This window comes from Taishania pollutisoli (assembly GCF_014518315.1).
In the GTDB taxonomy this organism is placed as follows: Bacteria; Bacteroidota; Bacteroidia; order Flavobacteriales_D; family Crocinitomicaceae; genus Taishania; species Taishania pollutisoli.
This window is the reverse complement of sequence record NZ_JACVEL010000016.1, coordinates 1-44270: the sequence shown is the minus strand read 5'-3', so window position 1 is coordinate 44270 and position 44270 is coordinate 1. Positions and strand designations below refer to the sequence as shown.

The window sequence follows — 44270 nt, the reverse complement described above, 5'->3', positions numbered from 1 at the left end:
ACAACCGTTAGAACCTGCAAAAGCAGGATTCAGATAGATCGGGTTTGAATAAAATTGCGTAAACGACGGATCCTGAGCGTTTGAGCAAAATGCAGTCAAACACAGGAATCCCGTAGTCATTAATCGCTTCAATCCTTTCATTTAATAAGAATTAGATCATACCTTCACGTGATGAAGCCTCCACCCCACCGTCCCTTTTTAACGTAAATTCAAATAAAAGGTTACAAATATTATAATTTGCTTATAATAATCAAAGAATTATTGCGTTTTTTTATCAGTTACATTTAAAGGTTTTCTGATATTTGCACTATGAAAAATATGATTAGGACTAACAAATTACTCTTTTTATATACTTTGCTGTTTTGTCTTTTATCTTTTTTTCTGTCCTTTGATATTTACGGACAGGAGATCAGAACATTTACAATTGAGTGGTCAAACCCGGAGGCATTTGATATCAACGGCACATCCACATACATCCCCAATTTTAAAGGACAGGCGCATTCCAATGGGAAAATTGCGTTTCAATATATGGAGGAAGTTACTCCAAAAACAAATGCGTCTTTTGAACTGATAGAGGTTCAGACGGCACCTGCCAATGAAAAGGAGATAAAGTACCTGCAGCTGACCAATACAGAAATATTAGAAACGGTTGAATGGAAAGGCGCTATAACGAATGGAGGGAACAAACGCCTGTTGGTTCTTTCATTGATTCCTTTCATAAAAAAGGGAGGTACCATTCATCGCATCACCTCATTTTCTGTCCGGCAAAACAAACTCCCTTACGTACAAAATTACCAGGCAAAATCCTTTGCGACCGAATCGGTGCTCCGTCCGGGAACAGGAAACTGGTATAAAATTGCCGTCACACAGGACGGAATCTACAAAATAGACCGGAATTTTCTTTCTTCCATCGGAGTAGATGTCAACAATCTGAATCCGCAACATCTGCATATATATGGAAACGGAGACGGAAGAATCCCGGACCTCAACAGTGCTCCCCGTACAGACGACCTGGCAATGAATGCTATTTTTATACAGGGTGAAGCCGACGGGACTTTTGATAATGATGATTACATTTTATTTTATGCTGCCGGTCCTCACCGATGGGATCTATCTCCTTCAGGAACTTCCTTTGTCAATGAACGGAATATTTATTCGGATCAATCCTGTTATTTTATTAATATCAATCCGAATGTTGCTCCTGTACGGATCCAGGATTTCAATTCTACAACCCTTCCGGCTACTCACTCCATTAACAGCTATTCGTTCAGAGCAGTACACGAAAACGACATCGTTAACCTGAATAAATGCGGACAACGATGGTATGGAGAAGTCTTTGATGTCGAATTATCCCGGTCATTCAACTTCCCCGTTTCAAATCCTGTTCCAAACGCTCCGTCCAGCCTGATCATTTCCATGGCTTCCGACAGCAGAACAACTTCCAACGGAACAATTAATTATGTAGTAAACGGAACAACTCTTTTATCAGACCCTGTTCCCAGCAATGGAAGTGGGTACTACGGGCGTTCAACCAGAAGTATGAACTTCAACAATTCAAATGCTACGGTAGCAGTCAATATTGTTTTTCAACGCAACAATCCAAGCATCAGTGCATACCTGGATAAAATAGAACTGAATACACGCCGCCAACTTGTATTTACAGGAAGTCAGTTTTCATTTCGCGACCTGGAATCAACCGGAGCGGGAAATATTGGTGAGTTTTCAATACAGAATTTTCCGGTCAACGGGTTTGTCTGGGACGTATCCGACAGACACTTGCCGCGAAAAATGATCGGACAACTGACCGGGGGCGGATATGTGTTTCGGACAGCAACAGACAATCTGAAAGAGTTTGTTGCCAGCAATGGGAACTCCTTCCTCACTCCGACATTTGCCGGGACAGTAAATCCTCAAAACCTGCATGCGTTAAGCCAGGTCGATTACCTGATCATTTCACCTTCCGGATTCTTGTCTCAGGCCAACCGACTTGCTGATCTGCACCGTCAACAGGGGCTGTCTGTTCACGTAGTGAATGTAGATGAAATTTACAATGAATTCAGTAGCGGAAGTATTGATGCCGCGGCAATCAGGACTTTTGTAAAAATGTTTTACGACCGTACCACATCTCCTGCTGATGCTTTAAAATACGTATGCTTATTTGGCGATGGTAGTTACGATCCGAAAAACAGAGTACAGGGGAACAATAATTTTATTCCTGCCTACCAGTTAGTCGGAAGTGCTAACAGCGAGTCATCCATTGAGAATATTGTTACAGATGATTTTTATGGCATTCTGGATGATCCTGAATCAATGGACGAAACTTCTATTGTCGATGTGGCAATCGGGCGACTGCTCATTTCCAACACTCAAATGGCTAAAGAGCAGGTCAATAAAATTGAACATTACATGAAGGGCGGTTCCAATTTTTACACAGAAAACAATGTGAACTGTGTCGACGGGATCTCTTCTTCCAGTTTTGGGGATTGGAGAACGAAATCGGTGAATGTTGCTGATATGGAAGATTATTTTATCGTCGTTGATCATGAACCTGGTTATCAATACGTAAAAACCAACCATCCGGAGATCAACACCAATAAACTCTATCTGGATGCATATCAACTGGAAGCTACTGTTGCCGGGAACAGATCTTCCGAGTTAAACGCTGCTTTGCTGAATAGTTTTTACTCCGGAAGTCTGGTGATCAACTATGTCGGGCACGGAGGTGTCGGGCAATTATCAGACGCACGTATTATCACAACCAATATCATTCAGGATCTGAGAAACTCGGATCGTTTGCCTCTTTTTGTGTCCGCAACATGTGAGTTCACACGTTTTGACAATCCGGAACTTGTGTCAGCCGGTGAATGGATGTCGATTAATCCCCTGGGGGGCGCCATTGCGCTGATGACAACAACCCGGACGATTTATTACCAAACCAATACAGCTGTTGTCGGTTCATTTAACCGAAATGTATTCAAAAGAAAGCCGGATAACAGTCCCCGAACCTTTGGCGATATCCTGCTGAACACAAAGGTTGATCTGGGAACCGCACACGACACTTATAAAATGGCCTTTGTATTGATCGGAGATCCTGCTCTTAGAATAGGAATGCCGCAACACAAAATTGTGATTGACAGTATCAATGGCGTTGCACCGGCCATGATTACTGACACAATAAAAGCACTGAGTAAAGTAAAGGTAAAAGCACACCTGGAAGACTTCAACGGAACTATCCTTTCTTCTTTTAACGGGATTGCGACACCATCACTTTATGACAAACCGAAACAATTGAATACGCTGGGACAAAAACCTGGTCCGTCACTGATCGGAGACGCCAATCCGCAACCATTTGAATTACAAAAAAATGTCATCTACAGAGGGCAGTCATCCATTACAAACGGGTATTTTTCATTTGAATTCATTGTCCCGAAGGATATTGATTATTCGTACGGAAACGGGAAGTTTAGCATGTATGCTGACAACGGAGCCATTGATGCAGTCGGGGAAGAACAACGTGTACTTGTCGGAGGAGTTAACCCTCAAGGATTGAATGATGAAACAGGTCCGGAAATCAATCTGTATCTCAACAATGAAAATTTTGTCAACGGCGGACTTACAGATGAAACTCCCTATCTGATTGCTAAAATCAAAGATGAAAACGGGATAAATACCGTTGGAAATGGTATCGGCCATGACATTACGGCTGTTATTGATGAAAAAACCAGCAATCCGATCATTCTGAATGAATATTTTAAAAATGATCTGGACACATACCAATCCGGAGAATTGAGGTATCAGTTAAACAAACTGGCACCGGGAAGGCATACACTGACGTTAAAAGTATGGGATGTGAACAATAACTCTTCACAGGAAACAGTTGAGTTTATCGTACAGGAAAAAGCAGAATTGGCACTGGACCACGTTTTGAACTATCCGAATCCCTTCACAACGAATACCGAGTTTTACTTTGAACACAATCAATGCTGTACAGAGCTGGAAACACAGATTCAGATTTTCACGGTATCGGGAAGATTGGTAAAAACCATCAATAAAACGATTTTCACACAGGGGTATCGTTCAGAAGGAATTCAGTGGGACGGAAGGGATGATTTCGGAGACGATCTGGCAAGAGGTGTTTATGTCTACCGATTAAAAGTGAGAACACCTGCCGGGGAAATTGCTGAAAAATTAGAAAAATTGGTTTTATTATAAACTTAACACAATAAAGGTTCGGTAAATACGTATATTTGCCATCTGTCAAACTTGAAAAATAGAATAATGAAGAATACATATTTAGGAGTTTTAACCGTATTTTCAGGATTAACATTCGGGGTTTCCGCTCAGAACGGAGTTACACAAAATGACCTCGATGGAAAATTAGGGTTGAATACCATTACCACTGCACTGCCTTTTATGTCTATCACACCGGATTCAAGAGCCGGAGGGATGGGAGAAGCAGGAACAGCATTGAGTGGCTCGTCTACTTCTCTTTACTGGAATACCTCTATGTTGATTTTTGCGGAAGACAAATCCGAGATCAGTATCTCTTATACCCCGTGGTTGCGTAATCTTACCAATGACATGCACTTGTCCTATGCTTCCGGTTATTACAAATTCGGACGTCATGCCGTAGGTGGTGCACTTCGTTTTTTTAGTTTGGGAGAAATCACCTATACTGACAACAATGCACAATTTATTCGTACAGATAAACCAAGTGAATTTGAATTAACGGCAGGATATGCATTCAAATTAAGTGAAAAATTGAGTGTAGGTATCAACGGAAAATTTGCTTACTCCAATCTTACCGGAGGATATGTTGTGGAAGGTGTGGATACAAAAGCAGCTATTGCAGGTGCCGCAGACGTTTCCTTTACCTACTACACACAAGATGCTAAAATAGGTAGCCTGGACGGGGATTATACATTTGCTGCCACCATCAACAACATTGGTAACAAAGTTAGTTATTCCAGCACACAAAGCAGAGATTTCATTCCGATGAATTTAAAGTTGGCCAATGCCTACAAAATGAGGTTTGACAAATACAATTCATTGACACTGGCCTTGGAATTCCAGAAACTATTGGTTCCAACTCCTGCAATCTACGGAGTGAACTCTGACGGAGACCGCGTTATGATCTCCGGACATTCAAGTGATGTGGGAGTTATTAAAGGATTAGTACAGTCATTTTATGACGCTCCCGGAACTCCGCTGGTTGACAATAACGGCGATTATATTCAGAATGCTGACGGCAGCTACCAGATTAAGAAAAATTCAAAGTTTGTAGAAGAATTATCCGAAATAAATATTGCTTTTGGAATGGAATACTGGTATAACAACTTACTGGCATTGAGAGCCGGTTATTTTTACGAAGCGCCGAACAAAGGAAACAGACAGTTCTTCAACTTTGGAGCAGGATTGAAATACAACCGTTTCGGAATTGATATTTCATACCTTGCAGCTGTCGGCGGACGTCGTTCTCCGTTGGCAAATACATTGCGTTTTACCCTTCGCTTTACATTAGGGAAAGTAGGAAACTCAAAAGCGGACGAAAACAAGCCGGAATAATGGATATTCGCATCGGTTTTGGAGTTGATGTACATCAGCTGGTTGCCGACAGAAAGTTATTCATTGGCGGGAAAGAACTTCCTTCTGATCTGGGAGCATTAGGCCATTCCGACGCAGATGTTTTACTACACGCAATCTGTGATGCATTATTGGGAGCATTGAATCTCCGTGATATCGGATTTCATTTTTCAGATACGGATCCGCAATACAAAGGAATCGACAGCAAAGTCTTGTTAGAAAGAACGTATGCATTGATCCGGGAAAAAGGATATACTATAGGAAATATGGATTGTACCGTGATTGCCGAACATCCGAAATTGAATCCGCACATTCCGGATATGCAACGTATTATTGCTTCCCTGCTCGCATGTGAAACCGATCAAATTTCCATAAAAGCGACGACGCATGAACAGGTAGATTCATTCGGTGAAAGAAGAGCAATAAAAGCATATGCAGTTTGCCTGCTGAAGAAATAAAAGTCCATTGAATTGACGACAATATTTTTTAGCCCGTGGTTTAATCCGTGGGCTAATTTGTTTATTTTTGTTTCACGTTTTAAACAACATCGATGAAGAAAATACAAATGGTGGATTTGATGACCCAATATCAGTCCATTAAACAGGAAGTAGATACGGCCATTCTTAATGTGATTGAGAATGCACAATTCATTAACGGACCGGAAGTTTCCGCATTTCAAAAAGAACTGGAAGAATACCTCAATGCAAAACATGTTATTCCTTGTGCCAACGGTACGGACGCCCTTCAAATTGCCTTAATGGCTCTCGGATTAAAACCGGGAGATGAAGTCATTACTCCTTCCTTTACTTATGTCGCAACAACCGAAGTTATCGCTTTATTGGGATTGAAACCTGTATTTGTAGAAGTTGACAAAGCTACTTTCTGCATTGATGTAACAAAAATTGAAGCAGCCATTACACCAAAAACAAAAGCGATTGTTCCTGTTCACCTGTACGGACAAGCAGCTGAAATGGATGTGATCATGGATATTGCCCGCAAACACAACCTGTTTGTCGTGGAAGACAATGCGCAAGCCATCGGATGCAATTATACCCATGCTGACGGACGCGTTTCAAAAACCGGAACCATCGGCACCATTGGATGTACGTCTTTTTTCCCGTCCAAGAACCTGGGATGCTACGGTGACGGTGGGGCATTGTACACCAATAATGATGAACTGGCGGCTCAAATCCGGATGATTGCCAATCACGGGCAAAGCAAACGTTACTATCACGATGTGGTCGGATGCAATTCCCGTCTGGACAGCATCCAGGCAGCTGTTTTGCGTATAAAATTACGTCGTCTGGATGAATACAATGCGAAAAGAAGAGCTGTTGCTGATTATTACGATCGTTTCTTTGCAAAATACGATGGGATTCAAACACCTGTACGCGACCCGAAATCAGCACACGTATTTCACCAGTATACGTTAATAGTAGAAGGAATGGACAGGGATGCACTCAATGCCTACCTGGCTGAAAAGGACATTCCGTCGATGATTTATTACCCGGTACCTGCCCATAAGCAAAAAATGTTTGCCGCATTCAACAGCGAGACCACCAATCTTCCGATCACCGACTGGTTAACAGAACGTGTTATATCCCTTCCGATTCACACGGAAATGGAAGAAGAACAATTAAAAACAATATGCAACGCAGTTGCTTCATTCATTGAAAAGCAGTAACTAACATGAAAAAAATAGCGGTAGTAGGAACCGGATATGTCGGATTGGTTACAGGTACTTGTTTTGCGGAAACGGGAAATCAAGTGATTTGTGTAGACATCGACACGAAGAAGGTAGAACGCATGCGAAATGGTGAAGTTCCCATCTATGAACCTCATCTGGATGTATTATTTGAACGCAATATAAAGGCAAACCGGCTGCGTTTCACAACGGATTTACAGGAAGGAATAAAAGATGCTGAGATTATCTTCCTGGCACTTCCTACTCCTCCGGGTGAAGACGGGTCCGCAGATTTATCTTATATTCTCGGGGTTTCTGAACAAATCGGGAAATTGATTACCGATTACAAAGTGATTGTCGACAAAAGTACCGTTCCTGTTGGTACCGCAGAAAAAGTGCACGCTACCATCGCACAGAATGCAACCTGTGACTTCGACGTTGTTTCCAACCCGGAATTTTTACGTGAAGGATTTGCTGTCGATGATTTTATGAAACCTGACCGGGTTGTAATCGGGACACAATCTGATCGTGCGAAAAAGGTGATGGGAGAACTGTACCAACCGTTTGTACGTCAGGGCAACCCGATTCTGTTTATGGATGAGAAGTCAGCGGAGTTAACCAAGTATGCCGCAAATTCTTTCCTGGCAACCAAGATTACATTTATGAATGAGATTGCTAATTTTTGCGAGTTAGTAGGAGCTGATGTAGATAAAGTACGCATTGGAATCGGTTCGGATGACCGCATCGGAAAACGGTTTTTGTTCCCCGGAATCGGGTATGGCGGTTCTTGTTTCCCGAAAGATGTGCAAGCGTTGGTAAAAAGCGGTAAAGAGGAAAATTTCGAATTCCAGATTCTCACTGCCGTAATGAAAGTAAATGAAGAACAAAAGACGGTTCTTTTCCCAAAAATGCAGAATTTCTTCCGCGGGAATTTATCCGGGAAAAAGATTGCTGTCTGGGGACTGGCATTTAAGCCGGATACAGATGACATTCGCGAAGCGCCATCTTTGTATATGATTAAGGAATTATTGAAAGCGGGAGCTTCTGTAACAGCGTATGATCCGGAAGCAATGCCCAATGTGAAACAGTTATTAGGAGAAAGCATTCAATTTGCAACGAATGAATACGAAGCGCTTCACGATGCTGATGCATTGTTGATCTGCACCGAATGGAGTGTGTTCAGAAATCCTGATTTTGATCAGGTAGGTGCAGTGATGCGTGATAAGGTGATCTTTGACGGCCGCAATCTGTTTGATATGGAGACGATGAACAAACACGGTTTTTATTACCAGTCAATCGGTAGAGGAATTAAGTCCGATAATTAATCTTTAATAAAAACAAACCCCATGATTGAACACCATGGGGTTTGTTTTTTAGTTTATTCTAATCATCATTCTTTTTCTTCAAACTCGCTCCGGATTTTATCCAGTAGATCGCTCAGCGTATTCGCTTCTTCGTCTGTCAGAGATTGGGGAAACAAGGACGTTTTTTCAAAATCAACATCAATTTGCGCCAATAGTTCCAATCCTTTTTCCGTAATACTGACATAAACTACTCTACGGTCTTCTTCGCACCGAATACGGTCAATCAATCCCTTATCAATGAGTTTATCCATCAGACGGGTTGTATTGGGCGATTTCTCAATCATTCTATCTTTAACAGTATGTACACTCAGGGCCTCTTTTGCACCTCTTAAAATGCGCAATATATTGAATTGGGGCATCGAAATATCGAACCGTGCCATGAAACTGTTCTGATAATTCGATAAGAAATTGGATGTAAACCGGACATTTACAACTGCTTTTTGCTGCGGAGATTTGAATACCGCTTTTATTTCATCATCTATTTTCACACTGCAAAAATAAATACCGTGGTAATATTTTCAAAATAATATATCCGTTTTTTTACAAAAAATCGGTTATTTGTTATTATTCTAATTAAGTATTCCGTTTCCACCATTCCGCAATCATATGTTCCGTCTGTTCAGGCACTTCCAGGTGAGGATGATGCCCGCATCTCGGAATCATGGTTTTTGTCACCTGCCCTTTTCGGATTGCTTTTTCAATCAAATCCAGTTGCAGGGAGGTGCCGTATTGATCATTGACGCCCTGCAGAGCTAAAACCGGACAGGTAACCGTTTCAATGTCTTCACAGATATTCCAGTCTCTGAATTCAGGTAAATTCCATGTATTTGCCCAGGCATAGAACAATTCTTCTGTTTTATCGCCATGGTATTTTCGCAGTCCTTCTAATTTTCCGGCTTTGTATGCCTGAACCGCCGGAGCAATTCCTTTGCGCGTAATTTCCTCAACAAGTACATGGGCAGCCATACTCACAACTGCTTTCACCCGTTTTGGAAAACGTGCGGCATACAGCAGCGCAATCGATGCTCCGTCTGAGTGCCCGATCAAAACGACCTGTTTTTCTTTTGGTAAAATGGTATCCAGTAATTCGGGGAGTTCTTCCCATGCATATTCATGCAGGTACCGGTTGGTTCGCTGCTTTCGCAATGCGGATGAATGTCCGTATCCTTCCCGCTCGTAGACAATTCCATTGAGGTGTAATGCATTGCATAATTGCTGTGGAAATCCTTTCCATTGGCCGATGGATCCCAGTGCTTCATGTAAAAAGACGAGTACACAGGAATCGTCTGTTACATGTTCTGTAAAAACAGGTGAAACAGCAAGTTTCTTGCCTGCTAATTCAACTAATTTCATGTTGTTTTATCCGAACAGCATCAATTAACACTTACTTTTCTCAATTTCTCCAGTGCGTCTTTCCATTCCTGAGAAATTTCGACAGAACTTTGTTTCGTCACATCAAAACAGACCATCACCGACTTTCCTGTTGTTGTCAATTCTCCATTGACAGTAATTTCATAGGCCAGTGTAAAGCTTTTTGTACCGATTGACTCCAGCAGGACTTCCACATGCGGCACATCATTCAACAGTACCGGTTTCAGGTAACTTACTTCATTTTTAGCGACCAATACGCCAAATTTTTTCCAGTCCCAACCAAGGCCGAGCAGTTCATTAAAATAATGCACCCGCGCATATTCAAAATAGGTTAAATAAACAGAGTTGTTAACGTGTCCCATGGTATCCAAATCAGCGAATCTGACTTGAATCTTTGCCGGTGTAATCATCTTTGTGTATGTATTTTATTATTTATCCAGTTGTTCGTATATCGAATTATTGCTTTTAAACTCCGGTACAATTTCCTTCATTTTAGCTACAATTCGTTTGTTTTCCTGTTCTTCAAACAGTCGAATTAATTCTTCAATCATCGCAATTTCCTTCTCTCCGGTTTCCTGTACTTTTGCTTTGAGAATCTTCGGATGATGGGTTGGGAGTGTTGTCTCACCGTCGCTCAGTAATTCTTCGTACAATTTTTCTCCGGGGCGCAATCCGGTAATTTTGATTTCGATGTCTTTTCCAACCTCCAGTCCGCTCAATTTGATCATTTTTTTTGCCAGGTCAATGATTTTGACTGATTCCCCCATATCAAACACAAAGATTTCTCCACCTTCTCCAATTGTACTTGCTTCCAGTACTAACTGACAGGCTTCAGGAATTGTCATAAAGTAACGTGTTATCCGATCGTCCGTCACGGTAATTGGTCCTCCCTGCTCTATTTGTTTTTTGAACAACGGAATTACCGATCCATTGGAGCCCAACACATTTCCGAACCGGGTGGTAATGAATTTTGTTTTCCCCAACCTGTTTTTATTTTGGGCATATATTTCTGCGATTCGTTTGGATGCTCCCATCACATTTGTGGGGTTGACGGCTTTATCAGTGGAAACCATCACGAATTTCTGCACCCCGAATTCCACTGCCAGATCAACCAGGTTTTTTGTTCCTTTAACGTTTGTAAGTACTGCTTCCGACGGGTTATCTTCCATTAACGGCACATGTTTGTAGGCAGCCGCATGCAGGATGTAGCTTGGCCGAAAGCAATCAAATAAACGCTTCATTCTGTCGTACTGCCGGATATCTCCGATTACAACTTCAATGGGAACGAACGGGTTCGTGCTTTTCAATTCATTCACGAAATCATACATCGGTGATTCCGCATTGTCCAGTAAAATTACTTTTTGGGGGTTGAATTTCAGAATTTGCTGTACCATTCCACTTCCAATGGATCCCGCAGCTCCTGTTACCAATACCACTTTCTCTGTCAGTTCTTCTTTTATTTTTGCTTCATCCAACCTGATCACTGAACGCCCCAGCAAGTCTTCAATTTTGATGGATTTGATCTGTTTGGTAGAAAATTCTCCGTTGATCCAACTTTTTGTTGTCGGCACTTTCCGCAGTTCCACGTTTTTCTCAAAACACAGGTTTACTACTTTTTTCTGGTGCTCTTCATCCGGTTCCTGAATAGCAAGAATAACCAGGTCAATTCCTTCTGAATCGAGTAGTTGTTCCAGTTTTGATGTGTGAAAGATTTTTAATCCTTCCAGGATGTTTCCACTGAGTTTTTTATTATCATCAATAAACGCAACGATTTTATATTCCGAAAGGGTATCTTTTTCAATGGTTCGTTTTGTCACTAACCCGGAGATTCCCGCTCCGTATATCAATACTTTTTTTTCTTCGTGTTTGTTCTTTACGGACTCCAGGTAAATCAATTTCACCGCAAAACGTACGGCAATCATCAATGTGAATGAAAACATGAATTCCAGTATCAGTACCGTGGTAGGAAACAAAAAGTAACCGTCAAAGAATCTAAACCGGATCAATCCGGCAATCAGGAATAGCAAAGAAGCCAGGAAGTTACTAAAGAACAGAATCCGGATGTCAATAGTGGATGTATGCCGGACAACGCGTTTGTGAATACGAAACAGGAAATAGGTTCCTAATTTTATAACAAAATAGAAACCGATGGATTTGGACAAAATGCTCCATTCACTCGCAATTAATTCCCGATCGGCATGCAGATCAAAACGCATCAAATAGGCCAGCGCGAGAGAGAGGACCGCGATGAACAGGTCAATCACAACAACCAGCCAACGCGGTGTATTTTTAATCGGGAATTGCATGTTTCAAATGTATATTTTTTTGTTCGTCCAAGGTGAAAAAAAATCGGGGCAATGACCCGCCCCGACTATCAATCGATCAATCAACGATCAATTACTGTCATCCAACGTACATGTTGTTACCTCTGTCGTTGTATTTTTCTCATGTGTATCGCATTCTGCCTGGTCTTTCACGATGTGCTTTATATCATCTTCGCTCCCGACATACGTACCTTCTGAATTATAAAAAACGGTTGTACATTCACATTCATAATCTTTTTTACAGGACACCATCACTAATGCTCCTACGACAATCGCTGTTAATTTTAATTTCATGTTTCTGTATATTTTCTACAAAGTTAACTGATTTTAGGCTACAAACTTTCGATTACGAAATCTGTTCGACGATTTTTCGCTCTGTTGGCTTCCGATGTATTTTCTATTTTCGGTTGTGTTTCTCCAAATCCTTTCGCTGTCATCCGCTTCGGATCTATTCCCAGACTGGCCAGATATTCTTTCACACCTTTGGCGCGATCATCCGACAATTTCAGGTTTTTATCATCATCTCCCACGTCATCCGTGTGTCCCTGAATCGCAATGGTAATTCCCGGATTTTCCTTCAGGAAACGGGCGAACCCTTTCAGAATAAACTTCGATTTATCGGTCAGTGCTGCAGAGTTGGTTGCATATAGAATATCATTGATTGTATATGCTTCTCCTACTTTCAGTTCCTTTACATTCAGATCATTTCCTCTGATTGCAACATCTTTTGAGGCAGCTACCGCAGCAACCTCTTCTTTATCAATTAGTTTTGAATCAAATGCGTGTCCTTCCTTTTTTACCGTTACCATCACATCCTGTTTCTGGTCTGTTTTTACAATCGCAGCATACTTTCCATCGTTTCCGTTTACTTTCACACGGGTTACCTCATCGGAATTTCCGTAAGCAATTTCAATAACAGCATTCTCTACTGCTTCACCGTTCTCATCTTTCAGTTCTCCCTTCAGAATTGCAACCGGTTTCGGCCGTGCTTCTTCGTATAATTCAAACGCGTAAATGTTCCAGTTGCCTCCTGTTCGGGAAGAAAAATAAGCTAATTTCCCGTCAATTGAGACAAATACACCGATCTCATCTTCTTCTGTGTTAATCGGGAAACCTATATTTTTTGGTGTGATCCACTTTCCGTGTTCGTCTTTACGGGTATAATAAATATCTAATCCACCGACACCATCACCACGTCCGTCCGAAACAAAATAAAGTGTTTCACTATCCTGATGCAGAAACGGGCTTTTGTCTTTCCCTTTCGTGTTTAATTCCACCATCGGTTTTGCCTGCGCCCATTCTCCGTTTTCATCGCGTGTGGAATAATAAATGTCATTGTCCTGGGAACCTCTTCTGGTTGTTGTAAAATACAAGGTATTTCCATCGGCAGACAAGGAAGGTTGTCCTTCCCATCCGTCTTTTGTGTTGATTGCAGTCCCCATGTTCTTCAACTCGGACCATTTGAAGTCGTTTCCTCCTGCGCCTGTCCGTTCATAAGTGGTGATATACAAATCACAGTTTTTATACTGTTGTTCATAGACTGTCTCTGTTTTACACGCGCAGAGAATCATTTCTTTGTTATCCACAGAAAGGGTGCTTGCTCCGTAATTATCGAAGCTTCCGTCATTAAAAGGAAGTCCCAGAAAGGTTCCGTTATCAAACGGTAGTGTCATTTTTTTTCGTTGAGAATAGGTAAATTTTTCCACCCAATATGATTTCAATTCTCCTAATGCCTGTTCGTTTACTTTCCTCGTAAAAAACATCAACTCATTATCCGGAGAAATCATCGGGAAATATTCATCGTCTTTTGAACTGACATTGGGTACCATTACGGGGTTATATGGTACTGCGTTTGCTTTTTTATCTGATTCTGCTTTTAGTTCACCAACTACTTCTTTGACGTCTCCTAACTTTTTGGCGTGGTCTTCAGAATAGCGGGACGGATCATCTGATTTGAAGTTTATAAATTTGTTGAACCATTCTTTCGACAGTTCCATCTCCTGTTGCGTATAGTTGATCACTCCCAGGTTGTAAAAAACGTCGGCGTGATAGTTAGAACAGAGTTCCAATACTTCCAAAAACAATTCTTCTGCTTTTTGCAAGCTCTTGTCCCCTGCTTCCATCGCAGGATTCGGTTGTCGGTTGTAATATTCAGATGCTTTATTGAACGCGTACACACCATATTCATAATAAGGCATTGCATTCTCTGGTGCCAGTTTGATTGCTTCCAGAAATGCATCAACAGCAATCCTGGCATCAGTAGAGAGCCTTGCCTTTTCAATAATTTTCACTACTTTTTTGTCGGGCGGAAGACATGAAGTATCGTCCACCTGTGCATTTGCATGTGCGATACATCCTGCAAAAATTATTAACGTGGGTATTCTAAGCATCATTTTCTATCGATTTTATAGCGTATAACACAAATAATATACCGGAAAAAGGATAAAAAGGTTACAAAAGAAGCGGAATTATTAGTGGGAATAGGTTCCATCATTTTGTTGCCTTTGTTCTTTCGTTATGAAAGCAATATCGCCATATCGGTATATTACGATATGGCGATATGCCCATTTTTATTTCTCATTAACTCAGAGAGAAATTCTACTCTCTCAGAAAATACAATTTATTACTCCGAAACCAGACTCATTTTCTTTGATTCTTTCCGAATTCTCCATCTCACCAAAATGCAACTTATTCCAAAATAAATAATGCACTGAACAAGTAAATGAATCATAAACGGAGACACTTGACTAAGAGTCGCATTTTCCATTAACAATAACTTAAATGCACTCAAAAAAGGCGTCAGCGGTAACACATCCGCTAACCATTGGATTGGTTGTGCCATTGCGAATGTCGGCCAGGTATATCCGCCGATAATAAACCCGGGAGCAGACATCAGCATTAAAATTTGGGTTGCTTTCAATGCATTAGGAAGGAATGCACTAATCATTATCCCTAAAAATGTTGCCGACACAATAAATAATGCAGTTAGAATAATAAAATTGAGGGGACTGCCGGGAAGCGGAGCACCGTACAAAACATGAAAACCATAGAAAATAGCAATCATCGGAACAGATAAGATCCATATAGGAAGAACTTTTACCAGTACTGTTGTGATTGCTGATTTTGTTTTGGAAACAATTCCCATTCCAAATGTTTTTTGCTCAACTTCGTATGCAATACTTACCGCCATTGCCAATAAAATGACCTGTTGAAGTACAACCGTCAGCATAGCCGGCCACATGAATGTAAAATAATTTCCTGTTTCGTTGAATACCTTTACATAATTTTGTTTAAACGGTTCATAACGTGTCACAGATTGAATTCCCGGCATTCCTTTTCGTTGCAAAGCCTTGATTTCTGCTCCTGCGGAGAATGTTCCCAATGTAACCTGTATATTCTTACTGACAAAGTTTGCCGTTAGCAGATTCACCGTATTGGTATAAATCATTACTTCCGGATAGCGTGATTGGAGCATCTCCGCTTCAAAACGGTCTGGAATTACAATAACAGCAGTTGCATCCTCTCCGATCATTTGCGCCTGGATATCGTTAGATTCCGATATCGTTTTAACCACATGAATTCCTTCATTATCCTCCAGCATCTCAATAATCTGGGCACTCATCGGAGAGTTATCTTCATCGACAACAATCACAGGAAGTTCAACTGCTTTTCCCGACTTGTATACCGATGCCAGCATAACAGCATAGATGATTGGGGCAACGAAAAAGACCATCAACAAGGTGGTGTTTCCAAAGAACTGTTTAAATTCTCTTTTTAATAATTCAAAAAAACGACTCATACTATTTATTTTTTCAGAACAACTGTTGCATTTACTAATAATTGACTCAGATTTTCAGTTCCTGCCGGAACAAGTTTCAATTCATAAAATGCTTCGTCCATTTCCAGGTCCGGATATGGGCTTGTCACATCAGCGTAACGAGCCAGTTGCTTCACATTCTGTATTTTTACCCGAACGTTTTTGTTATTGTATGGAACGTATATCAGTAATTCTTTACCTTTTGGAAATTCTCCTATTTTTTTCTCCCCTATCGTCATTCTGAAATAAGTTGATTCGGGAATGTATCCGTTGAACAACGCATAGCCGGCTGTTGCCAGTTCTCCTTCGTGCAGAGTGATTGTTTCTACCTGCATCACATTCGTTGCAATAATGTATTTTTCCGAAGAAGCAATTTCGACTTCTTTCAGCACTCCTAATGCTTGTTCCTGCTGACCAGACGCCGCGTCTTTTGTTTCAAAACGAACACCTTTTTCTACTTCGGCCCATTCTGCTTCAACAGCATTTAATTGAGCCCTTGCTCCATTGTACTTTGCCGAAACTTCATCAAATTGTTGCGGTGCAATCAATCCTTCGTCAAACATTGCTTTTGAACGTTTGTACGATTTTTCAGCATAGGAAAATTGTTCGCTGGTCGCATCTAATTTTGCCTTTAATTGTTTCCGTTGATTTTCTGTCGCTCCATTCGCGGCTAAAGTACGCTGAGCTGTAGTAGCTTTCACAACCCCTGATGCCTGTTTGAGTTTTGCATCAACTTCAGGTACATCTAACATTGCCAATGTATCCCCCGGTTGAACAACATCTCCTTCCTGTACATAAATTTTCAAAATACGTCCTGTTACTTTCGGAGTAAATGATATCACCTCTTTCTTGATTTTTCCCAATACCGGTTTCTCCGCGGGACCGGAGCAAGCGGTTAAAAAAATTAAAACTGAACTTACTGTATAAAATGCTTTTGCCTTCATAATTTTTCTATTTATTTTAATCTTATTATTTCTAATGTACCTACCGCTTCCAGGTAGCTTATCGCTGCTCTTCGCTGCTGAAATATGGCTTGTGTATATTCTAACTCTGCCTGTTGCAAATCATTTTCGGCATCAATCAAATCGACCGATTTAATCAGTCCTACTTCATATTCTTTTGTCGCCTGACTCATCGCATTTTGAGCAAGTGTCAAGGCTACGTTCTTTATTTCAATCTGGCTATATGCTATTTCCAGTTCCACTTTGTTTTTTTCTAATTGCATCGTAATTTTCTCTTCTGTATCAGCTTGTTTATTCATTGCCATCTGTAAGTCTAATTTGGATCGTTTCACATCATTGATCCCCTCTCTACCATCAAATAAATCCCACTTCAATCCGACTCCTGCCATAAATAAAGGGGCTGCATTCAGGTTTTGGAATTTATAATCCAATGGTTGTTGTGTTAGAATGAACGGATCTTTTGTTCGAAGGTTTGTATTATGTAATCCGACATAAGTCAACGAAGCGGAGGCTCCTATTTTCGGTACCCACCATGTTTTTGCAGCCTTCAATTTGTATTCATTTGCTCTGACAACTGCTTCCAATGCTCTTAATTCAGGTCGGTTTAAAGGAGTTTCTATGTAATTTACAGCAAGCAGACTGATGTCTTCATCTATTTTTTCTAATCGAACAAGATCAATTTTTGTTGCTGATTGTAATGTGAGTAAAACTAACTTTCTCTTACCCTCATATTCTTTGTATTTTGCATCCAACTGCGAAACTGCCAGGTCAATTTTGTTGTACTCATACTGTGTAATCAGTCCCAAACTCAGTGCTTTTTCGGCTGTCTTTTTATTTTCAGTTAATCTCTTCTGACTCTCGTCTAACATTAATTTCACCGATTTTAACATTCCCAACTGATCATACATTGCCGTTACATTTTCTATGATCGTGTTTCTGTCAACGGTAGTCATTAGTGTCTCTGCTTCCAAACGTGCTTCATTAGCCTTTTTCAAATTCCCTACTTTTCCTCCTGCAAATACAACAAACGAAGCTTTCAGTTCTGCCTGAGTAATGAAATTATCAAGCATATACCTGTTCTCATGTTCCGGTAATCCTAACTGAAGCTGAGGGATTGCAAAAGCGGGTGTTGTGAGGTTAAATGCTCCATATGCGTATCCTTCTTTTGCGTTTAATTCCAGTCTGGGCATGTAAGTGTCTTTGATCTTTTCCTGGTTCAATTCAATTTGCTTTAATGCTAATTGTGTGTTCTCGTATCCGTAATCATGAACAATTGCACTGTCAAGTATTTCCTGAAGAGAAGGAGCAGATTGCGCCAACAGGTTACTCCCTATTATGCAAGGTAAAATTGCCAGAATTGCTAAATCTAATTTGTGTTTTTTCATTGTTTATCATTTTTCACATGACAAAGCTATAGTGGTAGAAGCAGGATAAAATTCACAAATGTTAAAAACGGTAATTTTCGGAATTTTTTATTTTTAATTAAATCGGCATATACTTATATCGCAATATTCCGATATAGCTATTTACGAATATTACACTCTGAATAGACCCCTCGAAAAATTATATATTCTTCTTGCTCAATCGAATCTTTTTTCGTAAATTCATAAAGCATACTTTTTAAAACTAAAATAAATTATGGGTGCCACTAAACATGAAATCTACCGCAAAGATGTGGTGAAAATCGCTGAGTTATTAAAAGCAATTGCTCATCCTGCTCGTTTGAAAGCCGTTTTATTAATTGCCAATAGTACAGATGAAGACCTCACTGCAAAAGACATTCAGAAAGAGATACCATTATCTCAATCTACGATTGCTCAACATCTAAAACAATTACGTGACTCAGGACTTGTTGAGACTCAACTACGTACCATCGACAAAGTGAATCATTTGTGTTACAGGATTAATCTGCAAGCATTAAACCAGATTAAAAAGTTGATTGAATTACTAATCAAAAAGTCAACTATCAAACAAGATGACAACGTTGAAACTCTTCGGAATTTTTATTCAAAACTTCAGGCAATTACCAATTGGAATCAATCCTTCGAGAGTTAATTATCGTTTAACAATTTTCGCGCGAATCCTGCTCAAACTTTGAGGTTTAACTCCCAGATAGGACGCAATGTGCTGCAACGGAGCGGCATGAAAAATATCTTCGTGGTGTTTTATTAAGTTCAGATACCGCTGCTCAAGTGTATCGCTCTGAAACTCCCGGACTCTTTCAAGAAGTCGAATATACGCAGATTCAGCCATTTTGCGCGCAATTCGCTCAACCCGGGGGTGTTGCTCAAACAACTGTTCCAATTGGGAATAGTTATACTTGATTGCAATTGTAGGGGCTAACACTTCAAAGTAATGCTGGCTGGGATTTTTTTTCAGGATGGATTCATAATCCACGCAGATATCTCCGGGGAGATAGAATGTATATGTAAAATCATTTCCGTCTATAATGCGGTAAGACCTTATTAACCCTTCCTTTATGAAATAAAAACTACTGGCCGTTTTATCAAAGGTGGAAATATCTTCTCCCTGACGAAACAGGTGTTCACTCCCGATTCGTTCCATTAACGAAAGCTCATCTTCACTAAGATTAAATTGCTCCAAAAATGTCTTTAACTCCATTGCATACAAATCTACTAAAACAAACGTCAAAAAATGTTAATTAATCACATACCCGGGTATTCTTATGTTCTTCCAAAAGGAAAAGATTAACTTTGTAATTCACGAAAATTTATGTGTTTTGAATTACCCGAATAATGTATTATACAACATTACGGCAGGAATTGCTACATTTTTTTTTACCTCAGCCCTACCCGTTTTTTCCCAGGGAGATAAAATACCTCCGAATCCGGGAGGTTATTGGATTGCTTACACCGGTGATAATAAACTGAACAAACGATTTGGTATCCATTCCGAGATTCAGCTGCGCAATCTTTTTGTGGAAAGAACTGTAGAAAGCTTTTTAGTCAGAACCGGTGTTAATATATACATCCAACCTTATGCGATGGGAACTGCAGGGTACGGTTTTTTCTACGGGACACCTTCCCGGGATTACATTATCGGTTCTAAAACTGCCGAACATCGTATATGGCAACAGTTAATTCTGCGGCAGAAAACAAAAGCTATTTTCATGGAACATCGCTACCGCCTGGAGCAACGTTTCATTGAAAATATCAGTACAGGAGTTCACAGACAAGATCACCGTTTCAGGTATCGTTTTCAGGCACTTTTCCCTCTTTATTCGATTTCACCGCGCCTTCGTCATTTGTTTATCGGGGTAAACAATGAAATAATGATCAATTTCAGAAGTAATCCCGCCCGATTATTTGACCGCAATCGTTTTTTTTCAGGAATTGGTTACCAGGTAAGCCCTAAAATGAATTTTCAATTGGGTTATCTCAATCAGTTTGTTCATAATCCGGGGACTGAGAAGGCTCAGATAGACCATATACTGCAATTTGGGGTGTCATATAATATGGATGATTTAATGCAAACATTTTTCAGAAAAAAACAAGAAATATGATGCGGCAATTGAATTATAGGGTGTTTCTTTTCTTATTGCCATTTATAGCAGATGCTCAATCTGTTAAGACAATAGAGGATGACTTGGGAATTAAAGGAAAAATTCGGTATTCAGGTGTTTATTCCGACACAACATTACCACAACAAGGCCCGATAGAAATCCGTTGGAGGGAACTGGAAAATAATACATTAAAAACATATCGCGTTCAGGGGCAAACGAGCAATTACCAACCTGTAGGAAAATGGACCTGGGAAGAAGCTAAATGGTCGTATAAAATCAATGTCGGCAATTCCATACATCCTGAATTCAAAACAAAAGGGGAACGAATGAAATGGGAAGCTAATTTCTACAATGGAATTCCCGAAGGAAAATGGTCACTTACGATTGATAGTGTTCACTCGACTGGCGTCTCTTTTGAGCGTTTGATGCGTATTGACCTGAACTATCTTAAAGGAAAACCATCAGGGGTTATTTCAATGGAAGATAATGTAGGAAGTAATAAGCTTCGGCTAAAAGGGCAGTGTGATAATGATGGTATCGCTACAGGAATGTGGACGTTTACATACAAAACACCGAATGGAAACCTGGTTAAAGAGGAACGAATTTATCAAAAAGGACTTCTTACCGAGCAGCGAATGAATGAAGGCACAACCAAAACAGTCACAAGAATTGAGCATACAATTAACTTTCTTGAAAAAGAAAACGGGAACAAAGAATTGAAAGGCGCAACACGAATAGGTGATCAATTATTTCAACAAGATGAATTGGGGGGAATTGTCACAGAGCTCTTTCATGAAAACTTACACAATTATTTTTTGAAAGGATGGTTACTTTCCTCTTTTCCGTTTGAGGTTGTCCGCCACACTCCTGCATTCAAACGATTGGAATACCCTCTTACCGAGAAGGAACGTGAAGATATTTTATACTGTCGTCAGTTGGTTCACAACCAGAAAAGCAAAATAGAAACATTATTAACGGGAAATATAGACATTCATCGTGCCAGAAGTGCCGAATTAGATACGACAATTTCTTTTTTACAATTACATTATGAACGTCTGAACTGCATCGATTCGTTACTGACAAGAACCGAACATCCGTTTTTTGCTTATAAAAACAGATACGTTCAGGGAATCAATCACTGGATTACCAGTGTAAACCGGTTTCAGTCTGCTAAAGGTGAAATCTTCGATTCATTAACCATTTATATTCCTCCAATTACAACTACTTCAGACTCGCTCTATATTTTTGACCTATTCGCAACGGTTTTGAAACAAAATGAAGCAATCTTTCCCACGTATTATCAAACGGTCGAAAATGCACATATATCCGTGAAACAGGAAGGCGAATTGAAACACCTGGAAGACAAAATCATACAACTATTAAATAATCAACAGGTATTTTACAGGAATCAAACAGGGATCTATTCCCTCATTCATGATAAATGGATAAAAACCGAAATTCCGGCTCTGTTACAACAATACGCGCAAACAGACAAATATGAAGATGCGCTTATTATCGGAGAAAAAATCTTAGCACGTCTGGACTCCCTCGCAAACTGGCACCACCAGGTAGAATTAATGAATAATGCCCCTGCCCTTTTAAAAGCCCGTTATACATACCTTGCATACAATCCGTATACTGGAGAAAATGATATCTCAATGACCGTTAAAAAACGATTTTTAAATGCAACATTAACCTATTTATGGCCCTACTTGTTAAATGAAATCGAACACGAAACTGATTGGGATCAGTGGACTTTTATGTGGAATCGGAATAGTGCGATATTTAATTATTTACTTGAGTTCTCCGACAGAGAAGATGCCCTATCCAAACGGGTAGACAAGCGTGTACGACAGGAAAAGAAACCAGAAAAAATACTACGGATTATTGAACATCATATGGAAACGATCTCCATCAATTCAGAAAGGAAACACGATTAATAACGTTATTTAGAATTCTTCTTTCACCCGTTCTCTCTTTTCACGTTTCTTCCGTTTCATCTGGTCAATGTGAAATTTATCCAGCTTGTAGACAAATCCTGCGCTGAACGAAAATGTATTATCCGTTACAGTTTCCGGTGGTCTGGAATCAAAAAAATGAGAGTAATTTAATTTCACACTGAATGGCTCTGAAATCCGCAGCAACAATGCATAATCTCCGGCAACACGGTAATCTTTGAATGTTGCAAGATTCGGCTGCACATAAGTAGTGGATATAAATTCAAAATGTCTGAAATTAAAATAAGAAGATAAATAAGTGCTCCAACGAACAGAATTTATATATTCCATGGGACGAAACGAATAGTTTATTTCTTCATACTCATAAAACAGAGAGGTGCCTGCAAACATACGTACCGCCCGCTTATCATATCCTCCTTCTCTTGGTTGTACATCCGTTAATTTTAATCTAAAACCACTTCCAATCAGCGTGCGTACTTTTTGCAACAACAACTGATTGTATTGAATTTGTGTATACGATTCCCATTTCCACCCGGAATTTCCGATACGATAAGCATAACGTAAATGAGACATTCCAAAATTAGCATATGTGTTTTTTCGGGCTCCTGTGTATTTTAAATCGTTGATCAGCAACAACAGGTGTTTATTTTTATCTGCCTTTATTAAGGAATCACTTTGATTCATTGTTGTTGAATCACCATTCTCAGCGGCTTTTTTATACTTCAGATCGCTTTTACCACTAAATTTATATTGGATCAATGGTTTAAAATGGACTGTAATCAACATGTCTTTTTGTTTTTGAGCAGACAAAGTCATATCCAGGGCACCACTAAACCCGTAGGTACCGTCGCTGACCCTACGGTTCTCAATGTTAACTACCTGAGCAGACACGATACCTGAACAGATACTAAAAACAAGAATTAATGTCTTTATCATTTTCATACACCTTGCTACAAAGTTAATGCGACTTTTTAGATTTAAGCAGGAAAATACCTCTAAAAACGAGGAAAGTCTCCCCTATCCGGAGAGACTTTCAAGTATCGGCATATACCGATATTGTAATATTGGGTTATTGTACAATAAGTCTCTCAATAGACTTATTTCCATTCAACTCATATACCAGCAGGTATACACCACTATTTATTTCAAAAAGATCTAACACCTCTGTTTCAAAAAGATTGATCTGCTTCAATTGTTGCCCATTCACACTCATCAGGCTCACTATTCCCTGTCTCTTTTCAGTGTGGATTACGACCTGATCAACAGCAGGATTTGGGTAAAGTGCAAAAGTAACAGTCGTCTCTCCTTTTATCCCAACCGTAGAAGAAGTTGTAAAGGAAATCGTTTCCCATTCAGAATAATTCCCGTTACCGCAATCTTTGCGAATGTGAAAATAGTAGGTTGTTGATGCGCTCAGTCCTGTCGCTTCGTGAGTAACGTCTGTTGTTGATATTCCTGTCCCCGTTGGTGCTGCACTGTTTTCATCCAGTACATATTCAAACGTACTGCCGGTACTCATGTCCCACGACAAGTCGGCTGATGCGTGGTCCACATTTGATGAAGCAATGTTTTCTACGATCAGACACGGCTCAGCACTGGTCATAAAGGAAATCGTTTCCCATTCAGAATAATTCCCGTTACCACAATCTTTGCGAATGTGAAAATAGTAGGTTGTTGATGCACTCAGCCCTGTCGCTTCGTGAGTAACGTTTGTTGTTGATGTTCCTGCCCCCGTTGGTGTTGCACTGTTTTCATCCAGCACATATTCAAACGTACTGCCGGTACTCACATCCCACGACAAATCGGTCGATTCATGGTCAATGTTCGATGAAGTAAGGTTTGTGACAACTGTACATGGGAGTGGTAAAGTGGTGAAATTTACCATAGTCCATTCTGAAAAATTTCCATTTCCGCAGTTTTGGCGCACATAAAAATAGTAGTCTGTTAACGGATTGAGTGTTGAAGTACTGTAGGATGTACCATTGATTGCTGTTCCGGAACCTGTGGGAGTAGCAGCAGATTGACTCAATACGTATTCAAAATCATTCGTACCATCTGCATCCCAGTTGAAATCAGCTTCATTTGCCGTTACATTGTTTTCAGCTAAGTTTGCTGGTATATCGCAATCTAACGGAAGTGGTGTTACTGTTCCGGAAACGGTCAATCCTCCACCGGACCCCGTATAAATATAAAATGTTCCTGTAGCCCCGCTTCCTGCAGCTGGAGCAATTCTGAATTTAATAACTGTTCCCGCAGGTACGTTTTGCAGCTCTGTTACTGAAGATAAATTGACCGTAGGATGTATCGCCCCGGATGTACTTTGACTTGAAAAATCCAGGTTACCAATCGTGGTATAACTCCCACCATTAACTGCATATTGCAATGTACCGGATTGAGGACCTGTCCCTGATCTCCTATAACGAAAAGCTAAACCGGAAAATGATTGCTGGTACCCCGTGTGCGCAACCATCGTCCAGGTGATGTCATCATTCGCGGCGCCATCCCAACCATTTCCTCCCCAGGCATTTCCTGCTGCTGTTCCACTCGTCGCAACTCCTGCACCTCTGACAAGTCCCGTAACGGTTACATTAGTAGCTGTTGAAGTCGGAGGGAAAGGAGAGACTCCGAACCCACTTTGTCCCGTGGGATCCCAATAGGCTAACTGGGCATTCAATCCATTTATCCAGAGAATACATACAGCGATCAATACCTTATTCAGGAAGGATAACCTTGTGTTGTTTACATGTTTCATTGTGTCATCTATTTAATTGTGTAATTATGTGAGCAATTTTATCTTACAAGTTGAAAAAAACCTGATAACTGATACAGTTGTTGGTCAAAGCCTTTTGCTTTAATCTGGTAAAAATAAGTTCCGTCAGAGGCCTGATTTCCATTTATTGTTCCGTCCCAACCTACATGTATATTCGAAAGTATAATCATAATATCTCCCCAACGATTGAGAATCTGCATTTCAAATTCTTCAATGTTATCTGCCTTTACAAGGAACACATCATTAATAAAATCATTATTGGGAGAAAATACATTGGGAACCTCTATCACGGAAGGAATGTCTTTCACTGTAATCCATTCTGAATGGCTGGAAGTACACTCCAAAGCGTCAGTTACTGTCAATATCACCTGATAGACTCCTTCTGAATTGTATGCTGTTTCCGTATGCATGGTAGTTGCTGTTTGCCCATTTCCAAAATTCCAATAATGGGAAAGCGCATCCTGTGAACTTTCATTCTGAAATGTTACTGATACCGGAACACCATACGTTTGATCGAACGAAAAATCTGCTGTGATACCTGAAGAAATAACGGTTACAGTCGCCTGGTCACTTCCACACGCATTAGCCACCGTAACGGTATATGTTCCTGCCTGACTAATTGTAATAACCGGCGTTGTTTCACCGTTTGACCAGAGATAATTATCTCCGCCTGATGCCGTAAGTGCGACTGTTTCACCGGGACAAATGACAAATGTACCGTTGATCGCAGCATCCGGATTTGACAATTGAATAACCGGAAATACAGGACTCTGCACAGTCCCACATTGATTCGAAGAAGTAACCGTATAATTTCCCGGTGTATTTACAGTAATTGTGTTTCCGGTTGCTCCGGTTGACCAAAGATAGCTTGTTCCGCCTGTTGCTGTTAATACAAGGGATTCTCCCGGGCAAAAAGAAGAATTCCCGGTAATTACAGGTGTGGGAAGTAAAACTTCGGTAACTGTTATTGTCGTTGATACAGATTGTCCGCACGCGTTAGATGCTGTCACAAAATAGCTTCCCGGTGACGTTACATAAATCGTATTACCTGTGGCACCTGTCGACCAGAGATAACTATCTCCACCTGTTGCCGTCAATAAGACCGAGTCACCTTCACAGAATGTATTCCCACCTGCCAATTGAGCTGCCGGAAGTGTTCCTTGTGACACGAAAAAAGGGTCAGAAACAGTCGTTCCGCAGCTATTCGAAGAAGTCACCGTATAGTTCCCGGGAGTATGTACATAGATGGATGTGGTCATTTGCCCGTCAGACCAGACATATGACGTTCCTCCTGTTGCTGTGAGCAATACCGAATCACCCGGACAGAAAAAGTTCGTTCCTGAAACCTGTGCGACAGGTACATTACTAATCACCACAGAAACAGTATCCGACACAGCTGTTCCACATGCATTCATCAGCGTTACAAAATAATCTCCGACATTTGTCACATATAGTTCATCTCCGATTGTTCCGTCCGACCATGTATAATTTCCGGGATCTCCCGATGCCGTGAGTAACACCGAATCACCCGGGCAAATCGTTACCGTACCGGTCGGAATAATTGTTACTGCAGGCACTCCCAGGATCGTTACATCAATTGTTCTCGAAGGTCCGTTTACCGGACAATTATTGAAAGGAGTAACCGTTAAGGTATATGTTCCCGCTGGCGCAGTTCCCCAATCAACAGTGATTGAATTTGTTCCGTTGGGTGTCGTAAAAGCGGATCCTGCCGGCAATCCTGACCAGGTATAACTCGTTCCTGACTGAGCTGTCACATGATACGTTTCCACAGTTCCTTCACAAACCGTAACAGCTCCTGTAACCGGTGAAGGTTGTATCAACGGGGGAATTATCTGTGGTGTTGTTAATCGAACATCGTCGATAAACAATAATTCATCTGCACGGTTTGCAGTAACACTCAACACAAAATAAAACGAAGTAACACACGCAGGAACAGTCCATGTATATTGGTTACTGTTGATACTAAATGCTGCATTATTGTAACCGTTGGCAAGAGTAACAGGAGGTTGTGCAATCCCGTCATGATAGGCTATGAACACGAGATTCTCTCCGCTGTCCCAACCTGTTCCGGAACAAACAGGAAAACGATTCCCCCAACTGAAAGTCAGTGTCCGTACTTCAGCGCTACTCGATGTAATGTCTAACACATCGAATGTAAACGTATGTGCAATGCTTGTTCCATTTCCTGAACCGCCCGCAAAACAATTCCCCCCACCTGTGGTACCTCCTGCGACAAGGGATCGTGTTCCGGTTACCTTATTGAAGGTAGTAGTTGCTTCAGAAAGGGCCAATGCACTTGCCCCTGTAGATGTATATCCCCAGCTATCGCCCGGTTCTCCTCCCTGAAAACCGATCGTTACCTGGCTAAAGCCGTTATTACTGATAATTAAGAGAGGTAAAATGAGCCAAATTTTCCGCAGAAAGTGAAAAAACAGAATTGAATTCATTGGATGTACTAATTTTTGATAAAACTAAATCATCCCTTATTCAAACCAATTAAGCGCGGATTAAATGAGCATTAAAAAATCACAAATCACTCACAACCAATCAATTTAAACGTTTTAGTAAGTTTTAGTTTTTAATTTACCTGATGCAAAAACCGATGTCAGATCATTGATGGTATCTGAGTTGCATCTGATGGGAAGCGGGTGAATTATTAAAAAAAGTAGATTACCTCAAGAGCGAAACGTGTCCTACAATGTTTTCGTGTGCGTCGCTGTGCTTGTGTTTTACACGAATGTTCCAAGTATACATTCCGGTAGGAACAACTTCTCCACGATAGGTTCCATCCCATCCGGTCAATACGTCATGTGATTCAAAAATTAATTCTCCCCATCGGTTGTAGACAGCTAAAAAATAACTGGTCGGATCAATTCCGCTGGTAAAAACCGGCGTGAAATTTTGGTTAAACTCATCTCCATCCGGAGTAAATGTGTTCGGAATATAATAAATCACTTCTTCTTTTACACCAATCGGTTTTCTCACCGTATCTGCGCATCCTGCTTCGTTATAAGCGATCAATGTAACAATATAACCTCCTCCACCTTCAGGATACGTAAACGAAGGCGAATACATTTCGGATGTATACCCCATGTATCCAAAGTCCCACAAATAACTGACCGCATGTTGACTTGTATTTGTAAAATTCACTAATGGGTTGATGGTCATTGGTGTTTCCGGAGCGAAATAAAAATCAGCACGGGGCGAATCTACGACTGTGATTGATTGTGTATGAGATGCTGTGCAATTTTCCGTCGTTGTCACTTTCAGTGTCACATCAAAGGTTCCGGAATTCTGATAACTACATATCGGGTTATCGGTATATGCCGATATACCGTTACCGAAATCCCAGTGCCATTCAGAAATAATACCCGGGGCTGCAACATACGTACCTTCCGAAGAAAAAACAGTTGCATCATTCAAACAAGGTGTCGCAGCGGTAAATACTACAACAGGATTAGGGTATATCACAACATCAGTCGCAGCTGTACTGACACAATTATTTATATTGATTGTTAAGGTATATGTTCCCGGAACAACTGCATCCGAAGGGTTTTGAACAGAAGAAGTGTATCCTGCCGGCCCTTCCCATGACCAGGTAATTGCCCCTGCAGAAGGTGTTGTAGCTGTTAAAATTACCGTTTCTCCTTCGCAATACGGCCCTGTATTCGAGACATTGAGAACAGGTACATCGGGCAAGACATTCACTGTAGCCGGAGTACTTGCACAACCATTAACGGAAACAAGCAATACATAATTTCCAACTTCTGTTGCATCGGTTGGACTTTGGGCAGTCGAAGTATATCCGTTCGGACCAGCCCACTGATAACTCGCACCTGTAGCAGGGATTGCATTTCCTACCAACTGGAGAGGTGTTCCCGGACAAAAAGGTGTCAGGTAAGCAGCCTGTGCAACCGGAATTTCATGAATAACAACATTCGTTACCGAGGGTGCGCTGTTACATCCGTTTTCAGTAACGATTAGTTGATACGCTCCGGCAGCAAGTATTCCCTGAGGATTCTGAGCAGAAGAAGTAAAGCCATTCGGACCTGTCCATTGATAATTCGCTCCTGCGGGATTGGCCGTTGTACCCATCAACTGAATGATATCTCCGGTGCAATAAGGCCCCGTATCGGACGCTACAGCTATTGGTAACGCATGGATAGTGACCGTTGTAGAAGCCATTTCACTACTACATCCATTTGCTGTGACCGTAAGTGTATAATTTCCTGCAGACGTAGCATCTGTCGGGTTTTGAACGGTGGATGTATATCCGGCAGGACCTGTCCAGTTATAAACCGGCGTACTCGTTCCGGATGAAGTTCCATGCAATACAATTTGTTCTCCGGAACAATAAGGCCCTGTATTTGATGCCTGTGCAATGAGTTCTTCCGGCTCACTGATCTGAACAGTCGGTAATGCAATCGTACATCCACCTGTTTGTCTCACCCATAACGGATACGTTCCGGCACTTAATCCTGTAAAGTTATTCAGAGGAGTGTACGCTATTCCATCCATCGAAAATTCCAAATCGGTTTGTGGGGACAGAATTGTAATCGTACCGTCGTTTTCACCGAAACAACTTATATCTGTATGATTGACTGATGTAATAACCGGATCAGGCTTTAGCACAATCGTGTGTGAAACAGTCTGTACGCCACAAGAAGCGAAACTGACCGCAACAGAATAGGTTCCCGGATTTGTAACTGTAATAACCTGTGAAGTCTGCCCTCCGGGAGTCCACATATTACCACTGGCCGAAGAGGATGTCAATGTTATGGTTTCTCCTGCGCACATTTCTGTGGGACCGGAAATCGTATATACAGGAGGTGGAGTAATGATAATCGTAGTTGTCGCAGGTGTTTCAGGGCCTCCACATGCAGTAGATGGTGTGACTGTTATCGTATAACTTCCGGGAGGAACTGTTCCCCAGTCAATTGTCATTGCATGCGAATTTGCCGTGCCGTTCGGGGAGACAAATGAAGCTCCTGCAGGCAATCCCGACCAGGTATACATTACTCCGTTTTCCTGAACCACAGCATACGTTTCAGTAGCACCTTCACAAACCGTCGGATTTGTAACAGTAAATTGCGGCTGAGTAAGTGGTCCGTTGAGCTCCGGGGTTGTCACACGAACATCGTCCAGAAATAACAATTCATCCGCACGATTGGTAGTGATACTCAAAACAAAATAAAACGAAGTTACACAAGCGGGAATGCTCCATGTGTATTGGTTGGAATGGATGCTAAACTGTGCATTATTATTCCCTGTTGCCAGTGTTACCGGAGCTTGTGCGACTCCATCGTGATATGCTCTGAAAACGAGGTTTTCACCTGAATCCCATCCTGTACCGCTACAAGCAGGAAAGCGATTTCCCCAGTTGAATGTAAGTGTGCGTGTGTAATTACTGCTGGAACTGACATCCAATGCATTAAATGTAAATGTGCGAGGAGTTGCAGGCCCGTTTCCCGACCCCGTATCAAAGCAGTTCCCTCCCCCGGTATTTCCTCCGACAACGAGCGACTGAGTCCCCGTCACTTTGTTCGGTGTCATGGTTGCTTCGTAAAGTGCCAATGCACTTGATCCTGTTGATGTATACCCCCAACTGTCACCCGGTTCTCCTCCCTGAAAACCTACGGTCACCTGGGCAGATGCAAAAAAAGTGGAAAAAGTAAATAAGACAACCAATTTCCGGGACAGACAGTATGTTTGGTGTTTCAAAAAAACGATCATTTTTTGATTTTCAATAACTTTTCAAAGTTAGAGAAATCAACCTCCTTTCCCGATTAACACAAGAACAAGTATTTATTAAATTTTGAATGATGGATTTTGAATGATGAATGTTCAAGTATCAGTTATCAAGTATTTAATTATCAAATGTAGTGAACACAAGTACGCGGATCAACTAATTGACAATTCATAATTGATTCATTGATAATTGATAATTCCCCCAACTTATTTTCGGTAAAACAGCTGTTGATTTTTTCCTTTTCGGAGTTCCACAAAATCCCGGTCAACTGTTACGACGCGAATGCCGTCAAAGACCTCTTCTCCCCTGCGCAAATACAGGAGAATTCCATCAATGTTGACAATGCACAACGGATTTTTGGAATCGGTCTTTTTCACCCATCCGTAGTACGTTACTTTGGGCCAGACAAACTGAGGTTTCATTATCGGCATCGGAGGCAGCGCCTGCTCGGGTAAGGATAGTTCGTCTTTGGCAGCTGCCTGGGCTTTCCCTGTAAACGGATCCCGGTAATTCAGGCTGAGTAAAAAGGTATCTTTCCGGATTAACTGAAATTCTACAGTCTGACGGGACAAATCCGCGGGACTACCTTCTTCTGCGGATACATTGGATTTGATCCGCAGAAAAACCTGGTACCAGATAGCTGCAACAACAATGAGCAGGATATATGTCAGTGCCTTATTTTTCACCCCCCCTTAATTCAATGTAAACTGGTTGGTTGTTGAATACGTGGAGGAGTTTCCGGCTGCGTCTGTGTTGTACACCCGCCAGTAATAAACGCCTACCGGTGCCGAAGACATATCAATCGCAGCAGTGTTTCCCTGCACGGATTCTTCCTCCCAAATGGTAGAAAACCCGGAATCTGACGCAATTTGAAGCACGGAAGTAACCGGTGCTTTGATTACTCCCGGATCAATGCCGTTGTTCCACGAAAACGTAACCGTTCCTGTTTCAAACGTACCGGAAGGTGTAAAAGTACCTGCAGGCGTGTTCGGATTGGTCACATCAACAGCAAATGTACGCGTGGAATATCCTGTCTCCGTTCCGTTGGAAAGGTATGCTTTTACTCCCCAGCTGTATTCGCCTTCTCCCAATGCCAGAGAGGACGGAAGGTTGATGATTGATGTCGAAATATTGTTTTGAAAGTGAATCGGGTTACCCGTAGCAAACACATTTCCCTGCCGCAAGCTGAATTCATACGAGGTGGCCGATGCAACGGTGCTCCATTCAAACGGACCGGTAAAGTTTTCCTGTTTGTAAGCTCCGGCAAGCGGAGAAGTCAATGAAACGGAGGTTCCCGTTCCGGAGGACGGCTGTACCCCCACCCAAAATGTAATCGGTCCGAGCACCTGTGATTCATAACCGGCATTGAGTGCCGTAAGTTTTAGCTGATATTGAGCTGAATCCAGGGCTGCATAGAATTCTGTTCCGGTAACAACAGTATCCAGTGTAAAGTAAGCAATGTTGGAAAATCCGGGAGTCACCACCTGCAATCTGTACTTTGTTGCTCCGTCCATTGGTTCCCATTTAAACTGGACGGGGTTGAACTGTATCGTATCATTCACCGAAGGAACAATCAAAACGGGCAACTCTGAAGTAATATTTTTTGCAATGATTTCCTTACATCCTGTCGCAACAAGTACTGCTGCAATAATTAAAAAAAAGATCCGGTTTTTCATTTCATGTAATTTTGTAAAATTAATGTCGTATACAGTGTTTCCACATCTTCCGAGCTTACTTTTTTGTATTCAAACGATACATTTACCAATCGGGCAAGGTCAAATTCTTTTTCCATCCGGTAAATGAAATCTAACGTATGCAAATAGCCTCCTTTCAAAACGATCTGGTGTGTGTTGATCGTAAAATCGGGATGCTGGTATTTCAATACTTCGTCTATTTTATAGACGTTGATTTGCCGGGCATGTTGCGCAAAGAAGTTCAAAAATCCCTGCTGAACTTTCTCCACCGACAGGTTTTCCTTTCCGATCATGCGGTTTAACAGGGCGATCTCTGTTTTTTTCATTGCAATGTCTTCCAGAGCTTTCCCTGCCGTCTCTATTTTAGCATCCAGTTCACGTTCGTACCCTTTTGTTTCAATCGTCACCGAAATGGAACGTTTGTAAACAGCAGCAGCAAGCAATACGATGAGAACCAGTAACGCGTAATTTTTTTGTTTGTAGCTATATTTATCAAAAAACGTCATTCCGAAAGGAAAATAATAATTTTAAATTCAGCCTCACCATCTCCCTGGTGATAATTCACCAATTCAATACTTTTTATCCAGTCCTGCCGGTCCAGGCGTTCAATCCAATCGTCCAGGATAATGTTGTCATACGTCCACCCTTTCACTTCAATCCGGTGCTTGTCAATCTCTACTTTTCGTTTTTCTTTCAGTTTTTGCGTCAACGGAAACACATACATTTCCAGCAGGCGAATCTTTTCCGGAACACTCTTCCCGATCTCATCCAGGTAATACGAGGTAAAAAACGGTGTATTGTTATTCGAATTGGTTGCCAGTTGCCGTTTTCTGATCTCTTCCTGCGTCAACTTATCCAGCATCGACAAATTCGAATTGTTCAGGGCAATTTCCGTCTCTTTATCAGCAATCCGGTTGTTCAGGTAATTGATGTAAAAATAGTTGGACACAACAACGCAAAAGATGACAGCAATACTTGTTACCCCGATAATCCGGAATTTTGAATATTCACGGAATTCAGCTGTGACGGCTTCTTCTCTGAACGTTTCAAAATCAGCTCTTTTTGTCATCACCGCAGTTCCGATCGCTGTCGCAAGGAATTCTTTTTTGGTCAGGTAAGCACCATCGTAAAACTGGTTTAGTCCCGGAATCTCAATCCGTTCCAGAGCAGTAAACTGATCATTCTGTTTTGCAAGTGTGTAATCGAAAGAAACAGTTTCCTCGTTTTCCAGTAACACGCCAACAGGTGCAAAACCACAGGAAACACCCAGTAAAAACAACTTCGCCGCAGCAAATTGTTCCAACAAGTGCTCTGCTACGGATTTTCGTACAAATGAGACGATCCGGTTCACATCTGAATTCACGGCCGTAAAGAAAAAATCATCTGCATCTACGTTCAGGATCAGCTCTTTTTTATAATCGGAATAAATGTCTGTTTTTCGCGTCAGTACTCCCATCCCGTCGATGTGTAACCAATAGGCGGCATATTTACCGAACCGTGTACTGACGGCATCCAGGGAATCAAACGCATCCGCCGCAACAATTCCCTTTTTCGCATGAACGGAAATCGCATACAGCTCAAAACCATCACCTGTATTCTGGAAAAATACGATGACCAGTTTTTTCGGATCCCATATGTCTTTCAGTTTTTTCATCAATAGGTTACCACTGGTCTTACAATGATGTGTAACTTCGATTTATCACGCACTTTTTTCCGGGAACTGAAGAACCACTTTAAAATCGGGATACGTGACAACACCGGCGTTCCTTTTCCGGTATCATTCACCGATTTTTTTTCCAATCCACCTAGCAAAATAACTTCTCCGTTTTTCACACGGATCACCGACTCAAAATTCTGGTTGGTCAGGTTCGGTGGAGCTGTCGGGTCTACACGTCCTCCGAAATCTTCCTGTTTTACGGTGATTGTCAGTGTCACATATTCATCTGCGCTGACAAATGGTTTGATGGTCACACTCAGGTTGGCATCCAGGTTTTTCCATACCCGCGAACTTTGCTGAAATCCTGCATTCTGGTTAATCGGCTGAAAGCTCAGCTGTTGCTCCTGGTAATACGTTGTTTCACCAATGGACAATTTTGCGGTGTGTCCGTTGAGTGTCGAAATTTTAGGTGTACTTTCAATTTCAATAATGCTATTGCTCTCCAGCAAACTCAGTGACATGTAAAAGTTCTCTGTCACCTGTCCTAAATTAACGACACCAAACCCGTTAATGGCACTCAGGATATTGTTGATGGTATTGAATCCGAGCGTCATGTCCAGTCCAGGGAAAATCGTTCCCTCCGTTTTCTTGGGTTCGCTGCTCAATCCCGCTTCAAATCCGCTATTTAAGTCGTAATTCTTCCCTGAAAACAGCAACATGACATCAATCTGAACCATCGGTACAACCACATCAATACTGGAAACAAATGACTTCAGCTCACCAATCTGCCGTTCACTTCCCGTCACAATAAGTGCGTTCAGTTCAACAAATTCGATGACATCCAATCCACTGGTCATTTCTTTCGGAATGGCGGCTTTAACGGATTCAATCGTCCGGTTTTCCAGGCGAATTAATTCGGTTTTCCGGATTCCTTCAAATTTACTGTCTCCGATCACGTAAATGTCCCCGTCTTTTCGCGCACTGTAGTTTGTGGCATTGAACAAGCGGTTCATCAGATCCTGGAAACTGATATTGTTGACTTCGAGGGTCGCAATTCCGTCTAATTTAGAATACTGTACGTAATGCACTCCGGATGCCTGTGCTGCCATCCCTACGATCTCACTCAATGGCGTTCCGATTGCTTTTACATTCAGGTTTCCTTCCGGAGTTTTTGTCAATGTAAAATTATCCGAATCCGCGTTGACCGCATTTCTGTTGGTTGTTCCCGTTTTCCCACCTTTTGTCGCCGCCACTGTTTCCGCAGGATTTTCGGATACCGGAAACAACTGGTAATATCCTGCGGTGTCTTTGGTGAAGCCCATTGTGTTTGATTTTACAAACATATCCATTACTTCATCAAACGGACGGTTCTGGAAAAACGCGTTGACCTGTTTGTTTCGAATCTGCGGATCGATTACAAAATTTCTTCCCGACAAACGTGTGATTTTTTCCGCTACTCTCCACAACGAATCATTTTTCAGATCCATTGATAAAAATTGGTTGGCTGAATTGTAGGTAATGTCCAGTTCTTTGGGTTTGATTTCGACAAGGGCTTCTCTTTTCACCCTTTTTTTGACCGACAGGATGGTTCCTACAAATTCATACTCCAACTCAAAATTGAGGTACAAAAAGATAAACATGTCCTTTACCTTCGCGTCAAAAAAGTTGTATGAAATTCCCTGGTTTAACGACGGATCAACACTCACATTCAGGTTGTTTTCAAGTGCAACGGAGCTAACCAATTCCGCAAGAGAAAGCTGCGTTACATTCAGTTGCAACTTGTTATCGTAACCTTTATGTGTCACTGAAATACTGTCAAACAAAGCCCGCAGTTGCAACTCCGTGTATTTTTGAGCCGATGCAAAATAAGTTGTTCCTAAAAAAGCAATAATGAGCAGTAACGTACTTTTTTTCATTAAAATTCTGTTAATAGTGGGTAGACTTCTTCCAAAGAAGTTTCTCCGTTGATAAATAATTCATAAGCGCGCTGCGCCAGTCGCTTAATGCCTCTTTCAGCAAGAACATCATCGACGCTGTAGTCATTGTTTTTAATCTTTTGTGCAAGTACCGAATCAATCGGAATCACTTCGTATAAGGCAATTCTACCTTTATATCCCGTAAAATGACAGTTGTCGCATCCAAACGCTACGTGGTGTGTTGCAGGGCTTGAAAACTCAGTTTGTTGGTGAATCCAATCCTGGCTGTTGAGTGGTTCCACCACCTTGCAATCGCATAATTTCCGTACCAATCGCTGGGCAACTGAAGTGTTGATCGTATTGGCCAGCAGGAAGGGTGGTACGCCCATATCGATCAAGCGAGAAATCGTACCCCACGCAGAATTGGTGTGAATGGTCGACAATACCAGGTGTCCCGTCAATGCTGCACGAATCGCCATCTGGGCTGTTTCCCCGTCCCGGATCTCTCCCAGCATGATCACATCCGGGTCCTGACGCAAGAATGACCGCAAGGCACTCGAAAATGTTAACCCGATGGATTCTTTCAACTGTACCTGGTTGATCCCTTCCAAGGTATATTCGACCGGATCTTCTACGGTAACAATATTTCTTCGTTCGTCATTGAGCAATTTCAGCGTGGCATACAACGTTGTCGTTTTTCCGGATCCTGTCGGTCCGCTGATCAGGATGATTCCATTCGGTTTCTTTACCCCTTCCAGGTAATTTCGTTTTTCTTCTGCTGAAAACCCGACTTTGTCAATGCTAATGGATGAGGCATCGTGCCCCAGAATCCGCATCACAATTTTTTCTCCGTACAAGGTGGGTAAGATCGAAACCCGGATGTCAAAATCCTGGTATTGAATCCTTCCGTCCTGCGGAAGTCGTTTTTCTGAAATATCAAGGTTGGAGCGAATTTTAATCTTGTTGACCAGTTCCGGATAATCTTTCTTCTCAATCGTATAACGCTGAATCAGGTGTCCGTCAATACGAATTCTGACACGTGCGAAGTCGTCAAAAATTTCGATGTGAATATCACTACTCCCCAGGTGATTAGCTTCCTGGATCAGTCGGTCTACGAAGTCAACCTTGGAATCAAATGTAAGTTTTGTTTCACTTTCGGAAGTATTGCGGTAATACTTCCCCAACGCCCGTTTTACGGAGTCACCGTCTGCGGGAATCAAGCGGATATTTTTCCCGAACAGTGCCGTTAATTCTTCTGTAATCACCAATTGATTTCCCGAATCATCCCAATAGAATGTTACTTCTGAAGGGGAAACGGATTCAGGTAAAATCCGGTAATGCCAGGCAAGATCTGAACGGATCAATTGCTGATTTTCGGCTGTAATTTCAATATTTAATTTACCTGCTTCCATTCAGAAAAAGAAAAAAGTGATTGATCTGTTCCGTAAAGATTAAATAAGCAACCGAGACAAGCGAAAGGTAACCTGCATACGGAATTGTTTTTCGTCCTTCACCTCTTGCAAAAAGTAAATGGATCATTAATGTCAGGATGGTGCCAAACGTAAAAAAGTAGATGTACTGAACGGTTTCAAAGAGTGGAGTAACAGCGATGATAAACAAAATATCTCCCCAACTGAAAAAGCCTTTCCAAATGGCTGTCAGTTCCTTCTTGCGGAATGAGATATACACTGTCAGACTGGCAAGCAAAAACAGAATAAACAATCCGTTAAACGCGACTGTTTTCCACTCCAGGGACTCGTAATTATACCAGATACATGCACCTGCCAGCAATGGAAATAAAAACCACATTACGGCACGGTAACGCACGTCCTGATAAAAAATAATCAGCAGAAGAGTTATCAGCACTATCAATTCCATCAATCCGGCTGTACCTCTTTTAAAACTCCTTCCTGGTCGATTTCCCAGATGTTCTTTTTGCCATCTCCGTTAAAATCAACAACTGCTTCGGCTTTTGCTTTGAATCCTGCAGGTGTCGCTTCAATGATTGAAATTTCGTAGTTGGCAGTTCCTCCGGAAAGGACTGATTTATGGGGAATGTAATTGATGGTCTGAAGATCTAATGAATATTTTGAAAATTGCAGAAAATAAGCATATTGCAAGTTGTGAATCATTTTCAATTCCTGCTGTGCTTCCAGGCTTTTTGTACGTGAGGCAACTCCCGTCTGGTTAGGTACAACCAACATGATCAGAATCCCCATGATGGCCAGAACGATCAGGATTTCCGCAAGTGAAAATGCATCTACAAACCCTTTTTTCTTGTTTTTATATGCTAACATTTTTATTTAATCACATTACTTAAGTTAAACATTGGCAAGTACATTGATACCATGATAATCCCCACTATCAACCCGATCACCACAATAATTGCGGGTTCCACGATTGTTCCAATCAATTTTGTTCTGTATTCGATATCTTCCTGATACTGTTTCGACAATCGATCAAAAGTAGTGTCTAACTGGTTAATTTCCTCAGCGATTTTCACCAGGGATACCATCCGCTTGTCAAAGATAGAAAATTTTGCCATTCCCTCATGTAGCGCCCCTCCTTTTTTAATGTCTTCTTTGATGGACCGGACAGCAGCTTCAATGGGATAAAAATCAATCATTTCCTCCATCAGTTCCAGTGCTGTAACCAATGGTGTTTTTGCCCCCAACAGCAAGGAAAGACTCTGACACATCCGCGCAAGGTATACTTTCCGGATCAACGGACCGAACACCGGGATGCGCATGGCCAATCCCGAACTGAATTTCCGGTAAGATTCTTCATTCCGCTGCGTATAGACATAGATCCCCACTGCTGTAACCGCCAGGAAGAAATAGAGCATGATCAGGGAAAAATAGTTGGACAACCAAATGATTTTTTGTGTCAGTGACGGAAGTTCCTGTCCGAATTGCTTGAATACATCCTCAAACATAGGAACCACACTCGAAAGCATGAAATACAAAACCCCGATTGTTATCAGCAAGACAAACCCCGGATAGGTAAACACACCGATCAACTGGCGGCGTAATTTTACTTTGTCTTCAAAGAAAATAGCCAGCTGTCGCAATACAATCTTAAGTCGCCCTGTTTCTTCTCCGATCCGGATGCTCTGATATTCGTAGGAAGAAAAATGATTCCCTTTGGTGGACATGGATTCGGAAAGCGAACTCCCGCTCACCAGGTCGCTTTCCAGTTCGGTCAGGATGGCTTTTACCCGTTTATTGGTCTGCTCTTCGGTCAGCAAATTAAGCGACCGCTGAATATCGATACCGCTTTCCAGCAACGATCCGAGTTCATTGTAAAATGACTCTTTCGATTTGTCGGAAAATGCTTTCCCGAGTTTTATTTCCCGCTGAAATATACTTTGTTTTTCCTCACTCATTCAGTTGTTCATAGTATTGGTTCACATAATCCGCCTTGTTCTGCTGCTTAAAGAATGTCAGTTCCATGTCGTCTCCTTTCAGTGGAAAGGTAAGAATAATCCGGGGTTTGCGATCAGTTGTATCCTCCCGGATGGAAGCAATATCCACGTTCATTTCCATCCACTCATCTGCTGCTGTTCGCTGACCGTTGAACGGTTTTATTTCCTTACGCATTAAACGATCTTCTTCTGATTTATAACAAACCGTCCGGTGCGGCTGATAAAAGAACAACTGTTCCTCTGCATATCCGACAGAATCAGATTGATGGTATTCTGTCCAGAAATTAGAGCGCACCAGCATCCAGTTATTTAATTCTGCCTGGATATCTGTGTTTACTTTCAATTGCTCATTGAAGCGATTGAGCGCACCGGTAATAATGGTGATGAGCACACTCAGAATCGCAACGACAATCGTTACTTCCAGGATGGTAAACGCCTGCACGCTTATTTTTTCTCTTTTACCCATTCCTGTCTCCAAATTATGCGGTCATCGTTTCCGACGTATTCTACCGCTACAATACTATCACTGGTTACATCCGCAGCCCGGGTCTGAAAATCTGGTGCAGACAAATCAACTTCTTGTTCCATCATCATCTCCATGAGTAAAGACTGAACGCGCGTCTGGTCTTTGAATTGCTGGAATTTCAAGGTGCTGTTTGTTGCACGAATAAACACCAGTGACGCCACGGTAAAACACATGGAAATAATCGCGAGGGCAATCACAATTTCCGCAACACTGGAGCTATTTATCCGCTTTACATCCATCTGATGATTTCTGTTTTTTTATTTTCGTCCGTTTTGATCCACTGAGGGAGTATCAATTCTTTTGGCAAGGTTGTGCTGGACATCTCTGCATCAATCAGGTGATTTTTGTATTCTCCCCCCCCGATTTTTACGGAAAAATTATTCGTATACGTATATCCATGTACTTTTCCTTGTACTTCCGTTTCACCAACATTGTAGATCAGTCCGCCGACAACAGCACGATCAATTTTCAACTCCAGCGGTCGCCGGAAATTCGGTTTCTGACTCACCATCAGAATTCCTCCTACCAACATGGCACCTTTATTCAGGTACACTCCTCGTGAAAATACATCTTTGTTTTCCTGAATTTCATTGAGTACCACAATACTCGGATAAGTGAGTTTTACATCTTCTCCCAGAATTACTTTCTCATGTGCAATGACCTGTACTTTTCCCCGAAATCCTTCTTCAAACGTCACAATTGGCGCAATGAGAATGATGTTATCCAGCTGTGCATCTTTTCGGACATCAATCGAATGAAACGAGTGGATTACAAGGTTCCCTTTCAAGCGGTTGGAAATGGTAACCGGGTCAATCGAGGTCACCAGACTTGTTCTGTTATCAAACGAGAAAACGGAATCCTGGAATGGAAACTCTATTTTATCCGCTTCAGCCAGAAATGACTCAATGGTGATGTTTTTGACTGATTCATCGAGTTCCGGCAAAAATTTTTCACCGGTCTTTGTTTCGCCTTCAATCAGTTTATCACGTATGTAACTTTTCCCTGCGATGTGTCCTCGTTCCAAACCACGTTCGGATCCGATAAAGGTTCCACTGATTCGCGTATCTCCACACACTTTCAGCGCCTGTTTATTTTCCGGCATGTAAATTGTCGCGTAGGAATACAAACCCGAATACCCGATCATTGCCGTTTTCTGTACAGCATGGTTGTTGTGAAATGTTTTCGCCGATACAACTCTGAATGCTCCCCAGTTTTTAACGGTCACCCGGGAAGTATCGCCGTTGATGTGGTACAACTGAAATTGTTTATTTTCTAAAATTTCCGCTCCGTAATTGACCGCCATTATATTGTCAAACACCAGGTGCTCTTTCGTGGTATAATTGACCTCAATTCGTTTGTTGACGCTGCTGGCAAACAACACCGCACTGCACACCAATCCCACCAGCATCATAAAGTTGATGGCATATCCAAGTGCCGAAGAGGAGAGCTTTGTGGTCACAACGTCTATTTTTTCGCTTTCTCTTTTGGTTTCGATTCCTGCTTTTTGGACGTTTCTTCTTTTTTTCCGGACGTTTTAGGTGTTTCTTGCTTTTTCGGTTCAGTCTTCGTTTTCGATGCCGGCTTTACTTCTTGTGTTTTTGTGTTTTTGTCCTTAGATTTTGTTTTATCTGTTTTATCTGTTTTATCTGTTTTATCTGTTTTATCTGTTTTATCTGTTTTATCTGTTTTATCTGTTTTATCTGTTTTATCTGTTTTATCTGTTTTATCTGTTTTATCTTTCTTTTTCAGAAAATCAAACCATCCTTTTTTCGCAGGAACGGTATCTCCTTCCGCTGTTTCTATGTCTTTTTTCTTTTGAACGATTTCTCCGTTTTTGTAGTTGATCTTCTCAACAACTTTTCCGTTTTCGTAGTTTTTCACTGTTCCATGCAACACACCGTTTTTCTTATTTTCCAAGTGATATACATCTCCGAGTGAATCCTTCAGATAGATGGTCTCAACAGGTTTCCCCGCTTTTTTAACAATAATGGAATCTGCATTTTCCCGACGGGAAGACAACCATTTGTAGTTAATCGTTTGAATGGGTTCTCCGTTAGCATTGTAATGACGCTCCAATCCGTTGAGTTTCCCTTTTTTCCAGTTTTCGGATTTGATCAGTGTACCATCTTTTCGCCAGTACAACCACTCTCCTTCTTTCAATCCTTTTTTGAATCCTCCTTTTTTTGACAATTGCTTGGAATCATAAAATGCTTCAAATTCTCCGTTGAGCAATAATCCGGATGAACCTCCTTGTGTCGTTAATACGTGCTGCGCTTTGTACCAGTAATAAAACCGGTCTTTCTTATAAAAACGGACTCCTTTTGCATCTTTGTCCAATACTTTGAACTGAAATTGCTCCCCCTCTTGTTTCAGTGAATGATACAGGTGAATGTCTTTCAGTATTTTTTGATTAAACGAATAAGTAGAGTTTACCAGTAAAATGAAGCCTATAAGATATTTCATAAGATTAGAACGTTACGGCACAAAGGTAAAACAAATCTTGGGATTTGTGATTTTTGGGGGAGGGAAAGGTGTTTCTTATAATATTCTCCCATATACTTAAATCAAAGGGATCTATTCTTAAATTATACTTTCATTTTTTTATAAATTGGCTACCTAGCCCTAATTGCTTTCTAAATAGAAAATTAACTGATACTGTAAACACAGGAAAGATCGTATATACAATATAGAGCTTGCTTATTTTATCAATCAGAAGACGAATATTAAACTGATTAGATAATTCAACATCATCAAAGATTAAAAAAAGTATCAGCGTCATTAAACTAAGACCTATTCCTAAAAGGAGTTGATTAATTAAACTCTTATGAAAAAGAAATAATCGATTAATGATTATATTGAAAATGTATAACATAATAAAAAGAAATGGAAATAACCCTCCACCAACAATAATGACAACATAGAAAAAGTTTTTCCCTGAATAAATGGCCAAAATTGAAAATGTCAAGACAATTACAATTGTTGTTACTATTAAACAGAGTTGTATTAATTTCATAATTTTATCTAATCCTTACGATTACTTTGTGATTATAGGGATAACAACAGAGTCAAATGAAACCCTAAAGTTTATTTTAGGTCCAAGACTGGCTTCTCCTCCGTTTGCATTAATATAATTAACAACATTATTCATCACAGCATTCCATAGTTGATCAGCTCCTGAAAAAATCATTCCTGAGGCCGCTATATCTGGAACTGACCAAGGTCTATCAACACCTCTTGTGTATAGTGTATAACCACCATCACTACTTGTTGTCAAACCAAACTGTCTATTACCTGCCAAGGGATGACCTAAATCATGAAATGTGGTTACTGGTGAGAAAATCCAATAACTAGTTCGGAATCTTGACATAACTACTGACATCTCTTCTGCATGGATGAAATCATTATCACCAATTAAACTAACATCAAAATGCATAACAGAAGTACAAGGACTATCTGATTTATACATTTTCTCTTCTGTTTTATTATATGGAGTAACCATAGATCCTCCCCCTTTCATAAAATCGTTTAAATTTAATCTAAAATAATCATAAAATTCACTTTGAGTCATTCCATCAGGTAGTGATTTGATATTAACCGAATAATAGTCTACGTTTGTTTTATCTCCATATGCTTCATTAAATGGTTGAGGGTAATAACCAAATATTCGGTCATCAGCGGCTTCGTGAACCCACTCAAGAGGTTCAAATTTCAATAAGTCAGTCCATTTCTCAACATCTTTATTCTTTTTAGCTGCGTCAAGTTCGCTCTGAGTCCCCATATTAATTTGTCCACCAGTAGCTAAGCTCGTAGCCTCTTCTAATCCCTCAAGTTCAATCATATGAATCACCTGATTCCCTGAAAACTGATATGGTGAATAATACGGATACTTCGGAGCCAATGGATCCAATGCAAAGAATCGACCCGTTC

36 protein-coding genes and 1 pseudogene are annotated in these 44270 nt (G+C 41.1%); 8 read left to right on the top strand and 29 right to left on the bottom strand.

All coding sequences use genetic code 11. From position 1 onward, the window contains the following. Positions 1-120 (bottom strand): type IX secretion system membrane protein PorP/SprF (locus H9Y05_RS16615; RefSeq protein ID WP_394366348.1); only part of this gene is annotated, 120 nt, incomplete at its 3' end. 198 nt (positions 121-318) lie between these two features. Here H9Y05_RS16615 and porU point away from each other — a divergent pair. The 5 genes from porU to H9Y05_RS15240 all read left to right on the top strand — a co-directional run bounded on the left by porU (position 319) and on the right by H9Y05_RS15240 (position 8592). After that, positions 319-4212: a type IX secretion system sortase PorU gene (porU, locus tag H9Y05_RS15260; RefSeq protein ID WP_216714777.1), complete on the top strand. Its 3894-nt coding sequence runs from the start codon at positions 319-321 to the stop codon at positions 4210-4212. 66 nt (positions 4213-4278) lie between these two features. Then, positions 4279-5565 (top strand): type IX secretion system outer membrane channel protein PorV, encoded by a 1287-nt coding sequence (gene porV / locus H9Y05_RS15255; RefSeq protein ID WP_163492964.1) that lies wholly within the window; start codon positions 4279-4281, stop codon positions 5563-5565. Then, positions 5565-6041, top strand: a complete 477-nt coding sequence (gene ispF, locus H9Y05_RS15250; protein WP_216714776.1) for a 2-C-methyl-D-erythritol 2,4-cyclodiphosphate synthase — start codon at positions 5565-5567, stop codon at positions 6039-6041. Before porV ends, ispF begins: the two co-directional genes overlap by 1 nt. Before the next feature lie 92 nt (positions 6042-6133). Next, positions 6134-7267: a DegT/DnrJ/EryC1/StrS family aminotransferase gene (locus H9Y05_RS15245; RefSeq protein ID WP_163492962.1), complete on the top strand. Its 1134-nt coding sequence runs from the start codon at positions 6134-6136 to the stop codon at positions 7265-7267. Positions 7268-7272: 5 nt separating this feature from the next. Next, on the top strand, positions 7273-8592 hold the full coding sequence (locus H9Y05_RS15240) for a UDP-glucose dehydrogenase family protein (RefSeq protein WP_163492961.1): 1320 nt from the start codon (positions 7273-7275) through the stop codon (positions 8590-8592). Between the two features lie 65 nt (positions 8593-8657). On the opposite strand, the gene H9Y05_RS15235 is transcribed toward H9Y05_RS15240, so the two are convergent. From H9Y05_RS15235 to H9Y05_RS15195, 9 genes are all read right to left on the bottom strand, one after another. Further along, positions 8658-9119 carry a MarR family winged helix-turn-helix transcriptional regulator gene (locus H9Y05_RS15235; RefSeq protein ID WP_163492960.1) on the bottom strand — a complete coding sequence of 154 codons (462 nt, stop codon included), beginning with the start codon at positions 9117-9119 and terminating at the stop codon, positions 8658-8660. Between the two features lie 85 nt (positions 9120-9204). Beyond that, positions 9205-9984: an alpha/beta fold hydrolase gene (locus tag H9Y05_RS15230; RefSeq protein ID WP_216714775.1), complete on the bottom strand. Its 780-nt coding sequence runs from the start codon at positions 9982-9984 to the stop codon at positions 9205-9207. A gap of 20 nt (positions 9985-10004) precedes the next feature. Then, positions 10005-10412, bottom strand: coding sequence for an acyl-CoA thioesterase (locus H9Y05_RS15225; protein WP_235992232.1), 408 nt, complete (start codon positions 10410-10412; stop codon positions 10005-10007). An 18-nt stretch (positions 10413-10430) separates the two neighbouring features. Further along, complete coding sequence (locus H9Y05_RS15220; RefSeq protein ID WP_216714774.1) at positions 10431-12308, bottom strand: polysaccharide biosynthesis protein; 1878 nt, start codon at positions 12306-12308, stop codon at positions 10431-10433. Positions 12309-12395: 87 nt separating this feature from the next. After that, a complete protein-coding gene (locus tag H9Y05_RS15215) occupies positions 12396-12620 on the bottom strand; it encodes a hypothetical protein (RefSeq protein WP_163492956.1) in 225 nt (74 codons plus the stop codon). A 38-nt stretch (positions 12621-12658) separates the two neighbouring features. Next, positions 12659-14719, bottom strand: coding sequence for an OmpA family protein (locus H9Y05_RS15210; protein WP_216714773.1), 2061 nt, complete (start codon positions 14717-14719; stop codon positions 12659-12661). Between the two features lie 230 nt (positions 14720-14949). Further along, on the bottom strand, positions 14950-16125 hold the full coding sequence (locus H9Y05_RS15205) for an ABC transporter permease (RefSeq protein ID WP_163492954.1): 1176 nt from the start codon (positions 16123-16125) through the stop codon (positions 14950-14952). 5 nt (positions 16126-16130) lie between these two features. Continuing rightward, complete coding sequence (locus H9Y05_RS15200; RefSeq protein ID WP_163492953.1) at positions 16131-17087, bottom strand: HlyD family secretion protein; 957 nt, start codon at positions 17085-17087, stop codon at positions 16131-16133. A gap of 11 nt (positions 17088-17098) precedes the next feature. After that, positions 17099-18490: a TolC family protein gene (locus H9Y05_RS15195; protein ID WP_163492952.1), complete on the bottom strand. Its 1392-nt coding sequence runs from the start codon at positions 18488-18490 to the stop codon at positions 17099-17101. Positions 18491-18743: 253 nt separating this feature from the next. Here H9Y05_RS15195 and H9Y05_RS15190 point away from each other — a divergent pair, with 253 nt between their 5' ends. Beyond that, complete coding sequence (locus H9Y05_RS15190) at positions 18744-19160, top strand: ArsR/SmtB family transcription factor (RefSeq protein ID WP_216714772.1); 417 nt, start codon at positions 18744-18746, stop codon at positions 19158-19160. On the opposite strand, the gene H9Y05_RS15185 is transcribed toward H9Y05_RS15190, so the two are convergent. Then, positions 19161-19727, bottom strand: coding sequence for a Crp/Fnr family transcriptional regulator (locus H9Y05_RS15185; protein WP_216714771.1), 567 nt, complete (start codon positions 19725-19727; stop codon positions 19161-19163). 118 nt (positions 19728-19845) lie between these two features. Here H9Y05_RS15185 and H9Y05_RS15180 point away from each other — a divergent pair, with 118 nt between their 5' ends. Together H9Y05_RS15180 and H9Y05_RS15175 are read left to right on the top strand one after the other, a co-directional pair. Then, positions 19846-20628, top strand: a complete 783-nt coding sequence (locus H9Y05_RS15180; RefSeq protein WP_163492949.1) for a DUF2490 domain-containing protein — start codon at positions 19846-19848, stop codon at positions 20626-20628. Beyond that, complete coding sequence (locus H9Y05_RS15175; RefSeq protein WP_163492948.1) at positions 20625-22568, top strand: hypothetical protein; 1944 nt, start codon at positions 20625-20627, stop codon at positions 22566-22568. The genes H9Y05_RS15180 and H9Y05_RS15175 overlap by 4 nt, the downstream gene beginning before the upstream one ends. 9 nt (positions 22569-22577) lie before the next feature. On the opposite strand, the gene H9Y05_RS15170 is transcribed toward H9Y05_RS15175, so the two are convergent. The 18 genes and pseudogenes from H9Y05_RS15170 to H9Y05_RS15085 all read right to left on the bottom strand — a co-directional run. Next, the gene (locus H9Y05_RS15170) at positions 22578-23522 is read right to left on the bottom strand and encodes a DUF481 domain-containing protein (RefSeq protein WP_216714770.1); all 945 of its coding nucleotides are present in this window, start codon (positions 23520-23522) and stop codon (positions 22578-22580) included. 133 nt (positions 23523-23655) lie between these two features. Further along, on the bottom strand, positions 23656-25338 hold the full coding sequence (locus tag H9Y05_RS15165; RefSeq protein WP_216714769.1) for a T9SS type A sorting domain-containing protein: 1683 nt from the start codon (positions 25336-25338) through the stop codon (positions 23656-23658). A gap of 38 nt (positions 25339-25376) precedes the next feature. Next, a complete protein-coding gene (locus H9Y05_RS15160) occupies positions 25377-27824 on the bottom strand; it encodes a T9SS type B sorting domain-containing protein (protein WP_216714768.1) in 2448 nt (815 codons plus the stop codon). A gap of 223 nt (positions 27825-28047) precedes the next feature. Continuing rightward, positions 28048-31110, bottom strand: coding sequence for a PKD domain-containing protein (locus tag H9Y05_RS15155; RefSeq protein ID WP_216714767.1), 3063 nt, complete (start codon positions 31108-31110; stop codon positions 28048-28050). A gap of 222 nt (positions 31111-31332) precedes the next feature. Then, positions 31333-31812, bottom strand: a complete 480-nt coding sequence (locus tag H9Y05_RS15150) for a hypothetical protein (RefSeq protein ID WP_163492943.1) — start codon at positions 31810-31812, stop codon at positions 31333-31335. 6 nt (positions 31813-31818) lie between these two features. Then, positions 31819-32802 (bottom strand): hypothetical protein, encoded by a 984-nt coding sequence (locus H9Y05_RS15145; RefSeq protein ID WP_163492942.1) that lies wholly within the window; start codon positions 32800-32802, stop codon positions 31819-31821. After that, positions 32799-33326 carry a hypothetical protein gene (locus H9Y05_RS15140; protein ID WP_163492941.1) on the bottom strand — a complete coding sequence of 176 codons (528 nt, stop codon included), beginning with the start codon at positions 33324-33326 and terminating at the stop codon, positions 32799-32801. The genes H9Y05_RS15145 and H9Y05_RS15140 overlap by 4 nt, the downstream gene beginning before the upstream one ends. Continuing rightward, positions 33323-34474, bottom strand: coding sequence for a PilN domain-containing protein (locus tag H9Y05_RS15135; RefSeq protein WP_163492940.1), 1152 nt, complete (start codon positions 34472-34474; stop codon positions 33323-33325). Before H9Y05_RS15135 ends, H9Y05_RS15140 begins: the two co-directional genes overlap by 4 nt. Then, a complete protein-coding gene (locus tag H9Y05_RS15130) occupies positions 34474-36393 on the bottom strand; it encodes a type II secretion system protein GspD (RefSeq protein WP_216714766.1) in 1920 nt (639 codons plus the stop codon). Before H9Y05_RS15130 ends, H9Y05_RS15135 begins: the two co-directional genes overlap by 1 nt. Beyond that, entirely contained in the window at positions 36393-37805 is a 1413-nt protein-coding gene (locus tag H9Y05_RS15125) for a GspE/PulE family protein (RefSeq protein ID WP_163492938.1), read from the bottom strand. The genes H9Y05_RS15130 and H9Y05_RS15125 overlap by 1 nt, the downstream gene beginning before the upstream one ends. Further along, complete coding sequence (locus tag H9Y05_RS15120) at positions 37792-38271, bottom strand: hypothetical protein (RefSeq protein ID WP_163492937.1); 480 nt, start codon at positions 38269-38271, stop codon at positions 37792-37794. Before H9Y05_RS15120 ends, H9Y05_RS15125 begins: the two co-directional genes overlap by 14 nt. Next, positions 38271-38690: a type IV pilin protein gene (locus H9Y05_RS15115; protein WP_163492936.1), complete on the bottom strand. Its 420-nt coding sequence runs from the start codon at positions 38688-38690 to the stop codon at positions 38271-38273. Before H9Y05_RS15115 ends, H9Y05_RS15120 begins: the two co-directional genes overlap by 1 nt. A 2-nt stretch (positions 38691-38692) precedes the next feature. Next, positions 38693-39778: a type II secretion system F family protein gene (locus H9Y05_RS15110; RefSeq protein ID WP_216714765.1), complete on the bottom strand. Its 1086-nt coding sequence runs from the start codon at positions 39776-39778 to the stop codon at positions 38693-38695. Next, entirely contained in the window at positions 39771-40283 is a 513-nt protein-coding gene (locus tag H9Y05_RS15105; protein WP_163492934.1) for a type II secretion system protein, read from the bottom strand. Before H9Y05_RS15105 ends, H9Y05_RS15110 begins: the two co-directional genes overlap by 8 nt. Continuing rightward, positions 40262-40582, bottom strand: coding sequence for a hypothetical protein (locus H9Y05_RS15100; RefSeq protein WP_163492933.1), 321 nt, complete (start codon positions 40580-40582; stop codon positions 40262-40264). Before H9Y05_RS15100 ends, H9Y05_RS15105 begins: the two co-directional genes overlap by 22 nt. After that, positions 40573-41802: a hypothetical protein gene (locus tag H9Y05_RS15095; protein WP_216714764.1), complete on the bottom strand. Its 1230-nt coding sequence runs from the start codon at positions 41800-41802 to the stop codon at positions 40573-40575. The genes H9Y05_RS15100 and H9Y05_RS15095 overlap by 10 nt, the downstream gene beginning before the upstream one ends. A gap of 5 nt (positions 41803-41807) precedes the next feature. After that, the gene (locus H9Y05_RS15090; protein ID WP_216714763.1) at positions 41808-42806 is read right to left on the bottom strand and encodes a toxin-antitoxin system YwqK family antitoxin; all 999 of its coding nucleotides are present in this window, start codon (positions 42804-42806) and stop codon (positions 41808-41810) included. 571 nt (positions 42807-43377) lie between these two features. Further along, a pseudogene (locus H9Y05_RS15085) lies at positions 43378-44270 on the bottom strand (hypothetical protein); the annotation flags it as partial.

Bases quoted from the DNA above. Each gene is read 5' to 3' on its own strand.
- porU (WP_216714777.1), top strand. From the start codon at position 319: ATGATTAGGACTAACAAATTACTCTTTTTATATACTTTGCTGTTTTGT.
- porV (WP_163492964.1), top strand. From the start codon at position 4,279: ATGAAGAATACATATTTAGGAGTTTTAACCGTATTTTCAGGATTAACA.
- ispF (WP_216714776.1), top strand. From the start codon at position 5,565: ATGGATATTCGCATCGGTTTTGGAGTTGATGTACATCAGCTGGTTGCC.
- H9Y05_RS15245 (WP_163492962.1), top strand. From the start codon at position 6,134: ATGAAGAAAATACAAATGGTGGATTTGATGACCCAATATCAGTCCATT.
- H9Y05_RS15240 (WP_163492961.1), top strand. From the start codon at position 7,273: ATGAAAAAAATAGCGGTAGTAGGAACCGGATATGTCGGATTGGTTACA.
- H9Y05_RS15230 (WP_216714775.1), bottom strand. From the start codon at position 9,984: ATGAAATTAGTTGAATTAGCAGGCAAGAAACTTGCTGTTTCACCTGTT.
- H9Y05_RS15225 (WP_235992232.1), bottom strand. From the start codon at position 10,412: ATGATTACACCGGCAAAGATTCAAGTCAGATTCGCTGATTTGGATACC.
- H9Y05_RS15220 (WP_216714774.1), bottom strand. From the start codon at position 12,308: ATGCAATTCCCGATTAAAAATACACCGCGTTGGCTGGTTGTTGTGATT.
- H9Y05_RS15215 (WP_163492956.1), bottom strand. From the start codon at position 12,620: ATGAAATTAAAATTAACAGCGATTGTCGTAGGAGCATTAGTGATGGTG.
- H9Y05_RS15210 (WP_216714773.1), bottom strand. From the start codon at position 14,719: ATGATGCTTAGAATACCCACGTTAATAATTTTTGCAGGATGTATCGCA.
- H9Y05_RS15205 (WP_163492954.1), bottom strand. From the start codon at position 16,125: ATGAGTCGTTTTTTTGAATTATTAAAAAGAGAATTTAAACAGTTCTTT.
- H9Y05_RS15200 (WP_163492953.1), bottom strand. From the start codon at position 17,087: ATGAAGGCAAAAGCATTTTATACAGTAAGTTCAGTTTTAATTTTTTTA.
- H9Y05_RS15195 (WP_163492952.1), bottom strand. From the start codon at position 18,490: ATGAAAAAACACAAATTAGATTTAGCAATTCTGGCAATTTTACCTTGC.
- H9Y05_RS15190 (WP_216714772.1), top strand. From the start codon at position 18,744: ATGGGTGCCACTAAACATGAAATCTACCGCAAAGATGTGGTGAAAATC.
- H9Y05_RS15185 (WP_216714771.1), bottom strand. From the start codon at position 19,727: ATGGAGTTAAAGACATTTTTGGAGCAATTTAATCTTAGTGAAGATGAG.
- H9Y05_RS15175 (WP_163492948.1), top strand. From the start codon at position 20,625: ATGATGCGGCAATTGAATTATAGGGTGTTTCTTTTCTTATTGCCATTT.
- H9Y05_RS15170 (WP_216714770.1), bottom strand. From the start codon at position 23,522: ATGATAAAGACATTAATTCTTGTTTTTAGTATCTGTTCAGGTATCGTG.
- H9Y05_RS15165 (WP_216714769.1), bottom strand. From the start codon at position 25,338: ATGAAACATGTAAACAACACAAGGTTATCCTTCCTGAATAAGGTATTG.
- H9Y05_RS15160 (WP_216714768.1), bottom strand. From the start codon at position 27,824: ATGAATTCAATTCTGTTTTTTCACTTTCTGCGGAAAATTTGGCTCATT.
- H9Y05_RS15155 (WP_216714767.1), bottom strand. From the start codon at position 31,110: ATGATCGTTTTTTTGAAACACCAAACATACTGTCTGTCCCGGAAATTG.
- H9Y05_RS15145 (WP_163492942.1), bottom strand. From the start codon at position 32,802: ATGAAAAACCGGATCTTTTTTTTAATTATTGCAGCAGTACTTGTTGCG.
- H9Y05_RS15140 (WP_163492941.1), bottom strand. From the start codon at position 33,326: ATGACGTTTTTTGATAAATATAGCTACAAACAAAAAAATTACGCGTTA.
- H9Y05_RS15135 (WP_163492940.1), bottom strand. From the start codon at position 34,474: ATGAAAAAACTGAAAGACATATGGGATCCGAAAAAACTGGTCATCGTA.
- H9Y05_RS15130 (WP_216714766.1), bottom strand. From the start codon at position 36,393: ATGAAAAAAAGTACGTTACTGCTCATTATTGCTTTTTTAGGAACAACT.
- H9Y05_RS15125 (WP_163492938.1), bottom strand. From the start codon at position 37,805: ATGGAAGCAGGTAAATTAAATATTGAAATTACAGCCGAAAATCAGCAA.
- H9Y05_RS15120 (WP_163492937.1), bottom strand. From the start codon at position 38,271: ATGGAATTGATAGTGCTGATAACTCTTCTGCTGATTATTTTTTATCAG.
- H9Y05_RS15115 (WP_163492936.1), bottom strand. From the start codon at position 38,690: ATGTTAGCATATAAAAACAAGAAAAAAGGGTTTGTAGATGCATTTTCA.
- H9Y05_RS15110 (WP_216714765.1), bottom strand. From the start codon at position 39,778: ATGAGTGAGGAAAAACAAAGTATATTTCAGCGGGAAATAAAACTCGGG.
- H9Y05_RS15105 (WP_163492934.1), bottom strand. From the start codon at position 40,283: ATGGGTAAAAGAGAAAAAATAAGCGTGCAGGCGTTTACCATCCTGGAA.
- H9Y05_RS15100 (WP_163492933.1), bottom strand. From the start codon at position 40,582: ATGGATGTAAAGCGGATAAATAGCTCCAGTGTTGCGGAAATTGTGATT.
- H9Y05_RS15090 (WP_216714763.1), bottom strand. From the start codon at position 42,806: ATGAAATATCTTATAGGCTTCATTTTACTGGTAAACTCTACTTATTCG.